The 57,671-nt window shown below is 71.7% G+C and carries 35 protein-coding genes and 3 pseudogenes (1 of these 38 running past the window's edge); 19 read left to right on the plus strand and 19 right to left on the minus strand.

Annotated features, from left to right (window positions below):
• Nucleotides 1–804: pseudogene (locus ACFZBU_RS23315) on the plus strand (hypothetical protein); the annotation flags it as partial.
• Between the two features lie 262 nt (nucleotides 805–1,066).
• A complete protein-coding gene (locus ACFZBU_RS23320; protein WP_391585541.1) occupies nucleotides 1,067–2,350 on the plus strand; it encodes a DUF3533 domain-containing protein in 1,284 nt (427 codons plus the stop codon).
• A gap of 98 nt (nucleotides 2,351–2,448) precedes the next feature.
• Here ACFZBU_RS23320 and ACFZBU_RS23325 read toward each other — a convergent pair whose 3' ends face one another.
• The 6 genes from ACFZBU_RS23325 to ACFZBU_RS23350 form a co-directional block, all read right to left on the minus strand.
• Nucleotides 2,449–3,294 carry an oxaloacetate decarboxylase gene (locus ACFZBU_RS23325; protein WP_391585542.1) on the minus strand — a complete coding sequence of 282 codons (846 nt, stop codon included), beginning with the start codon at nucleotides 3,292–3,294 and terminating at the stop codon, nucleotides 2,449–2,451.
• A gap of 72 nt (nucleotides 3,295–3,366) precedes the next feature.
• Entirely contained in the window at nucleotides 3,367–3,705 is a 339-nt protein-coding gene (locus ACFZBU_RS23330; RefSeq protein WP_391585543.1) for a hypothetical protein, read from the minus strand.
• A 435-nt stretch (nucleotides 3,706–4,140) separates the two neighbouring features.
• Nucleotides 4,141–5,241, minus strand: coding sequence for an o-succinylbenzoate synthase (menC, locus tag ACFZBU_RS23335; RefSeq protein ID WP_391585544.1), 1,101 nt, complete (start codon nucleotides 5,239–5,241; stop codon nucleotides 4,141–4,143).
• Between the two features lie 35 nt (nucleotides 5,242–5,276).
• Nucleotides 5,277–6,062, minus strand: a complete 786-nt coding sequence (locus ACFZBU_RS23340; protein WP_391585545.1) for a GNAT family N-acetyltransferase — start codon at nucleotides 6,060–6,062, stop codon at nucleotides 5,277–5,279.
• On the minus strand, nucleotides 6,059–7,147 hold the full coding sequence (locus ACFZBU_RS23345) for a M20 family metallopeptidase (protein ID WP_391585872.1): 1,089 nt from the start codon (nucleotides 7,145–7,147) through the stop codon (nucleotides 6,059–6,061). Before ACFZBU_RS23345 ends, ACFZBU_RS23340 begins: the two co-directional genes overlap by 4 nt.
• 68 nt (nucleotides 7,148–7,215) lie before the next feature.
• Nucleotides 7,216–8,253: a dipeptidase gene (locus tag ACFZBU_RS23350; RefSeq protein ID WP_391585546.1), complete on the minus strand. Its 1,038-nt coding sequence runs from the start codon at nucleotides 8,251–8,253 to the stop codon at nucleotides 7,216–7,218.
• A 396-nt stretch (nucleotides 8,254–8,649) separates the two neighbouring features.
• Here ACFZBU_RS23350 and ACFZBU_RS23355 point away from each other — a divergent pair, with 396 nt between their 5' ends.
• The 3 genes from ACFZBU_RS23355 to ACFZBU_RS23365 all read left to right on the plus strand — a co-directional run bounded on the left by ACFZBU_RS23355 (nucleotide 8,650) and on the right by ACFZBU_RS23365 (nucleotide 13,471).
• Entirely contained in the window at nucleotides 8,650–9,876 is a 1,227-nt protein-coding gene (locus ACFZBU_RS23355) for an acyl-CoA dehydrogenase family protein (RefSeq protein WP_391585547.1), read from the plus strand.
• Between the two features lie 331 nt (nucleotides 9,877–10,207).
• The gene (locus tag ACFZBU_RS23360; RefSeq protein ID WP_391585548.1) at nucleotides 10,208–12,184 is read left to right on the plus strand and encodes a LodA/GoxA family CTQ-dependent oxidase; all 1,977 of its coding nucleotides are present in this window, start codon (nucleotides 10,208–10,210) and stop codon (nucleotides 12,182–12,184) included.
• Nucleotides 12,185–12,280: 96 nt separating this feature from the next.
• Nucleotides 12,281–13,471 carry an NAD(P)/FAD-dependent oxidoreductase gene (locus ACFZBU_RS23365; RefSeq protein WP_391585549.1) on the plus strand — a complete coding sequence of 397 codons (1,191 nt, stop codon included), beginning with the start codon at nucleotides 12,281–12,283 and terminating at the stop codon, nucleotides 13,469–13,471.
• A gap of 154 nt (nucleotides 13,472–13,625) precedes the next feature.
• Here the strand turns inward: ACFZBU_RS23365 and ACFZBU_RS23370 are convergent, their stop codons facing one another.
• The 5 genes from ACFZBU_RS23370 to ACFZBU_RS23390 are packed head-to-tail and all read right to left on the minus strand — an operon-like array spanning nucleotide 13,626 to nucleotide 29,275.
• Nucleotides 13,626–13,832, minus strand: coding sequence for an MbtH family protein (locus tag ACFZBU_RS23370; RefSeq protein ID WP_391585550.1), 207 nt, complete (start codon nucleotides 13,830–13,832; stop codon nucleotides 13,626–13,628).
• Nucleotides 13,829–19,498, minus strand: coding sequence for an amino acid adenylation domain-containing protein (locus ACFZBU_RS23375; protein WP_391585551.1), 5,670 nt, complete (start codon nucleotides 19,496–19,498; stop codon nucleotides 13,829–13,831). Before ACFZBU_RS23375 ends, ACFZBU_RS23370 begins: the two co-directional genes overlap by 4 nt.
• Nucleotides 19,495–22,887: an amino acid adenylation domain-containing protein gene (locus ACFZBU_RS23380; RefSeq protein ID WP_391585552.1), complete on the minus strand. Its 3,393-nt coding sequence runs from the start codon at nucleotides 22,885–22,887 to the stop codon at nucleotides 19,495–19,497. Before ACFZBU_RS23380 ends, ACFZBU_RS23375 begins: the two co-directional genes overlap by 4 nt.
• Nucleotides 22,884–26,048 (minus strand): amino acid adenylation domain-containing protein, encoded by a 3,165-nt coding sequence (locus tag ACFZBU_RS23385; protein ID WP_391585553.1) that lies wholly within the window; start codon nucleotides 26,046–26,048, stop codon nucleotides 22,884–22,886. Before ACFZBU_RS23385 ends, ACFZBU_RS23380 begins: the two co-directional genes overlap by 4 nt.
• A 2-nt stretch (nucleotides 26,049–26,050) precedes the next feature.
• Nucleotides 26,051–29,275 carry an AMP-binding protein gene (locus tag ACFZBU_RS23390; RefSeq protein ID WP_391585554.1) on the minus strand — a complete coding sequence of 1,075 codons (3,225 nt, stop codon included), beginning with the start codon at nucleotides 29,273–29,275 and terminating at the stop codon, nucleotides 26,051–26,053.
• Nucleotides 29,276–29,817: 542 nt separating this feature from the next.
• Between ACFZBU_RS23390 and ACFZBU_RS23395 the strand changes: the two genes are divergently transcribed.
• Nucleotides 29,818–30,021, plus strand: a complete 204-nt coding sequence (locus ACFZBU_RS23395) for a DUF6229 family protein (RefSeq protein WP_020557656.1) — start codon at nucleotides 29,818–29,820, stop codon at nucleotides 30,019–30,021.
• An 89-nt stretch (nucleotides 30,022–30,110) separates the two neighbouring features.
• A complete protein-coding gene (locus tag ACFZBU_RS23400; protein ID WP_391585556.1) occupies nucleotides 30,111–33,017 on the plus strand; it encodes a type 2 lanthipeptide synthetase LanM family protein in 2,907 nt (968 codons plus the stop codon).
• A 421-nt stretch (nucleotides 33,018–33,438) separates the two neighbouring features.
• Here ACFZBU_RS23400 and ACFZBU_RS23405 read toward each other — a convergent pair whose 3' ends face one another.
• Nucleotides 33,439–35,364, minus strand: coding sequence for an ABC transporter ATP-binding protein (locus ACFZBU_RS23405; protein WP_391585557.1), 1,926 nt, complete (start codon nucleotides 35,362–35,364; stop codon nucleotides 33,439–33,441).
• Between the two features lie 158 nt (nucleotides 35,365–35,522).
• A protein-coding gene (locus ACFZBU_RS23410; RefSeq protein ID WP_391585558.1) for an IS5 family transposase occupies nucleotides 35,523–36,430 on the minus strand; the annotation gives its coding sequence in 2 pieces (ribosomal slippage) (nucleotides 35,523–36,082 and nucleotides 36,082–36,430; 909 coding nt in all).
• 83 nt (nucleotides 36,431–36,513) lie between these two features.
• On the opposite strand from ACFZBU_RS23410, the gene ACFZBU_RS23415 reads away from it, so the two are divergent.
• The 4 genes from ACFZBU_RS23415 to ACFZBU_RS23430 all read left to right on the plus strand — a co-directional run bounded on the left by ACFZBU_RS23415 (nucleotide 36,514) and on the right by ACFZBU_RS23430 (nucleotide 41,532).
• Nucleotides 36,514–37,299 (plus strand): ABC transporter ATP-binding protein, encoded by a 786-nt coding sequence (locus ACFZBU_RS23415; RefSeq protein ID WP_391585559.1) that lies wholly within the window; start codon nucleotides 36,514–36,516, stop codon nucleotides 37,297–37,299.
• Nucleotides 37,293–39,719, plus strand: coding sequence for an ABC transporter permease (locus ACFZBU_RS23420; RefSeq protein WP_391585560.1), 2,427 nt, complete (start codon nucleotides 37,293–37,295; stop codon nucleotides 39,717–39,719). The genes ACFZBU_RS23415 and ACFZBU_RS23420 overlap by 7 nt, the downstream gene beginning before the upstream one ends.
• A 283-nt stretch (nucleotides 39,720–40,002) precedes the next feature.
• Nucleotides 40,003–40,836, plus strand: coding sequence for a trypsin-like serine peptidase (locus ACFZBU_RS23425; protein WP_391585561.1), 834 nt, complete (start codon nucleotides 40,003–40,005; stop codon nucleotides 40,834–40,836).
• Between the two features lie 357 nt (nucleotides 40,837–41,193).
• Nucleotides 41,194–41,532: a restriction endonuclease gene (locus ACFZBU_RS23430; RefSeq protein ID WP_391585562.1), complete on the plus strand. Its 339-nt coding sequence runs from the start codon at nucleotides 41,194–41,196 to the stop codon at nucleotides 41,530–41,532.
• A gap of 249 nt (nucleotides 41,533–41,781) precedes the next feature.
• Here ACFZBU_RS23430 and ACFZBU_RS23435 read toward each other — a convergent pair whose 3' ends face one another.
• Nucleotides 41,782–42,339 carry a hypothetical protein gene (locus ACFZBU_RS23435; RefSeq protein WP_391585563.1) on the minus strand — a complete coding sequence of 186 codons (558 nt, stop codon included), beginning with the start codon at nucleotides 42,337–42,339 and terminating at the stop codon, nucleotides 41,782–41,784.
• A 468-nt stretch (nucleotides 42,340–42,807) separates the two neighbouring features.
• On the opposite strand from ACFZBU_RS23435, the gene ACFZBU_RS23440 reads away from it, so the two are divergent.
• Both ACFZBU_RS23440 and ACFZBU_RS23445 read left to right on the plus strand, forming a co-directional pair.
• Entirely contained in the window at nucleotides 42,808–44,292 is a 1,485-nt protein-coding gene (locus ACFZBU_RS23440) for a glycosyl hydrolase family 18 protein (RefSeq protein ID WP_391585564.1), read from the plus strand.
• A gap of 207 nt (nucleotides 44,293–44,499) precedes the next feature.
• On the plus strand, nucleotides 44,500–45,084 hold the full coding sequence (locus ACFZBU_RS23445) for a snapalysin family zinc-dependent metalloprotease (protein ID WP_391585565.1): 585 nt from the start codon (nucleotides 44,500–44,502) through the stop codon (nucleotides 45,082–45,084).
• A 143-nt stretch (nucleotides 45,085–45,227) separates the two neighbouring features.
• On the opposite strand, the gene ACFZBU_RS23450 is transcribed toward ACFZBU_RS23445, so the two are convergent.
• Together ACFZBU_RS23450 and ACFZBU_RS23455 are read right to left on the minus strand one after the other, a co-directional pair.
• Nucleotides 45,228–46,103, minus strand: a complete 876-nt coding sequence (locus tag ACFZBU_RS23450; protein ID WP_391585566.1) for a hypothetical protein — start codon at nucleotides 46,101–46,103, stop codon at nucleotides 45,228–45,230.
• 10 nt (nucleotides 46,104–46,113) lie between these two features.
• Nucleotides 46,114–46,677, minus strand: coding sequence for a papain-like cysteine protease family protein (locus ACFZBU_RS23455; RefSeq protein ID WP_391585567.1), 564 nt, complete (start codon nucleotides 46,675–46,677; stop codon nucleotides 46,114–46,116).
• 163 nt (nucleotides 46,678–46,840) lie between these two features.
• On the opposite strand from ACFZBU_RS23455, the gene ACFZBU_RS23460 reads away from it, so the two are divergent.
• The 5 genes and pseudogenes from ACFZBU_RS23460 (at nucleotide 46,841) to ACFZBU_RS23480 (ending at nucleotide 51,389) form a co-directional block, all read left to right on the plus strand.
• Nucleotides 46,841–47,773: a carbohydrate kinase family protein gene (locus tag ACFZBU_RS23460; protein WP_391585568.1), complete on the plus strand. Its 933-nt coding sequence runs from the start codon at nucleotides 46,841–46,843 to the stop codon at nucleotides 47,771–47,773.
• Between the two features lie 131 nt (nucleotides 47,774–47,904).
• Nucleotides 47,905–48,213, plus strand: a pseudogene (locus ACFZBU_RS23465) (HAD family hydrolase); the annotation flags it as partial.
• A 4-nt stretch (nucleotides 48,214–48,217) separates the two neighbouring features.
• A complete protein-coding gene (locus ACFZBU_RS23470) occupies nucleotides 48,218–50,047 on the plus strand; it encodes a trehalose-6-phosphate synthase (protein ID WP_391585569.1) in 1,830 nt (609 codons plus the stop codon).
• A 135-nt stretch (nucleotides 50,048–50,182) separates the two neighbouring features.
• Nucleotides 50,183–50,461, plus strand: a complete 279-nt coding sequence (locus tag ACFZBU_RS23475) for a hypothetical protein (protein WP_391585570.1) — start codon at nucleotides 50,183–50,185, stop codon at nucleotides 50,459–50,461.
• Nucleotides 50,462–50,482: 21 nt separating this feature from the next.
• Nucleotides 50,483–51,389, plus strand: a pseudogene (locus ACFZBU_RS23480) (IS5 family transposase).
• A gap of 19 nt (nucleotides 51,390–51,408) precedes the next feature.
• On the opposite strand, the gene ACFZBU_RS23485 reads toward ACFZBU_RS23480, so the two are convergent.
• Together ACFZBU_RS23485 and ACFZBU_RS23490 are read right to left on the minus strand one after the other, a co-directional pair.
• A complete protein-coding gene (locus ACFZBU_RS23485) occupies nucleotides 51,409–54,393 on the minus strand; it encodes an AAA family ATPase (RefSeq protein WP_391585571.1) in 2,985 nt (994 codons plus the stop codon).
• Between the two features lie 308 nt (nucleotides 54,394–54,701).
• Nucleotides 54,702–55,517 (minus strand): chitosanase, encoded by an 816-nt coding sequence (locus ACFZBU_RS23490; RefSeq protein ID WP_391585873.1) that lies wholly within the window; start codon nucleotides 55,515–55,517, stop codon nucleotides 54,702–54,704.
• Nucleotides 55,518–56,135: 618 nt separating this feature from the next.
• On the opposite strand from ACFZBU_RS23490, the gene ACFZBU_RS23495 reads away from it, so the two are divergent.
• On the plus strand, nucleotides 56,136–56,294 hold the full coding sequence (locus tag ACFZBU_RS23495; protein WP_391585572.1) for a hypothetical protein: 159 nt from the start codon (nucleotides 56,136–56,138) through the stop codon (nucleotides 56,292–56,294).
• A 195-nt stretch (nucleotides 56,295–56,489) separates the two neighbouring features.
• Here the strand turns inward: ACFZBU_RS23495 and ACFZBU_RS23500 are convergent, their stop codons facing one another.
• Nucleotides 56,490–57,671: the 3' portion of a cytochrome P450 gene (locus ACFZBU_RS23500; protein ID WP_391585573.1), read on the minus strand. Its footprint extends 108 nt past the window's final position; only the last 1,182 of its 1,290 coding nucleotides appear in the window; its start codon lies off the right edge, out of view; it ends in the stop codon at nucleotides 56,490–56,492.

A 57,671-nucleotide genomic window follows, 5' to 3' on the forward strand; every position in this document is an offset into this window, starting at 1 on the left:
TGGGACGCCGTCAGCGTACCCGCGCAGTCCGGCGACCCCACCTGCACCGGGAACCCGGGCCCCGACTTCTCGATCAGCGTCAACCCGACCTCGGGTTCCGTGCTCGCGGGTGCCTCGGTCTCGGCCACGGTCGGTACGACCGTCACCTCGGGCTCGGCGCAGACCGTCGCACTGACCGCCACCGGTCAGCCCGCCGACGTCTCGGTGACCCTGACCCCGAGTTCGGTCCAGTCCGGTGCCTCCGCGACACTGACCGCCACCGCCGCAGCGAACGCCGCGAACGGCACCTACGTGATCACCGTGACCGGCACCGGCCCCTCCGCCACCCACAGCGCCCAGTACACGTTGACCGTCGGCAACGCGCCGCCGGGCAACGCGATCCGCAACGGTGACTTCGAACAGGGCACCGCCAACTGGACGCAAAGCGCCAACGACATCACCAACAGCAACCCGGGTTCCGCGCACGGCGGCTCGTGGTACGCATGGATGATGGGTTACGGCTCCACCGCCACCGAGACCGTGAGCCAGTCCAACATCACGATCCCGGCCGGTTCGCCGAGCCTGCGCGTGTGGATCAAGACCACCACCCAGGAGACCGGCAGCACGGTCTACGACACGCTCAAGATCAAGATCGGCTCGACCACGCTTGCCACGTACTCCAACGTCGGCGCCACCGGCGCCTACGTACAGCGCACGGTGAACCTGAGCGCCTATGCGGGCCAGACGGTCACCCTCACCTTCGCGGGTGCCGAGGACTCCTCACTGACCACCACGTTCCTCGTGGACGACGTGAGCATCTCCTGATCACGCGCGACCGATGACGGCCTCGCTCCCGGCGCCCCACGCCGGGAGCGAGGCTCCTCGCCGTCGCGGACCGGGTCGCCCGCCGCCGGTCCGCGTCCCGGGTGGATCCGTCGGGTCCCCAGGCGGGCGTCGGGCCTTCGCTCGTCCCGCGCAACCGGGGTTTGGTCCGGCGTCGAGGGGGCGACCATCTCGCCCACGGCGGTCCGCTCGCCGCCGTGCCTGCGCGGGTGGCCGATCCGCCCCTCGGCCCGTCTGGAGAGTGATGGCCTCGAACCGGTCCGCCCCCTGGGTAGGTGCGTGGCCGGTGCTGCGCAACCCGCGGGTCTGGATGATGCCCTCGATCATCGTCGGGCTGCTGGCCTTCCTGTTGTCCATGCTCTACATGGGCGGCATCCTCAACCCGCGCGCCGACCTGCACCGCCTGCCGATCGGCCTGGTCGACGCCGACCGGGGCGCACCGGCGGGCACACCGCAGAACCTGGGCGCGCGGATCACCGAGGGCATCGCCGCCGCGCCCGATCCGGACGACGCGGTGTCCTGGCGAATCCTGGACGAGGCCACGGCCCACCGGCAACTGGCCTCGGGCAAGCTGTACGGGGCCATCGTGGTACCGGCGGGCTTCACCGCGTCGGTGGCCGCGCTGAGCGCCCCCGCGCCGGCCGCGCCGACCCGTCCCACGATCACCGTGCTGAGCAACCCCGGGGTGGGCAGCCTGGCCTCGTCGCTGGCCACCGGCATCGCCCAACAGGCCGTGCATGCGGCCTCGTTGCAGTTGGGCACGGCGCTCACCGCCGCACCGCCGACCGGGCCGGGGCAGCCCGTCGCGGCGACCCGACTGCTGCTCGCCGACCCGATCGCGGTCGCCGTCGAGGTCGGCCACCCGATCGGCCCACACAGCGGACTGGGACTGACCGCCTTCTACTACACGCTGCTTCTGGTGCTGGCCGGCTTCCTCGGCGGCAACATCATCGGCAACGGGGTGGACGTCGCGCTCGGTTACGTGGCCGGCGAGATCGGCCCGCTGCGTACCGAACGGCCGCTCGTGCACATCACCCGCACCCATCAACTCGTGGTCAAGTGCACGATGTCCGCCGTGTTGTCGATGCTGACCGCAACCCTGATCATGGTCGCCACGATCGGCATCCTGGACATGGATGCGACCCATCTCCCGCTCTTGTGGGTCTTCTCGGTCTGCGCGATCACCGCGGTGGGGTTCGGTGTCCAGGCGATCAACGCGGCCTTCGGCGGGATCGGTCAGTTGGTCAGCATGTTCGTCTTCATCGTGCTGGCCCTGCCGTCCTCGGGCGCGACCATTCCGCTCGAGGCGCTGCCGCACTTCTACCGGGTGTTGTCCGTGTTCGAGCCGATGCGCCAACTCAGCGGCGGTGTGCGGGCCATCCTGTACTTCGACGCGCGCGCCGACGCCGGATTGACCCGGGCCTGGATCGGCATCGCCTTCGGCATCGTGGCCGGTCTCGCCTTCGGCTTCGCGATGACCACCTACTACGACCGCAGACAACTGCACCGCGTCGCACCGAAGACCTGACGGGCATCGGACCGGCTCGCTTCACCGCGCCGCACGGTGATCCTCGCGGCGGGCGCCCGTAGGTTCGCCCACCGGCGGTCGGAGACGGTCGGTTGTGGTCAGGAGCCGTGTCGGCGGCTGATGTTCCTCTCCAGCAATGCGGTCGCGGTCCGGACGCCGACCGCGTCCGGGCCGTCCGTCGCCGGCAATCGGCCGTCGGCGCGGATCAGTTCGGTCAGTGCGGCGTCGATGGCGGTGTGCGCGGCGAACAGGCACGGTGTGCTGTAGATCGCCGCGTCCACGCCGAGCTCCGCCAATTCGGTCAGGCTCAGCCGCGGCGACTTGCCGCCCGCGATCTGATTGAACAGCAGCGGCTTGTCGCCGACCGCGGTCCGGATCCTGCGGATCCACTCGACGCTGCGCACACCGTCCACCAGGACCAAGTCCGCGTCGGTCTTGGCAAGTGCCTTCGCCCGGCGCAGGATGTCGTCCGGTTCGGTGGCGTCGGTGCGGGCGACCACGACCATATCGCCGCGGCTGTCCAGCACCTGCGCCAGCTTGTCCAGGTATTCGCTCAGCGGAAGCACCAGCTTGCCGTCGGCGTGGCCGCAGCGCCGGGGCCGCATCTGGTCCTCCAGGATCACCCCGGACGCCCCGGCCCGGGCCAGCCGTTGCACCACGTGGCAGGCCACCTCCGGGTCGCCGTATCCGTCGTCGATGTCGACCAGGAGGTGGTGCCGGGGGAAGGCGAGCCGCAGGCGCTCCACGAACGCCACCATGTCGGGCCAGGCGATGAAGCCGATGTCGGGCAGCCCGTAGTGGGAGGCGGCGAAGCCGAAGCCGGAGACGAAGAAGCCGTCGAAGTGCCGTGCCGCGAGGGACGCGGAATACATGTCGTGGATGCCGACGAGGGGTGTGGTCCCGGCGCGGACGAGGTCGTCCCGCAAGGCGCTTCCGTAGAGCACGAGTTCTCCACGAGTTCTCCGTGTGTAGTCGAGTGACTACGGAAGGAGTATGGAGATCACGGTCGATTCATGTCAATCTCTGCCAACCACCCGGGTGACCTCCAGCGTCTCCACCATCCGGCGCAGCCGCGCCTCGACCCGGGCCGCGTCCCGGGCGCACACGGTCACCTCGACGGTGGCCGCCCCGAACTCGGTGGAGACGTAGCTGAGTCGGCGCACGCCGTGGTTGTTCAACGTGCTGGCGACCCGGGCGAGCACGCCGCGGCCGTGCCGCATCCGGGCCACCAGGCGGGCGCTCTCGGCGGCGATCCCCTCGCCGCCGGGCCCGGCGGTGGGGGCCGGATCGCCCGGCGTCGGGGCGACATGCGCGGACCGGGGGGCTTCGAGGACCTGGGTGCCGTCGTCAACCATGGATCGGGCTCCTGTCGAAGTGGGTGGAGTGGGATCGGGTGGCTCGTGCGGTTCGGATGTCGGAAAGAGGTCCGAAAAACGGAAAGACCCCTCGCGAAGCGCGAGAGGTCTGCGTGCGGACGGTGGGCCGCAGGGAATGGTCGTCCTGGTCAGCCCGGTGTCGGCACGCTGCCGGTAATAATCATCCGACGTCGCATGATGTCGAAACTCGCACACCCGCCACGCCTCGTCCAACGCGTCTCATGATGCGGATGCCCGCGTCCGTTCCATGGGCCGATGGCGCCCGGTCGATCGGCTGATCGACCGGGCGCCGCCGGTTGCTCGGAACGTGATTCGGGGCGAAACGCGTGATTCAGCGCGCCGTCCGGAGCGGAATCCCGCGCGCGACCGGGAACGGAATCCGACCGCGCGAGGTCCCGAGCGGGATCGGGATGCTCAGAACTTGATCCACTCGCTGGACGTGGTCACCGAGTCCAGGATGTCCACGATCGGGTCGATGCCCAGACCGGGCCCGGTGGGCACGTCGAGGTGGCCGTCGGCGAGTTCGAACGGCGTGGTGATGTCGGTGGCGTAGTAGCGGCGCGACGCGGACGTGTCGCCCGGGAGGATGAAGCCGGGCAGCGCGGCCAGGGCCACATTGGCGGCCCGACCGAGGCCGGTCTCCAACATGCCGCCGCACCACACCGGCACGCCGTGCGCCACGCACAGGTCGTGGATCGCCTTGGCCTCCAGGTAGCCGCCGACCCGACCGGGCTTGATGTTGATGATCGACGCGGAGCCCAGGGTGATCGCCGCAGCGGCGTCCTCGACCGACTCGATGGACTCGTCCAGGCAGATCGGGGTCTTCATCTGCTTGGCCAGCTGGGCGTGCTGGACCAGGTCGTCGTCCGCCAGCGGCTGCTCGATCAGCAGCAGGTCGAACGCGTCCAGCTTCGCCAGCTGCCGCGCGTCGGCCAGCGTGTACGCGGCGTTCGCGTCCACCTGCAGCAGCAGGTCGTCGCCGAACCGCTCGCGCACCGCGCGCACCGGCGCCACGTCCCAGTTCGGCTCGATCTTCAGCTTGATCCGCACATAGCCCTCGTCGACGAACTCGCCGACCAGGTCCAGCAGTTCCGGGATCGAGTCCATGATGCCAACGGACACCCCGCACGGGACCCGGTCCCGGGAGGCGCCCAGGAACGACCCGAACGACTGTCCGGCGGTCCGCAGTTGGGCGTCCAGCACGCCCGTCTCCAACGCCGCCTTCGCCATCTTGTGGCCCTTGAACGGCTTCAGCGCACGCTTGACGGTCAGCGCGTCCACCTGTTCGGGCAGCGCCGGGATCAGGAAACGCTTGAGCACGTCGACCGCGCCGTCCACGTACTCCGAGTTGTACAGCGGGTCGGACATCGCGACGCACTCGCCCCAGCCTTCCGCCTCCGGCGTGACCACGCGGAGCAGCAGGATGTCGCGTGCGGTCTCGACGCCGAAGGAGGTGCGGAACGGCGCGCGCAACGGCATCGCGATCCGGCGCAGTTCGATTCCGGTGATCTTCATGGTGTCTCGGCTCCTGATCGATGGTCGGTCGGTGTTCACCCGGTGCTCGCGCGGGTGAGGACGTAGCGGGTCTTGTCCTGGAAGCCGGTCACCCGGGCGCCGTCGGCGAGCAGCCCGCCGAACACCTCGCGCAGGGCGACCCGCCACTCCTTGGCGACCCCGGGGTCGGTGCGCCGCAGGGTCTCGATGTCCGCGGGCAGTTCGACGAGCAGGTGTTCGGCGTCGGTGCAGCCCAGCAGCGGCCGGTCGTCGCGGACGGCCAGCGCGGTCACCGCGCCCGCCGGGACGGCGACCGGGATCGGCGTGGAGTTCACCGCCGCGATCACCTTGGGATCGGCCAGATCCCAGACCACCAGGGTCCGGTCGGTGTCGGTGCCGCCGTTGATCGCGTCGTCGACCGAGCCGTAGAAGTTGGGCAGGTAGCCGTCCGGGCGACCGGCCAGCTTGGTCACGTTGAAGTGGGCGTTGCGCCGGATCAGCGGATCGTAGGTCCAGGTGATCCGGGCGACGCCACGGGCCAGCGCCCAATTGCGCTGGTGCACCTTGAGCGCGAAGCCGGCCGCGTGGCCGGGGCGGGCGCCGGTGACGTGCGAGTGCAGCGTACGAGCGATCGGTGCGCCGAAGAACCCGACGGTGGCACCGATCATGCGCCCGTCCACGTAGGCCCCGGCGACGTAGTTCCCGGCGTGCGAGAGTGCGCGCATCTGTTCGACGGACATCGGCGCGCTGCCCGGGCCCGCTCCCCAGATCTCGCAGAACAGGTGGAACGCGTCCTCGATCTCGTCGAGTTCGTGCAGTTCTCGGATGACCACGGCGCTCATCGGACCGCCTCGATCAGGCCGGCGAGCAGGAGCGTACGCGGCGCCATCTCGGCCACGATCACGTGTTCGTGGTCGGCGTGTGCACCGCCGCCGACCGCGCCGAGCCCGTCCAGGGTCGGGCAGCCGATGCCGGCGGTGAAGTTCCCGTCGGAGGCGCCGCCGACCGCCGCGGCGCGCAGCGGCGGCAGGCCGCTGCCGCTCGCGACCCGGTCGGCGAGGGCGAACAGCGCACTGGAGGAGGACTCCTCCAGCGGCGGGCGGTTGGCGCCGCCGAGCACCTCGACCCGGGCGCCGGGCACGGTCGCGGTCAGGCCGCGGATCAACTCGTCCACCCGCTCCTGGGCCTTGATCGTGGGCACCCGTACGTCCACGGTCACCCGCGCCCGGTCGGGGACGGTGTTGGACACCGCGCCGGCCTCGACCACCGTGGGGGTCACGGTGGTGCGCCAACCGTCCAGCGCTCCCTCGTCCGCCAGATCGGGCAGCGCGCCGAGCGCGAGCACCAGGTGGGCGGCCTCGATCGCGGCGTTGATCCCCTTCTCCGGCTCCAGGCCCGCGTGCGCGGCCTTGCCGTGCACGACCAACTCGTATTGCGAGCCGCCCTTGCGGCCGGTCTTCAGGGCCCCACCGTCGGCGGACGCCTCCAGCACGAAGGTCGCCGCGCAGCCGCGCGCGGAGTCCTCGATCAGGGCGCGCGAGGTGGTCGAGCCGACCTCCTCGTCCCCGGTGATCAGCACACCGATTCCGTCCAGCGAGTCCAACGAGGCGAGCGCGTGGAACATCTGGACCAGGCCGGCCTTCATGTCGAAGACACCCGGGCCGCGAGCGATCCCGTCCACCACGGACCACGGGTGGGTGGCCAACGAGCCCATCGGCCAAACCGTGTCGTGGTGCCCGACCAGCAGGACGCGCGGGGTGCCGAACGTCCACTGGAGGTGGGTCACGCCGTCCAGCACGATCCGGCGCGGTTCGACGCCGAGATGGCGCGTACCCTGGGCCGCGACCACCTCCGCGCTGCGCGCCACCGCTGCCAGGTCCGCGGAGAACGACTCGCACCGCACCAGTTCGGCCAGGTCGGCCAGCATCGCGTCGGTGTCGAACACGTTCGAGCCGGCCGCATTCGAGCCGGTCGCGGAACCGGCCGTCGCGCCGGTCATCGGGCCAGGCCCAACTCGGCACGGAACAGCCTCTGTACATTGCCGCCGAGGATCGCCATGATCTCCTTCTCACCCAATCCGCGGCGCACCAGTACCTCGGTGAGCGCGGGCAGTTCGGCCGGGCCGTTCAGCCCGGGCAGTTCGGCGGAGGCGTCCACGCCGGTGTAGTCGACACCTTCACAGCACGGCGGAGTGATGTCCGCGAGCACCTCTTGCAGGAAGTCGGGGCCGATCCCGACGTGGTCGATGCCCACCAGGGAGATGATGTGCTCGATGTGGTCGACGAGCCCGTCGATGGTCTGCTTCGACCGGTCGGCGGACAGGAAATCGGGCACGAAGTTGACGCACACGACGCCACCGGTGGCAGCCACGCCCCGGATCTGCTCGTCCGTCAGGTTCCGGTGGTGATCGCACAGCGCCCGGGCGCCCGAGTGGGTGGCGATCAGCGGGCGCGTGGCCTGCTCCAGCACGTGCGCGACACCGACGGCCCCCAGGTGGGAGATGTCGAACAGGATGCCGAGCCGTTCCATCTCGCGCAGTGCCTCGACGCCGGCGTGGGTGAGCCGGCTGCCGGTGGCGTCCTCGCCGCTGCCGTCGCCCAGGGCGGACCGGCCCCAGTGCGCGATCGAGGCGACCCGTACGCCCAGCCGATACAGCGTGCGGAACAGTTCGAGATCGGCGTCCACCCCGGGTGCGCTCTCCAACGCGAGCACGAGCGCGATCAGGCCCTCGGCGAGCGCCGCGTCGATGTCGTCACCGGTCAGGCACAGCCGGACCGCGTCCGGGTTGCCCTCGGCGATCGCGTGCGCACACTCCACCATCCGCAGCGTCCGGCGCAGCGCTCCCTCCGGACGGAACTGCTCGTCCACGAAGACCGGCAACACCTGGATGTCCACCCCGCCCTCGCGCAGTTGGGGCAGCCACTGCTCTCGGAAGAAACTCGCCCACCTTCCTGGTGGTCGTTCCACCACGGCCATCAGGAGATCGTTGTGCGTGTCCGCCACGACGGCACGGGTGTGCAGCTCGGCGCTCATATCGCGTCCTTCCGGTCGGTGTGTGATCGACGCTAGGCCGCGGCGCACACCGGCTTCTTCGTCCGAATGACCAATGCTGTCGACACTTTCCGTCAGCGAGCACCAAAGCCACGACCGGCTCGCGGGACCGCCCCGTCGACGTCTCGGCACCGGATCCGTACCCGGCAGGAGCCCGCGCGAGGCCATAGGTGGGCCGCGACGAATAACGCGGCCCGGCTTTGTCGCGCCGGACGATCCCGGGCCACCGGCCGGGCACCTACCGTGCGCAGGTGTCCTGGTATCCCCCGGGCCCGGTCCACCGGGTCCGCGCCGCCGGTTCGGGGGTCGTCCCCGGCCCCGGCACCAGGTGACCCGGGCCTCCTTCCCGGCCCGCCCGTCCACCCCAGGGATGCGCCCGTGCCCGTCGATCGTCTGCTCCCCACCGACGAAGCCCACGACCTGATCGCCCGGACCCGGGCGTTCGCGGACCGGGAACTCGCGTCCCGGGTCACCGGGTGCGAGGCCGACGCGAGCTATCCCACCGGTTTGTTCGCCGCGCTGGGTCGGGCGGGCCTGTCCGGGCTGCCCTACCCGGTGCAGTACGGGGGCGCCGGCCAGCCGTACGAGGTCTACCTCCAGGTACTGGAGGAGCTCGCCGCGCGCTGGGCGGCGGTGGCATGCGCCGCGGACATGCACACGCTGGCCTGCCTGCCGACCGCGGTGCACGGCACCGACGCGCAGCGCGAGCAGTGGCTGCCCGGCATGCTCGACGGTGCGCTGACCGGGGGCGGCAGCCGATCCGAACCGCATGTCGGAGCCGACCCCTCGGCGGTCACCTGCCGAGCCGAACGCACTCGCGGCGGCCACCTGCTCCAGGGCACCCAGGTCGCCGTCGCGCACGGAGGTCGGGCGCACTTCCACACCGTGTTCGCCCGCACCGGTCCGGCCCGGCCGGACGTCTCCTGCTTCCTGGCCCCCGGCGCCGACGAGTACCTCTACTTCGGCGCACCCGAGGAGGCGACCGCGCTGCGCGCCATCCCGACCACCGCCGCCTATTGGGACGGGGTGTACCTGGAGCCCGAGCGGCTGGTCGGGGCACCGGGTCGGGGTCTGCGGATCGCGTTCGACCTGTTGGACGCGGGCCGTGTGGGCGGCGCGGCGTGCGCGACCGGACTGGCCCAGGCCGCGCTGGACGTCGCGGGCGCGTTCGTGACCGGGGCCGATCGGCACCTTCTGGTCGAGCCGGCGGGGGCGGTCGACTCGGCGCGGGCGATCTACCTGGACGCGGCCCGGCGCCGCGACGCGGGCATCTCGTACACGCGGCAGGCGTCGGTGGCCGAGTCGGCCGCGGTGGAGGCCGCGGTCCGGGCGACCGCCGCCGCGGTACGGATCCTGGGTGAGGTGGCCGACACCGACGAGTTCCCGGTCCGGCGGTATGCGCGCGAGGCCGCGGTACTGCGCCTGCGGATCGCGCCTACGGCGGGTGTGGGGGGCTCGGGTGCGGGCGGCTCGGGTGGGGGTACCTCGGGTGGGGGTGCCTCGACTGCGGGCGGCGGCGCGGGGGCGGTGGTCGGCGTGCCGGCGGTTCGGCGCTTGGAGTCGGGGCGCGGTGGGGCCTTGAGCGTGCGCGGGTCCGTGGCTTAGCGCTGCTTCGGCGTCGACGTTGGCGTTGCCGTCGGTGCCCGTGTCGGTGTCGGTGTCGCCGGCTTCGGGGAGCCGTCGGGCTCGGCGGGCTCGAAGAGGATCGGTGTCTCGGGGAGCCTTGCGGCGTCGCGCACTTCGGTCCGCCGGCCGGCCATCGGTCGCACCGAATCCCGGGGTTGTCACCCGACTGGGTCTTGCGCCGACGATCACGGGTTGGACAGCGTGGAGTTGCGCACACACGACGTGTGACCACACGTCGGAACGAGCACACCCCGTACGGGCGCGCGCATCGGGCCCGGCGGCGTGGGCGGACGAGACCAGCGGGAGTGCTGTGAGCGACCGGAACGGCGACAGGCGAACGGACGACCGCATCGTCCGAGTACGGATCCACCCGGCCATCGGCATCGCGCGCGTGGGCAACAGCACGCGCCCGGACGGCTGGTACTTCGGACCCGAGACCCCCGATCCGGAGCCCTTCCCGCCGGGCTTCGCCAAGGACGCGGACGGCGCGATCAAACGCCAGGCGGCCCGCTTCCGGCTGTACGGCCTCGCCGCCGACGGGCGCGTGGTGCGCGAAGTCACCGTCGCCGACCCGGGTACCCGGATCACGTGGGGCGTGCACGTGGCCAATCGCAAGGCCGCGTGGTACCAGTTCCAGTTGCCGCTGGACATTCCCGACTCCCGTGACCCGGCGGCCAGGCCGTCCGCGCGCCGCAATCCGGGCGTCGCCGATCGCCGGACGCTGGTGATCGACCCCGGCCGCAAGACGCTCGATGCCGCGCCCGGCGGCCGAGTGCCGTTCACCGGCGGCCGGTTCCTGGGTCGGGTCGACGTCCCGCTGGGCGAGATGCGCACCGACGAGCACGGTCGACTGGTGGTGCTCGGCGGACTGGGCGCCTCCGGCTCGCCGGATCAGACGCCGCTGGCCTCGGTGACCAACAACGACGGTTGGTACGACGACATTTCGGATGGCCCGGTCACCGCCTCGGTCACCATCGACGGTGTCGGCGTACCGGTGGACCCGGCCTGGGTGGTGGTCGCACCGCCGAACTTCGCGCCGGACGTGCGCACCGTGCGCACCCTCTACGACCTGCTCTTCGACGTGTTCGTCGAGACCGGTCGGCTGCCCTTCCCGGCCCGGGTCTCCTTCGGCGAGCACATCGAACCGATCCTGCGCCGGTTCTGCGAACTCCAGTGGGTCAACGCCGGGTTCGCGGCCAAGTTCGGATGGGCGGGGCCCGAGTACTTCCTCGCGCCCGAGGCACTGCGCCGGTTGTCCAGTCCCGCGCCCGAGCATCGCGAGACGCGCCGGCAGGTGTACACCGCGCTGCGCGACTACAAGCGCGACGACAAGTCACCGATGCCGTGGCCGTGGATCTACGGCGACGGCATGGCCAGTGTGCCCAGGACGGTGCGCCAGCACATGACGCTGTCGCCGACCCAGGACAAGCTGCTGCTCGCATGGTCGCGCGGGGACTTCGACGCGACGCCGTTCGCCGGATACCCGCATCGCCTGGAGGACGCGCCACCGGCCGCGCAGCCGGGTCTGCTGGATCGGGCGGCACTGGACTTCTGCGTGGCGGACGCGTTCCATCCCGGCATCGAGGTGACCTGGCCGATCCGGCACGCGTCCATGTTCAGCGAGCCGTTCCGGATCCGGGTGCGGGCGGAGGGCGATCCCGATCCGGACTACGGCGACACGCTCACCCCGGATGCGGCGCTGGCCGCGAACGGCCCCTTGCACGCGCAGGGTCCGGGCGACCTCAGTCGATGGATGGCGGTGCCCTGGCAGACCGACACCGCGGGCTGCCGGGCGGGCTACGAGTCGCAGGCCGGGCTCGGGCCGCGCTACGACCCCTACGTGCCGACGTTCTGGCCCGCGCGGGTGCCCAACCACGTGCTCAAGCAGAGCGACTACGAGACGGTCAATCGGCCGGACGGCACCGGATCGGCCGACCGCGAGGCCGCGTTCGCGCACCGCGCGGTCTGGTTGCGCGGACTGACCGGGACCACGCCCGAGGCGCAGCGTCGGCAGATGGTCGACGGTTGGTACAAGCTCGGTATCGTCGAGGTGCGGCCCTACACGGTCGGCGACGGCCGGTTCCCGGCGCGCATGCAGGTCGAGTCGCCGCCGGAACCGCCGTTCGATCAGGCCTCGGACGCGAACAACCTGGTCAACGTCCACGTGCCGGAGCCGGCTGCGGCCGATGAGGTCATCCGTGGCGTCGCCGACGCCACCGGGCAACATGCGGCGGACGTGACCGTGGGCTACGTCGACAACATCGACCCGTATCTGGACTCGCCGTGACCGGCGTCGGTTCGGGCGCTGCCTCGTGCACTGCGCCGAGTGCCGCGTCCGGCGTGGGGTGCGGGTGACCCGCGTCGGCTCGGGACCGGGCTTCGCGTGACCGGGGTCGAGGTGCCGGGCGGGCTTCGGCGGCGCTATGACGTCGTGGTTGCCGGTGGCGGGCCGTCCGGTGCCTCGGCCGCGATCACGCTCGCCCGCGCCGGTCGTTCGGTGCTGCTCGCCGACGCGGGTGGCGGACCGCCCGCGGTCGGCGAGGCGCTGCCGGGTGCGGCCCGGGTGCTGCTGGCCGACCTGGGGGTCGGCGAGCACGTCCCCGGGCCCGGCCATCTCACCTGCTACGCCACGCTGTCCGCGTGGGGGTCGGCGCAGCCGACCACGGTCTCCGCGATCCACGACCCGAACGGGCCCGGCCGGCACCTGGATCGCCCGTTGTTCGACCGCCGGTTGCGCGATGGTGCCCGTGCGGCCGGTGCCGAGGTGGTCGAGCACACCCCGGTCGGCGCGCCGGTGCGGCGGCCGGACGGCACCTGGTCGGTGCCGCTGGGTCGGCCCGGCCGGCGCGAAGTGGTGGGCTGTGACTGGGTCGTCGACGCGACCGGACGCCGTGCGACGGTCGCGACCGGAAGCGGCGGCGCCCGGCGCCACACACACGACGCGCTGGTCGCACTGCACCTGACCCTGGCCGACCCCACCGAACCCGACACCGACGCGAGCACCCTGGTCGAAGCCGGCGCGGACGGCTGGTGGTACACCGCGCTGCTGCCCGGCGACCGGCGCCTGGTGGTCTACTTCACCGACGCCGACCTGCCCGCCGCGCGAGCGGGTGACCCGGCCCGCTTCCGGGCTCTCCTCACCGAGACGAGCCAGGTCGGGCGCCGGCTGGCCGGATGGCCGCTGCCGGCGCACGCGGCGCCGCGCCGGGCACCCGCCCACGGTGCGCATCTGGACCGCGTCTGCGGTGCCGGCTGGATCGCGGTGGGCGACGCCGCAGCCGCGTTCGATCCGCTGTCCGCGCAGGGCATCCTCAGCGCGCTGTACACCGGCCTGACCGCCGGCCACACCGTCGACGCGTGTCTGGCGGGTCGCCGAGACGCGCCCGAGGTGTACCGGGCCCGGCTCGCGGACCTGCTTCGGGCCTACCGCCGCAACCACCGCGACGCCTACGCGGCCGAACGCCGTTGGTCCGACCACCCGTTCTGGCAGCGGCGCCATCTCGCCCCGCCCCAAAGCAAGTTCGAGCCCACTTCCGAGACCGAGCCCACCGAGACCCACTCCGAGGCCGGCTGACCGAGAACGACGACCGGTGGACGCGCCCCTTCGGGAAATCGTCCGTCTTCCCTCGCCCGTCGACCTCACGTTGGAGACCGACGAGCTCTTGGACCTGGTTCGGTAACGCGCCGATCTTGGCGGTGAGCCCCCATGGGCTCACCGCCGCAGGTGGTCAGAGGCGAATCGACCCGCGCGTACTGCGTGGGCGCATGTCGGTCCAGACCTCGTCGATGTGGGCGAGGCAGGCCGGGCGGGTGCCGGTGAAGCCTTCCGCTCGCCAGCCGGCCGGGATGTCGCGGTCGGTGGCCCAGACCGAGTATTGCTCCTCGTCGTTGATCACCACTCGGTAGTGGCGTTCGGACTCGTCGTTGGTGGTCATACCTTCTCCAGTTCGGGTTCGGGTTCGGGTTGTTTCCGGACGGGTGGCGGCGGCGTCGACGCGTCCGCGCGCTTCCTTCGGCGTTCCTCGATGCCGATCAGGTCGTCCGGCATCGCGTCCGGGACCTCGTCGTCGAATCCGGCGATCACCCGGTGCCGGAACGAGGCGAGCGCGAGCAGGATCATCGCCGACGCGCACAGCAGGTACAGGAACCCGGTGCCGCGGCCCTCGCCGACCCCGATCACCCGGCCGACGCTGGACGCCAGCGCGCCGTCCGGGGTGAACAGCGGTTCGAGCAGGTGCACCGCGAGCGGCGCGATCACCCCGAAGCCCAGCGGGAGCGTGGACCACGCAACCATCGTGTTCAGCGCGATCACTCGGCCGTGGAATCGCTGTGGCACCTTGACCTGGATGATCGTCGCGTAGATGCCGTTGAGCAGGGACAGTCCGAAGAACACCCCGAAGAATCCGACGCCGACCAGCACCGGCGAGGGCCGCAGGCCGGCCACGAAGGCGAAGACCGCGATCAGCACGGTGGCCAGCAGGATGCCGTGCATCCGGCGATGCCGCGGGCCTCCCCACACCCCCATCGCCAAGCCGCCGAGCAGCGCACCCGCGCCCGCCGCGACGCCGACCGCGCCTGCGGTGTGCACCGACCCGAAGGACAACACCAGCGGTGTCATCAGCACCAGCATCGGCGCCAGGAACACGTTCAGCAGCGCGAAGTAGAGCAGCATGGTGCGGAATCCGGCGTGCCCCATCGAGTAGCGCACCCCGTTGGCGATCTCCTTGACCATGCTCTCGCGCCGGGTCTGCGCCATCGTGTCGGGGAACGGCACGAACGCGACCACCGTCACCGCGATCACGAACGTGGTGATGTCGATCGCCAGAATCCCGCCGAGTCCGATGCTCGCCAGCAGCGCCACCGCGATCAGCGGTACCACCAACTGCGCCAGCCCGGTGCTCATTTGCACGATGCCGTTGGCGTGACCCAGATAGCGTTTGGGCACCAGCTGAGGCACCGCCGAGTTGTAGGCGAGGCGTTGGAAGGTGGCGGTCACCGACAACACCACCAGCAGTCCGTACACCGCGCCCACGCCCAGATGGCCGCTCCACAGCAGCAGCGCCATCACCACTTGTACCGCTCCCGCCGCGCAGTCCGCGGCAAGCATCACCGCCCGGCGACTGTTGCGGTCCACCACCGCGCCCGCCAACGGCGCCACCACGATGCCCGGAACCAGCGCCAGCACCGAGAACAGCGCGAATTGGGTGAGCGAATCGGTGCGCAGATAGATCCAGATCGGGATGGCGAACTCGGTCAACGCCGACCCGGTGATCGAGGCGAGCTGCCCGAGGGCCACCGCCATGAACCGACCCATGCTCGGCCGCACGGCCGGTGGCCGCGCCGACCGGGCTTCGGCAGCCGCGGATCCGCTCCCGGCGCCCGCGCCCTTGCCGGTGCCTGTGCCCACGCTCGCGTCCGCGCCGGGACTGCCCGCGCCCGTGCCGCCCGACACCCCCTGCAACCACCACCCCGCGTCCGCACCGCGCGCGTCCCGGGTCAGCGGCTCGGTCCGGTCCCGGGCCACCGCCTCGTGTGTCGCGGTGACGATCTCGGCCAACTCGTCCGCCCGATAGCGCAGGAAGTAGTGGCCCGCCTCGTCGATCACCACCAGCGCCGTGGCGTCGGCCATGAAGTGCCACTCGCGGTAGCGCTCCTGGTAGAACTCGGTGCTGGGGTCGCGCTCGCCGATCACCGAGATCACCGGCGCCGCCAACGGCCGCATGCCCTCGGCCATCCGCCGGGTGAAGTACTCCTCCGAGGTCCGCCCGTCCTTGCGCATGTTGCGGACGATGAAGGTGACCTGTTCCTCGTCCAGGTCGCCGAGGTCCGCGCCCATCGAGGTCAGCCAGTTCAGGTGCACCCGGTCCCCGCGCAGCCGCTCCAGTCCGGCGAATCGCGACAGCGCGCCGAGCACGCCGCCCTCGGGTCGGGCGAACGGGAAGATCGCGCCCAGGTACACCGCCTCCAACCGGCGCCCCGACTCCTCCAGGAGGTGTGCGATCTGCGCGGTCAGCGCGCTGCCCACCCCGCAGTGACCGTACAGCGCCAGCGGTCCCTCGACCCGGGCCAGGATCTCGTCCACGCACTCCTGCGCGACCTCCTCGATCGGCCTGGGCGCCTCCGGCATGGACAGGTCGTGACCGGGAATCGCCACCGAGTACAGCGAGTGCCCGGCGGGCAGCGCATCGGCCAGCGGCTGATACACCACCGCGCTGCCACCACCGTAGGGCACGCACACCAGCGAAAGCACCCGCTGCGCCGCCGGCACCGGCCGGGTCAACTCGTGCAGCAGCGAGCGTGGTTCGTCCTCGCCGACCGGGCGATCGATCAGTGCCGCCAGCTCGCGCACCGTCCGGTGCTTGAACAGCTCCAACAGGCTGACCTGCCGGCTGCCGGGCGGCAACGCCTTGCGCAGTCGGGCCAACACCTGCATCGCCAGCAGCGAATGGCCGCCCAGTTCGAAGAAGTCTTCGGTGACGCCGACCGAGGCGAGGTCGAGCACCGACGTCCAGATCCCGACCAGGGCCTCCTCGGTCGCGCCGACCGGGGCCACCCGCTCGCCGCCGTCCGCCCCGGCCCCGGCGTCCGGTTCCGGCAGCAGCGCCCGATCCACCTTGCCGTGCGCCTTCAGCGGCAGTCGGTCGAGCCAGACGAAGCGGGACGGCACCATGTACTCGGGCAGTCGAACGAGCAGTTCCCGGCGCAGGTCGGCGGTGGCCGGCGGCTCGCCGGAACGGTCCTCGGTCGGCACCAGGTAGGCGATCAGCCGCTGCGCCCCTGCGGGGCCCCGGGCCTCGACCACGGCCTGCCCGACGGCGGGTTGCGCGCGCAAGGCCTCCTCGATCTCGGCCGGCTCCACCCGATAGCCGCGAATCTTGACCTGCTGGTCGCTGCGCCCGAGGAACTCCACGTCGCCACCGGGCAGATATCGCCCCAGGTCGCCGGTCCGGTACAGCCGGCCGCCCGGCGGTCCGAACGGGTCGGGTACGAACCGGTCCGCGGTGGCCCCCGGTTGGCCCAGGTAGCCCCGCGCCAGCCGCTCGCCGCCGATGTGGATCTCCCCGGTGACCCCGATCGGCACCGGTTGCAGGTGTGCGTCCAGCAGGTACACCCGCGTGTTCGGCAGCGGTCGACCGATCGGCGTCACCGTCGAGACCGGCTCGTCCTGCGGCTCGACCCGATAGGTGGTCACGCCGACCGTGGTCTCGGTCGGCCCGTAGTGGTTGACCACCGCGCACCTGCCGATCGCGGCGAGATCCCGCGCCCACTCCCAGGACGAGCCCTCACCGCCGAGAATCAACAACCGGCGGGGCAGCAGATGTTCGGCGCCGACCTCGGCGGCCAGTCCGGCCAGGTGCGAGGGCGTCATCTTCAGGTAGTCGACCGGATGCCGACTCAGCCGGTCGGCGAACTCCGCACCGGACAATCGCTTGGGGATCAGGTGCAGTTCGCCGCCGGTGGTCCAGGCCAGGTACAGCGCGGTGATCGCGAAGTCGAAGGACAACGACTGGGCCAGGCCGAAGACGGATCCGGGCACCACCTCGAACCGCTCGCGTACGCCGTCCAGATAGGCCAGCACTTCGCGGTGCTGCACCGCGACGCCCTTGGGCCGGCCGGTGGAGCCGGACGTATAGATCACATAGGCCAGGTTCCCCGGCCCGGCCGCCACCGGCGCAGGGCCCGAGTCCGGTTCCCACGCGTCGATCGCGGCCTGTTCCCGGTCCAGCAGGATCACCGTGCCGGTGTGCCCCGCTGTGCGCTCGCGCAGCGCGGTGTCCGTCACCAACACCCGCACATCTGCGTCGGCGAGCATGAACGCCAGTCGTTCCACCGGCTGTTCGGGGTCGAGCGGGAGATATGCCCCACCCGCCTTGAGCACGGCCAGGACGGCCACCGCGAGGTCGAGCGACTGTTCCAGGCACAGTGCGACCGGTGTCTCCGGGCCGACCCCGCGCCCGCGCAGGTAGCGGGCGAGCCGCTCGGCGCGGGCGTCGAGTTCGCCGTAGTCGAGGGTGCGCCCCTCGTGGGTCACCGCCGGCGCGCGCGGATCGAGGGCCACCCTGGCCTCGATCGCGGCGGCGAGCGTGGGGTGTTCGGGCAGCGCCCGAGCGGTGTCGTTCCAGCCCGTCACCAGTTGGACCCGCTCCTGCGGTTCGAGCAGGTCGATTCGGGACAGCGGCGTATGCGGGTCCGCGACCACCGCCCGCAGCAGTGTGGTCAGATGCCCGACGAGCCGGGCCACCGTGCTCGCGTCGAACAGGTCGGTGTTGTAGGTGAGCAGGCCGTGCATCCCGGCGGCGGCCTCGAACACGAACAGGCTCAGGTCGAACCGGGTCACCCGGGAATCGCCGCTGAACCACTCGTGGCCGAGCCCGGCGAAGCCTCGTTCCCCGCGCCCGTAGTTCTGCAGCGCGAAGGTGACCTGGAACAGCGGCGTGCGACTGACGTCGCGGGTCACGTTCTGGTCCCGGACCACCTGGTCGAACGGCAGATCCTGGTGTGCGTAGGCATCCAGGCTGCTCTCCCGGACCCGGCCCAGGAGTTCGGCGAAGGTGGGATCCCCCGCCAGCGGCGCTCGCATGGCCAGCATGTTGACGAACATGCCGATCATCGGTTCCAGGTCCGGGTGCGGACGTCCGGCGATCGGCGAGCCGACCGCGAAGTCGCTCTGGCCGCCGTGCCGGGACAACACCGCCTGCCAGGCCGCCAGCAGCGTCATGTACGTCGTGGCGCCGTGTGCACGGCCCAACTCGACGATGGCGGAGGCCAGTTTCGCGTCCAGCGTGAAGGCGTGCGCGTCGCCGGTGAAGGTCTGCCGCGCCGGTCGGGGACGGTCGGTGGGCAGCGCCAGCGTACCCAGCCCGGCCAGTCGATCCCGCCAATAGCGGGCGGCCCGCTCGCCTTCGGGACCGGCCAGGCGCTGCTGCTGCCAGGCCGCGTAGTCGCCGTATCGCACCGCCGGTTCGGTCAGGGGCGATTCCAGACCGGTCGTGAACGCGTTGTAGTCGTCCATCAGTTCGTTGACGAGCAGGTGGACCGACCAGCCGTCGCCGACCAGGTGGTGCAGGACCACCACCAGTATGGTGTCCTCCCGGTCCAGCCGCACCAGTGCGGCCCGCACCAGCGGAGGCACCTCCAGGTGGAACGGGCGGGCGAACTCCGCGCCCACGAGGGCCGACGCCCAGCGCTCCCGGCCCTCGGCGTCGAGATGCTCGTCGGGCGTATGCCGGGCCACGGTGAGCGGCAGCGGCGGATGCACGGTGGCCACCGGTCGACCGTCCGCACTGGTGGCAAACGTGGTGCGCAGGCTGTCGTGCCGGGTCAGCAGCGCGTTCAAGGCCCGGTCCAGTGCCTGCTCGTCGAGCCGCCCACGCAGCCGCAGTGCGAACGGGATGGTGTACGCGGCGGTTCCCGGCGTCAGGTTCTCCATGAACCACAGCGGGATCTGTGCCGAGGACAGCGGTACTTCGGCCCCGTCCGGCAGTCGGGGGATCGACGCGGGGGCGGCCGTGGCGGATCTGCGCAGCCGCTGTTCGAGCAGGGTGCGCTTGGCGACCGAGAGTTCGCCGGGACGAGTCGCCGGCGCCGGGGTACGCGTCATCGCGGGTCTCCTGTCTCGGCCTGGTCCAGCACCAGTCGCTCGGCGTCCGCTTCGGAGAGGGTGTCGAGTTCGGCCAGCAGCAGTTCCTCGACCGACGCGGCCAGTCCGGCCACCGTGGGATCGGCGAACAGGGCGCGGATCGGCACGGTCAGTTCGATCGCCGCGCCGAGCCGGGCCACCGCGCGGGTGGCCAGCAGCGAGTGGCCGCCGAGGGCGAAGAAGTCGTCGAGCGCGCCGACCCGCTCCAGGCCGAGCACGTCGGCGAAGGTCTCCGCGACCAGCTCCTCGGCGCTGCCCCGGGGCGCCACGAACGAGACTGCCGACGGGGCGCGTTGTTCGGGTGCGGGCAATGCGGCCCGGTCGAGCTTGCCGTTCGCGGTCAGCGGCAGCCGCTCCAGCACCACGAACGCGGCGGGCAGCAGGTACGCGGGCAACGTCCGGGCCAGCGCTGCCCGTACCGCCGCCGGGTCCGGCGGGTCGGCCGCCGGGGTGCCGGGCACCAGATAGGCGACCAGTCGTGGATCGCCCGGCTCGTCCCACAGCAGTACCGCCGCCTGGCCGATGTCCGGTTGCGCGACCAGGGCCGCCTCGATCTCGCCGAGTTCGATCCGGTAGCCGCGCAGCTTGACCTGTTGGTCGGTGCGGCCGAGGAACTCCAGTTGCCCGTCCGGGCGTTGCCGCACACGGTCGCCGGTGCGATAGAGCCGGGAGCCGGGTGGGCCGTACGGGTCGGGCACGAAGTGCAGCCCGGTCTGGCCCGGGCGGCCCAGGTATCCCCGGGCGGGTCCGATGCCGCCGATGCACAACTCGCCCGGTACGCCCGGCGGCACGGGTTCGAGATGCCGGTCCAGCACGTGCACGCGGGTGCCGGCCAATGGGCGCCCGATCGGTGGTCGGGTGCCGTCCCAGGGTTCGGCGCGCGGGCCGGCCAGGGTGGCCGACGTGGCGATCACCGCGGTCTCGGTGGGACCGTACGTGTTGACCAGGTCGACCCGGTCGCCGAACACCTCGCGCCAGCGCCGCGTCGAGGCCACGTCGGCCTGATCGCCGCCGATGATCAGCAGTCGCAGTGCCTTCGGCCAGGGCAGGCCCGGGGTCTGTGCGACCAGTTCGTGCCAGTAGGACGTGGGCAGGTCGAGCACGGTCAGCGAGCGACCGGCATCGGTGCCGAAGAAGTCCGGCAGCAGACCGTCGGCGGGGGCGAGCACCAGGGTCGCACCGCTCAGCAGCGTCGGATACACCTCCTCCACATGCGTGTCGAAGCCGAACGAGGCGAACTGCAGGACCCGGTCGGTGGGGCCGGTCCGGTAGCGCTCGCGCATCCAGGCCACCCGGGCGGCCAGCGCCTCCCGGGTGATCAGGGTGCCCTTGGGTCGGCCGGTGGAGCCGGAGGTGTAGACGAGGTAGGCGAGATGGTCGGGACCGGCGAGCGGGGTGCGCGGTGGGTCCTGCGCCTCGTCGCCGTCGACGTCTGCGGACCGGTCCCCACCCGCGTCCCGGCCTCCGTCGCGGTCTCCCTCGCGATCTGCGTCCCGCTCTCCGTCGCGACCACCGACGACGTCTGCCTCCAAGAGCAGCATCGCAGGCGCCACGTCGGCGAAGCGGTCCGCGAACTCCGGTCGGCACAAAACACGTTGGGCAGCGCTGTCGGCCAGCATGTAGGCGATGCGCTCGGTCGGCAGCGCGGGATCCACCGGGAGGTAGGCACCGCCCGCCTTGAGCACGGCGAGCAGCGCGACGATCGTCTCGATCGAGCGCTCGGCGCACACCGCGACCACCGAGTCCGGGCCGGTACCGCCGCGCCGCAGTTCCCGGGCCAGCCGGTTCGCCCGGGCGTCCAGGTCGGCGTAGCCGATCCGGGTGTCTCCGCACTCGACCGCATCGGCCTGCGGGGTGCGCAGCGCCTGTGCCTCGAAGGCCGCGATCGGGTCCGGGCATTCGCCCGGCGGCGGTCCGGATGAGGCGGCCGAGACCCGGGCCCGCTCGGCGGGCGGCAGCAGCGGCAGTCGGGACAGCGGCGTGTCCGGGTCCGCCACCGCACCCCGGAGCAGCGTCTCGAAGCAGCGCGCGAGCCGGGCCACGGTCTCGGGCACGAAGCGTTCGGTGTCGTAGACGAATTCGACGACCAGTTCGTCGTCTTGCGGCCACACCTCCAGGGTCAGGTCGAACTTGGCCTGCCGGAACCCGGATTCGAAGACCTCCGTGGTCACCTCGCCGAGCCGCAACCCGGGGCCCGCGGGCGGGCGAAGCACCAGCATGGTCTGGAACACCGGTGGACTGTCCGGGTCGCGCTCCACGTCCAAGGCGGCGAGGAGCCGTTCGAAGGGCACGTCCTGGTACTGGAACGCCTGGAGTGCCACCGTCCGGGTGCGGGCCAGGAAGGCCCGGAAGGTGGGATCACCGGCGGTGCTGCCGCGCAGGACCAGGGTATTGAGGAAGTAGCCGACCAGCGGTTCGTACTCCTCCTCGTCCCGGCCCGCCAGCGGCGAGCCCACACACACGTCCTCCTGATCGCAGTAGCGCGCGAGCAGGGTCTGATAGGCGGCGAGCAGGGTCATGTACAGGGTGACCCTTTCCCGGCGGCCGAGTTGCTCGATGCCGGTGCGCAGCTCGGCGGGCAGGTGGTGGGTGACGGTGCCGCCGCGCCCGGCGTGGCCGCCGCCGACGCGGGGGCGGTCGGTGGGCAGGTCCAGGGTCGGCGCTCCGGCGAGTTCGCGGGTCCAGTAGGCCAGCCGTTCGTCGAATCCGGGCGCGTCGACGAGTTCGCGTTGGCGCCGCACGTAGTCGACGTAGCTCAGCGGCAGCGGTTCCAACGGCGACGGTCGACCGGCCGTGAAGGCCGCGTAGACGGCGGCGAGTTCGGCTTCCAGGACGTTCATCGACCAGCCGTCGGCGACGATGTGGTGCAGGACCAGGCAGAACACGTGGTCGTACCCGTCCTCGTCCAGGCGCAGCAGGCTCGCCCGCAGCAGTGGGCCCCGGGCCACGTCGAAGGCACGATTGGTGCGTTCGGCGACCAGCTCGCGGGCGTGCCGCTCGCGTTCGGTCGGCATGCCGTCGACGGCCACCCGTTCCAGCACGAAGTCGCCGGGCGGGGCGATCACCTGGGCGGGCACGCCGTCCTCGTCCGGGAACGTGGCCCGCAGGCTGTCGTGCCGCGCGAGCAGTTCGGCCAGCGCGCGCTCGAAGGCGTCGACGTCCAGCGGTCCGCGCAGTCGGTGGATCTGGAACATGTTGAAGGCGGCGTCACCGGGATTGAGCCGGTCCAGCAGCCAGAGCCGTTCCTGCCCCGCCGACAGCGGTGCGCGAGTGGAGCGGTCGGGTCGGTGCACGGTCTGCCGCGCGGGCCGGTGCGGGTGCGGGTCGTGGCTTCGGGATGGGGTGTTCATGGCCGCCGTTCGCTTTGCATCGCGGAGACCGCGCTGGTGAGTCCGGTGATGGTCGGGGATTCGAAGAAGACGTGCAGCGGTACGTCCACGCCCAGGCGCTTGCGGATCCGTGCGCCGATTCGGGTGACGGTGAGCGAGTGACCGCCGAGGTCGAACAGGTCCTCGTCGGGGCGGATGTCGTCCAGCCCGAGCACTTCGCGCCAGATGGCGGTGATCTCGGCGGCCGGGCCGGGGTCGATGCTCGGTGGGGCCGCCGGATCCGGGTCGGGCTCCGGGTCCGCCGCCCGCACTCGCGCCGGCGCCGGGAGCGCGGCCCGGTCCAGCTTGCCGTTGGGGGTCAGCGGCAGACGCTCCAACGCGACGAAGGCGCTCGGCACCAGTGCGCGGGGCAGCGTCGCGGCCAGGTGTACCCGTAGTTCGGCCGGACTCGGGGCGATGCCCGCGCGCGGTACCAGGTAGGCCACCAGATGCGGCTCGTCGGCCCCGTCCCGCCGGGCCAGCGCGGCGGCCGTCGCGATGTCCGGGTGCGCGAGCAACGCCGCTTCGATTTCGCCGAGTTCGATCCGGTGTCCGAGGATCTTGACCTGGTGGTCGACCCGGCCCAGGAACTCGATCCGGCCGTCCGCGCGGTGGCGGGCCCGGTCGCCGGTGCGATACATCCGGCTGCCGGGCGGGCCGAACGGGTCCGGGCCGAACCGGTCGGCGGTGGCGCCGGGCAGGTGTCGGTAGCCGCGGGCGAGTCCGCTGCCGCCGATGTACAGGTCGCCCTCGACACCGATCGGGACCGGTGCCGCCTCGGCATCCAGGATGTACATCCGGGTGTTGGCGATCGGGCGGCCGATGGTCACCTCGTCGGCGTCCGGGCCGATCTCCGCGGTACTGGACCACACCGTGGTCTCGGTCGGTCCGTACGCGTTCACCAACCGCGCGACTCGGGACCGCAGTTCGCGGGCGAGCGGGAGCGGGAGTGCCTCGCCTCCGGCGACCGCGATCACGGCGGGCTCCGCGAAGCCGGCGTCGAGCAACATCCGCCATCCGGACGGTGTGGCCTGCACATGGGAGACGTGTTCGTCCCGGATCAGTCGGAGCAGCGCCCGACCGTCGCGTACTTCGCCGTCTCGGGCGAGGACCAGCAGGCCGCCGGTGATCAGCGGTACGTACAGTTCCACGGCGGAGATGTCGAACGAGGCCGAGGTCAGCCCGAGCCACACCGGGTCGTGTTCGCCGGCCAGCGTGTCCCGCATCGAGGCGAGCAGGTTGGTCAGCGCGCCGTGCTCGATCTCCACGCCCTTGGGCCGGCCGGTGGAGCCGGAGGTGGCCAGCACGTAGGCCAGGTCGCCGGGTGCCGGCGGCACGTGGGATCGGGCCGTCCCGGCCGTCGCGGTGTCGATCTCGTCGATCTCGTCGATCAGCAGCGCGTCGGCGGCGTGTTCGGGGAATCGAACGAGCAGGTCGCGTTCGGTCAGCAGCACGCTCGCGGCGCAGTCCCCGAGCACGCTCGCCAGCCGCGCGGACGGATATTCGGGGTCCAGGGGCAGATAGCCGGCGCCGGCTCGCAGGACGCCCAGCAGGGCCGTCGGCAGCGCGGCGGTGCGCCGTACGCAGACCGCCACCAGATCGCCCGCTCCGATGCCGGCGGTGCGCAGCCGCCGGGCGACCGCCTCCACGGCCGCGTCCAGCTGGGCGTAGGTCAGTCGTTCGGCACCGCAGTGCACCGCCGGTGCGTTCGGGGTGCGGGCGGCCTGCGCGGCGAAGAGTTCGGGCAGGGTCGCGCGGTCGGCGGCCCGGGCGGTGTCGTTCCAGTCGACCAGGACCGTGGTGCGCTCTCGATCGGTCGGCACCGCGAGTCGGGACAGCGGGGTGTCCGGGTCCGCGACGATCGCGCGCAGCAGGGTGAGGTAGTGGCCCGCGATCCGTTCGGCCGCGCCCCGGTCGAGGGCGTCGGTGGCGAAGTGCAGGTGCAGCGCGAGCCGGTCGGGGTCGTCCAGGCATTGCAGATGCAGATCGCCGCGCACGGCGTGGTTGAACATGGTCCAGTCGATCGACGCGGGCACACCCGCGAAGTCGGGCACCTCGGTGCGCCGGCGGTAGCTCATCGACACCGGCGCCAGAGCCGGGCGCGGCGTGAGCCCGGCCACCGCCCGACCCAGTGGCACGTCGCGCACCCGGTACAGCTCGCGCAGGTCCGCGCGCAGCGCCCGACCGAAGTCGGCGAACGCGGTGTTCGGCGACGGGTGGCTGTGTACCGGGAGTTCGTTGACGTACGGGCCGATCCGGTCGCGGGTGTCGGGTGTGCGGGTACCCAGACCGATGGCGACCGTGGGGTGTTCGTTGCCGTAGCGCCACAGCAGCACGTGCAGCGCGCCGAGGAGCAGGGCGAACGAGCTGATGCCCAGCAGTTCGGCGGTGCCGGCGAGGTCGCGCCGCAGTGTGTCGTCGACGGGGATCGGCACCGACTCGCCGGGTCCGCCGTCGGTCCCGGTGCGGGCCGCGCCGGGCAGCCGCACCGGTGGCGGGTCCTGGGCCTCGGCGGCGAAGCGCTCCTTGGCGAGCGCGACGCGACGGGTGAACTCCGCCGCCTCGCGGGCGATGCGCTCGGCGTCGGCGCATTCCGCGCGCTCCGCCGGGTCCGGCTTGATGCCGGTGGCGAACGCGGCGTAGAGCAGACCGAGTTCGCGGACCAGGATGTCCTTGGAGCCGCCGTCGAAGGCCAGATGGTGGACCACGACCAGCAGCAACCGGCGGTCCGGGCCCGCGTCCAGCAGGGTGAAGCGCGCCGGCGGGGCGGAGCCGAGTTCGAACGGGCGTGTCGTCTCGCGCCGGATCAGCTCCGCGACGGCTTCCGCGCGCCGCTCGGGGGCCGACGCGGGCAGGGTACGGGTCACCAGTCGGGGCATGGTGTCGGCGGGGACCAGCCACAGTTCGCCGTCGTCTTCGCGCAGCACGCTGCCCAGGACCGGGTGGCGGGCGACCAGGGCGTCGCAGGCGTCGGCCAGGGCCGCCGGGTCGAGGTCGCCGGTGAACCGGATGGCGAGCGGCATGTGGTGGGCGGTGCCGGTGTGCCCGGCGAGTTCGGTGAACCGGATCCCGTGTTGCGCCGGGGTCGCCGCGGCGCGGTCGAGAGGTTCCGGCGGCAGGGGTACCGGCTGGGACTTGCGCATCGTCAGCCCTTCTCGGTGGCGGTGGATGGGTGCACAAGCGCGTCGGAGTCCCCGAACACCGGCGCTTGGGGGTGGTCGAGCGCCGGTGCCCAGGCGTCGACGAAGGCCTGCGCCAGGTCTTCGACGACGGAGGGGGCGAATGCGCGCTCGTTGTACAGCAGCCAGCCGGCGATGGTGCCGTCCGGTTGTTCGGTGAGGGCCAGTTCCGGCACGCCCAGGTCGGGACGGCCGCCGGGAGTGGACCATTCGGCGTCCAACTCGCGAGGCAGCTCGAAGGGTTCGGAGACCAGCCCGAGGAAGTGCGCCCGGTTGGACCAGCTCTCGTAGCGAATCCAGGCGGCGTCCGGAAAGCGCGGGTAGAACTCGGCGAACGGGTAGGACTGGTGCTCGTTGGCGGCCAGCGCGGCGCTGCGGACCCGGGTCAGCAGTTCGTCGAACGAGGGGTCGCCGTGCAGGTCGACCCGGATCAGCAGGGATTGCACCAGGCAGCCGATCAGGTTCTCGCTGCCGGGTCGCGAACGCCCCGGTACCGGTGACATCACCACGATGTCGCGGGTGCCGGCGGCCCTGGCCAGCACGCTCGTCCAGCACGCGGTGGCCAGCATGAACGGGGTCGCGCCCCGTGCGCGCGCGCTCGTGCGCAGCCGGGTGACCAGGTCCGCATCCAGGGTGAACCGTACCGATGCGCTGTGCAGCCGGTCGGTGACGTTCCGGCCGGGAAAGGGGTCGATCGCGGCGGGTGCGCCCGCCAGGGACGCCTCCCAGAACGGCCGGGTGCGCGGCCATTGGGCCCGGGCCCAACCCAGGTGTTCCGAGCAGGTCGGCGTGGGTGGCGGCAGCGGACTGGGGCGTCCGGTGCGAAACGCCGAGTAGATCATCGCGAGTTCGCGCAGCAGCACGCCCATCGACCAGCCGTCGAAGACCATGTGGTGTACGGCGAGGATCAACACGTGGTCCGCGGCGTCGAGTTCGATCAGCAGGACGCGCACGAGTGGGCCGCGCGCCAGATCCCAGCCCTGTTCGCGTTCGATCCGGGCGTGCTCGTGGGCGAAGCGCTCGCGTTCGGCCGGTGTTCCCCCCTCGGCGCGCACCCGTCGCACCTCGGGCGCCAGTTCGCTCCGCACGACCGCCTCCGGGACGCCGTCGACGTAGCGGAACACGGTGCGCAGCGCCTCGTGTCGGCGGACGGTTTCGGCCAGGGCGGCGGTCAGCGTGTCCGGGTCGAAGGTGTCGGTGATCCGGATGCCCACACTGACCGGGCCGACGTCGCGGGTCTCCTCGGTGGCGTGCATCCAGACGAAGAAGTTCTCCTGCTGCGAGCTGAGCGGCATCGGGGCGAGTTCGGCCGATGTCTGCGGGTCGCCTGCCCGGGCGGGCACGGGTTCGGCCCGCGCGGCGTCGATCCAGGCGGCCTGCGCGGCCAGTTCGGGTCGGTCGAAGGCGAGCGAGGAGGGCACGTCCAGGGCGAACAGCCGCTCGGCGGCGGCGGCGAGCCGGGTGGCCTTGAACGAGTCGCCGCCGAGCGCGAAGAAGTTGTCGTCGGGGCCCGCGCCGGAAGAGCCGAGCACCTCGTCCCACAGTCCGCTCACCGCCACCTCGGTCGCGGTCCGGGGCACGCGCGCCGTCGGCGGGTCGCTCGCGCTCAACCGGGCGCGCAGTTGGTGTTTGAGCACCTTGCCCGCCGGGTTCCGGGGCAGCGAGTCCATCCGCAGGAGGCGGGTCGGGATCTCGTGCCGGGTCAACCGCTCGCGCAGGAACGCGCGCAGGTCCTCGGCCGACACCTCGGCCCGCAGCACCAGCGCGGCGGCGACCATGGTGCCCATCACCGGGTGCGGCACGCCGAACACGGATGCGTCGGCGACGGCAGGGTGTTCGTACAGCGCGGCCTCCACCGCGAGGGTGGAGATCCGCATCGCGCCGGACTTGATCAGGTCGCTCTCCCGGTCGATCAGGTACAGGTAGCCGTCGGCGTCCAGGCGGCCGATGTCGCCCATCCGTACCCAGCCGTCGGTGAACACCTCGGCGTCGGCCCGGGCGTCGCGGTAGTAGCTGCGCGACGCGGTGGGCGAGCGCAGCCAGATCTCGCCGGCCTCGCCGGTGGGTACGGGCTCGCCGTCGTCGCCGACGATGCGCAGGTCGTCCCGTCCGGTGCCGCGGCCCACCGAGGTGGGTCGGTCGGGGTCGAAGACCATGGTGGTCTGCGCGGGCGCCGCCTCGGTGGAGGTGTAGGAGTTGACGATGGTGGCATCCGGGAACGCCTCGGTCAGCGCGAGCGCGGTGGTCGGCGGCAGGGCGGCGGCGGTCGAGCCGAACAGTTGTACCGCGCTCACGTCGTGCCGGGTCCAGGCTCGCGAGTTCACCAGCTCGGCGGCCATCGCCGGGACGGTGAACACGGTCCCGACCCGGTAGGCGGCGATCAGCGCGCAGAAGTCCTCGGCGTCGAACGCGGGTGCGCACAGTGCGGTCGGCTCGGCGGTCAACGCGTTCAGCAACATCGTCTGGCCCGCGTTGGTGCCGATCGGGAACGCGTGCAGGAAGTGCCGCGAGTGGGCCAACTGGCGCCGTCGGGGCGCCGGTTCGAAGCCGAAGGTGAGGTTGGCGTGGGTGGCGGCGACGCCCTTGGGGGTGCCGGTGGTGCCGGAGGTGTACAGGATCTGGGCGAGATCGTCGGGGTGCGGGACGGGCAGATCGGGCGGGACCGGCGCGGGCGCCCGGTGCGGGGCGGGTCCGTGCGGATCGGGTCGGAGCGAATCGGGTCGGTGCCGCTCCGGTGGACCCGGTTCGGGCGTACGGCCCTCGGCCCCGGCGGCGGCGGCTTCGAGTTCGGCTGCGGGCGAGCTCCACGCATCGGTGGGGGCCGGCCGGACTTCGGCGCCGTGCAACACGGCGGTGGCGGCGCAGTGGGTGAGCATCGTGCCCAGGGCGGCGGGCGGCAGTCGCTCCGGGAGCGGTACCGCGACCGCGCCGGCCCGATGCACCGCGCAGTAGGCGACGGCGTAGTCGGCCCATTCGCGACCGGCGAAGATCAACCCGATCCGGTCTCCCCCGCGCACACCGCGCGCGCGCAACTCGCGTGCCAGGGAGGTGGATCGGCGATCCCAAGCGGCGAACGTGAGCCGGATTTCCGGTGTTCCGGGCTGGAGGACGGCGACCCGATCGGGGTCGACGAGCGCGCGGGCGGCCAGCAGGCCCGGCACGGTCGATCCCGGCGCGGTCGCTCTCGTCACGGGGCGCGCCGGGTCGGTCGACCTCCGGCGGGCCTCGGCGGCGGTCACCTCGCGGTCCGAATCGGTGGGACCTGACGCGGGCATGGGTGAGTTGTGGCTCGGCGCATGGATGTATCTCCGGGGTAGGAGTGCAACGTGCAAAACGCGATGGGCAACATCGGCCCACGCTGGGCAGCGCAAATGCCATACGGGAACCGCCGATCAGGTCATGGAGCGATGACCGTCGGCGACAACTCCAAGACTGTCAATGGACTAGACCAATGACAAGAGCCGGACGACATCCCGGTCCGGATCCGGGCGAGAAATCGCCCGCCGAGCTGCTTCGAACGCCCGGCACACCCACACCGGTTGGTCGGGCGGCGTCGGACGAATCGCTCGATTCCCGGGTCGGCAGAGCGAATTCACCCGAGTCGATCAGGGTCTGTCGCGGCCGGGTTTCCGGCGCTACCGTGAGCCTGCCGCACTTCCCTAACCCAGGGTCGATGGCCGGTGAACCCGGCGTACCCGCCGGGAACGTCGGACATCGGCGGAAAGGTATCGTCATGCGCACCGCATCGAATGCCGCTCGGAACACCGTCGTCAACGCCTGGCGCTCCGGCGCCGAATCGGCCGACGGCGTGGAGAACCCCGCCGGTTCGCTCTACATCGGCGGAACCGCGACCGAACAGGGCCTCACCGAGATCGACGTCGCCGCGATCAGCTGCGGCACCGCGTGCTCCTGGTCGCGCACTCGCGCCTGTTGTTGATCCGTACCTCAACGACCCGCCGCCCGGGGCCCGTCGCACCTCGTCGAACCCGGCCGGCGGGTCCGTCATCGATGGGTGGCGATCCGCGCATGGCAATCCCGGTCCGGCCCCGCCCGGTGGTGACGTACGACGACGCCGGTGAATTCGACGCCGCGTTGGAGCCCTTGATCGTGCCCGCCCTGAACCGCTTCCGCCGCCGCCTGGACGCGGTGCCGGGTCCCCTGTCGGCAGCCGAGCGGAACATCCTGCGGCGCGCCGCCCATCGCACCCTGCTGGGCGCGGTCCGCCCCAAGGCCAACCGACTGCTCCTGCTCGAACTGCACGCCGCACGGATGTCCGGCCGACTCACCCGGGACACCAGTGAGCAACGCTGGGACGAATTCCTCGAACTCGCCGCCGAGACCCGCTTCTGGAGCGAACTGGACGCGGACTACCCGGCGTTCGCACCCCGTTTGGACCGGGTGATCCGCAATCGCTGCGCGGCGCTGCTCGCCCTGGCCCGCCGTCTGGCCGCCGACCGCCACCGCCTGGCCGCCCTGCTCGGCACGCCGCCCGGCGAACTGGTCGAACTCGGCCCGGACGCCGGTGACTCGCATCGTGGCGGCCACACCGTCGCCCTGCTGCGCTTCGAAGCCGGCCGCGCGGTGTACAAGCCCCGCCCGCTGGCCGTGGACGTCGCGCTGGCCGCGACCCTGGACGCCCTCCTGGCCGGCACCCCGCATGCGGACCGGATCCGGGTCCCGCGCGTCGTGCTCGGCGACGACTACGGCTGGGCCGAGCACGTCGAGCACCGCCACTGCGCCGACGCGCGCGAGCAGGCCCGCTTCTACCAGGGGCTGGGCGAGTGGATGTGCGTGATGCAACTGCTCGGCGCCACCGACCTGCACTCGGACAACGTCATCGCCCAGGGCCCCGTCCCGTGGGTGGTCGACTGCGAAACGTTGTTCAGCCCCGAGCCGAACGTGGGCGCGAGCGGACTCGGTGACGCCTTCGACACCGCCGCCGCCTCGGTGCGCCGAACGGTGCTGCGCACCGGGCTGTTACCCATGCGGCTGGCCCAACTCGTGCTCCAGGGCGTGGACATGTCCGCCGTGGGCGCGCTGCCCGAGCAACAACCCCGCATCCCGGTACCGGTGATCTCCGGCGCCGGCACCGACCTGGCCCGCCTGGCGATGGAGCCCGCCGAGGTGGCCGGTTCGGCCAACCTGCCCGCCCCCGACGCCGATCCGATGGCCCATCAGGACGATATCGTGCGCGGCTACCGAGACCTGCGCGACCGACTCGACGGCCTGGACCGGGCCGGCCGACTGCGCCCGATCCTGGACGCCTTCCTCGGCTGTGACCTGCGCGTGGTGTTGCGACCCACCCAGGTCTACGTCGAGATCGCCCGGATGTTGTGGCACCCCGCCTCCCTGCACGACGAGCCGGCGGCCGTCGAACGCGCCCGGGACGTGCTGACCCGCCAGGCGAAGGCCCTGCACGGCGCGCCGACCAGCCCCGAGGTGGTGCGCGCCGAGGTGGCCGATCTCCTCGACGGCGACGTGCCGTTCTTCGGTGTCCGCCCCGAGGACGGCCGGATGGACGGGCCGCGTGGCACCACCTGGGGAGACCCGGTCCACCTGATCGACGCGAGCGTCGAGCGCTGGCGCGCGGGCGACCCGGAGTTCGAGGAGGTGATGATCCGCTCCTCGCTGCTGGGCGTCTATCGCGACCGCAGCGCGATGCCCGAGGCGAATCGACGCCGGGACCTGCCGGTCCGGACCGGCCGATTGCACGACCGCCGCCGCGATCTGGCCGCCCGGATGGCCCGGGACCTGTGCGCACGCGCGGTGGTGGGCGCGGACGGCACGGCCACCTGGATCGGCCCGGTGTACACCGAAGGCGGTTTCAGCGTAAGGCCGTTCGCCGCCGACTTCTACAGCGGACAGGCCGGCATGGCACTGGCACTGGACGCCTATCTGGCCCAGTCGCGCAGCGGACACGTACCGGCGGTGCCCGAGTTGGAAGCCGTCGCCGACGGCGCGATCCGGGCACTCGCGGCGATGGAGGACGCGGTACCCATCACCCGGGTCGGCGCATTCGACGGGATCGGCGCGGCGGTACGCACCTGGCTGGCGCTGGGCGCGACCTCGGGCCGGCAGGCGTACTTGGATCGGGCGATCGCACACGCGGAGCGCGCGTCGGAGCTGTTGGCCCAGGACTCGATCCTCGACGTCGCGGGCGGCGCCGCCGGGCTCGTGGTCCCGCTGCTGGCACTGACCGAGCGAACCGGCGACCCCCGTTGGCGCGGCGTCGCGGAGTCCGCCGGGAAACTGCTGGTCGAGCGCGCGGTCGTCGAGGACACCGAGCGTGGACGGGCCGCCCGCTGGCCGACCGCGCTCTTCCCGCACGGCATCGGCGGGTTCGCCCACGGCGCGGCGGGCTTCGGCTGGGCACTGACCCGCCTGGGTCTGGTCACCGGCGACCCCGAACACCTCGAACTCGCCGAGCTGGCCTGCACGTTCCAGGAGAACCTGTACCGGCCCGAGGCCGGCGCCTGGCTCGACGGCCGGGAGGCGGACCAGGTCCTGTACCTGGACTCCTGGTGCCACGGCAGCACGGGCATCGGCCTGGCCGCCTGGGACCTGTACGTGCGCACCGACGCCCGCACCCACCTGGACCGCGCCCTCCGCGCCGCCGCGGCCACCTGGCGCACCGGCTTCGGCTGGGACTACACCCTGTGCCACGGAGACCTGGGCTCCTGGGAACTCCTGGACACCCTCCTCCACGGCGCCCCCGACCACCTACGCACCCACGTCCCCGACGCTCCCACCCCCCACCACCTGAACGCCCTCCTCCTCACCGCCCTGGAAACCTACGGCCCCCTCACCAAGTCCACCACCGACACCACAACCGGCCTCCTCCCCGGCACCGCCGGCGCCCTCCACCAACTCCTCCGCCTGAACCACCCCCAGCCACACCGCCCTCCATCACTCCTGCTACTCGACGAGCTGTAGCCGGACACCCATCCCGGCCGGCCCATGAGACCAACAGCCTCGCCGCACTTGAAGCCGAACAGCCCGGCCGACGCATGAGGCAAACCAGCCCGGCCGGCGTTTGAGGCGAACCAGCCCGGCCGGCGCTTGAGGCGAACCAGCCCGGCCGGCGCTTGAGGCCAAGTAGCCCGGCCGGCGTTTGAGGCCACTCAGCCCCGCCGGCGCTTGAGGCCAAGTAGCCCGGCCGGCGCTTGAGGCCACCCAGCCCCGCCGGCGCATGAGGCGAACCAGCCCGGCCGGCGCATGAGGCCACCCAGCCCCGCCGGCGCATGAGGCCACCCAGCCCCGCCGGCGCTTGAGGCCACCCAGCCCCGCCGGCGCATGAGGCCACCCAGCCCCGCCGGCGCTTGAGGCCAAGTAGCCCGGCCGGCGTTTGAGGCCCTCAGGCCCCCGAGGCCGAAGGCGAGTGCGCCTCATCGGGCCCCACATATGCCGCCGCTTGCAGCCGATACAGCTCCGCGTACAAACCCCCCGAGCGCATCAACTGCTCGTGCGTACCCTGCTCCACCACCGCCCCACCCCCCAGCACCACGATCCGATCGCATTCCCGCACCGAAGCCAGCCGATGACTGATCAGCACCACCGTCCGCCCCGCCGCCAGCCGCCGGATGTTCGCGTACACCGCATGCTCCGCCCGCGCGTCCAACGCCGCCGTCGGCTCGTCCGCGATCAGCAACCCCGCATCGCGATAGAACCCGCGCGCGATCCCGATCCGCTGCCACTGCCCGCCGGACAGATCCACCCCGGCCCGGAACTTCTTCGACAACAACGTCTCGTACCCGTGTGGCAGTCGCGAGATGAGGCCCTCCGCCCCCGCGTCCCGCGCCGCCCGCGTCATGGCCGCGCCGTCCGGGTCGACCCGGTCGGCGCGCCCCAGCACGATGTTGCCACGCGCCGTCACCGGCCAGCGGGTCGGCTGCTGCATCACCAGCGCCACCTGCTCGCGGATCCCGACCGGATCGACGTCGGCCAGATCCGTGTCGTCCCAGTGCACCGTGCCCTTGTCCGGGTGGTAGAGCGCGGCCAACAGCAGGGCGAGCGTGGTCTTTCCCGACCCGTTCTCGCCGACCAGCGCCACCGTCTCCCCACGCCGGATGACCAGATCCACCCCACGCAGCGCCGACTCCGCACTGCCGGGATAGGCGAAGTACACGTCCCGCAACCGGATCTCGGCGAAGCCCACCGGCACCGCCCGGGTCGCCGCCGGCCGTGAACGCGCGGTCGCCTCGTCCAGGAACGCGTGATAGTCGGTGATGTACAGGGACTTCTCGTAGAGTCGGTCGACGGCCACCATCAACGTCGCGAGCGAACCGCTCGCGGTCCGCACCGCCAACACCGCCGTACCCGCCACCGCGAGCGGCACGATCTCGGCGCGCACGAGCAGGCCGAGCGCGACGTACGTGGCGCCCAGTGCCAGTCCGGACAGGGTCCGTCCGATCACCCCCACCCGGATCTGCGCATAACCGACCCGGACCTCGGCCCGCTCCACCGACCCGGCCAGCCGCCGGAATTCGGCGAGCAACGGTCGCTCGGCGGTACAGGCGCGCACCTCCGCCGCCGCCTCCCGGGCGCTGAGCAGATCCGCGAACAGCCACAACCGCCGATACAGCGTCATCCGCTGCACCATGCCCTCGAAGCCGATCCGGGCCGAACGCAGCGCCGCCCACCCCTGCGGTGCGATCGACAGGGCCAACAGCGGCAGCAGTACCGGATGCAGCCCGGTCACCACGCCGATCCCGACCAGCAGTCCCACCAGCGCCCCCAGCAGTTCGACCGCGTGCCCCAGGGCCAGTTGCGCGTGGTCGATGCCGCGATCCCGGGCCCGGGCCAGCGCGTCGTGCCAGTCCGCGTCGTCGAACGCGCCCAGGTCCGCGCCGACCGCCGCGGCGTGCAGCCGGTTCTCCGCCACCCGGCGGATCCCCGGCGACAACCGCGCCTGGGTCGCCGCCACCACCGTCTCCAACCCCGCCCGCACGGCCGTGGCCAGCACCACCGCGACCACCGCGGGCAACGCCGCGCCGACCCGATCCGGCGCCGGCCCCGAGGCGAACAACGCCCCCAACGCCCGTGCGGTGGCCAGCAACGCCAACGCGGTGGCCACCCCCGCTGCCGACTGCGCGAGCACCAACAGCCACGTCGCTCGCCGACTCGCCGCCCGGGACAGCCGCCACACCTGCGCGAGCGCCACCGGCAGCCGGGTGACCATGCGGCCCAGACCCGCATTCGCCGCGTCCCCGTCGAACGGAGTGTCGTACCCCTGCCCCAACTCGTCGAACTCGCCCATTTCCACAGGCACTTGCCCGGTCATCCGCGAACCCCTCCCGGCCGACGAGTACGGTATGCCCGGGACAGGAGCACGCTACGGGTGCCGACGGGTTCGAAAGCCCCACGCAGCCGACCCGCCGCCACACCGCGAAGCCGAACGCGGGACCGAAGGCCGGTACTAGAGCCTGTCTGACAAAACGATCATGGTTGTGGTTCGCGGAGCCGCAGGATCAGTGAGGCCAGGACGACGCCCGCCGTGTAGCGGGCGGCGAGCTTGTCGAAGCGTGTCGCGATCGCCCGGAACTGCTTCAGGCGAGCGAAACACCGCTCCACCACGTTGCGTTCGCGGTACGCCTCCCGGTCGAACGCCGGCGGACGCCCGCCCGCAGGACCCCGACGGCGACGATTCGCCCGCTGATCGGCCCGTTCGGGGATCACCACCCGCACCCCCGCCGCCCGCAACCGGGCACGGATCGCCCGCGAGGAGTACGCCCGATCCGCGATCAACCGGGTCGGCCGCACCCGCGGCCGACCCGGACCGAGCCGCGGCACCCGAATCCCGGCGAGCACCGCGTCCAACGCCGGCGCGTCCCCCGCCTGCCCCGGGGTGACCACGATCGACAACGGCAACCCCCGCCCGTCCACCGCGAGATGCAGCTTCGTCGTCAACCCGCCCCGCGAACGGCCGAGACCCTCGCGAGCCGCAGGCGTCGGGCCCGACGCCGCACGCTCCACGCCGCCCGGTTCGTCCCCGTCCGCAACCCCCTTTTCCGCGCCCCCGCCGCGTGTTGATGCGCGCGAACGACCGTGGAGTCCACCGAAACGGACCAGTCGACCCGGCCGACCGCGTCGTCCCGCACCCGCACGTGATCCAACAAGGCGGCCCACGTCCCGTCCGCCTCCCACCGCGAGTACCGCTCGTACACCGTCTGCCAGGGCCCGTACCGCGCCGGAACATCCCGCCACGGAGCACCGGTCCGCAACCGCCACAACACCCCGTCGATCACCTGCCGATGATCACGCCACGGCCGACCACGACCATCCACCACCGGCAACAACGGCTCGATCCGAACCCACGCCGCATCCGTCAACCCACCCCGAGACACCACAAGATCATTATCAGACAGGCCTTAGTCCCGCTCTCGCCCTGGCACCAATGTGCCGGGCGTTCGCCGACGGTTTCCTGGAGGGCATGACCACAGCGCCATCCACACCGACACCCACACCGACGGGCCCGGCCGTGCGCCTGCTTCGCGTGACGAAGACGCACCACGCGGGTGCCCAGCGGGTCATCGCGCTCGACGGCGTCACCCTCGACTTCCCGCGCGGCACGCTGACCGCGGTGATGGGCGCCTCCGGCTCGGGCAAGTCCACGCTGTTGCAATGCGCGGCCGGCATCGACCGCGCCGACGGCGGCGAGATCCGGGTCGACGGCGTCGACGTGCGCGCCCTCGACGAGCACGAGTCGACGCTGTTTCGGCGCTCGCGCGTCGGCTTCGTCTTCCAGTCCTTCAATCTCGTCTCCGCGCTCACCGCCGAGCAGAATGTCGCCCTGCCGCTGCGCCTCGCCGGGCGCCGCCCCGACCCGGCGCGCGTCGCGGCGGCCCTGGCCGAGGTGGGGCTCGCGGACCGGGCCCGCCACCGACCGGCCGAGTTGTCCGGCGGGCAGCGACAACGCGTCGCCATCGCCCGCGCGTTGATCACCCGGCCCGCGGTGGTCTTCGCCGACGAGCCGACCGGCGCGCTCGACTCGAAGGCATCGCGCGACGTCCTGCGCCTGCTGCGCGAAGTCGTCGACGCGCACGGCCAGACGGTGGTGATGGTCACGCACGACCCGACCGCCGCCGCCTTCGCGGATCGAGTGGTACTGCTCACCGACGGCCGCGTGGCCGACGAGATCCATCGCGGCGCCGAGGGGGCCGGCATCTCTGCCGAGACCATCGCGGCCCGCATGGCGTGGCTGGAGGAATTGTGCTGACCCTCGCCACCATGCGGGCCCGGTGGGTCTCGTTCCTCGGCTCCTTCGTGGGCCTCGGGCTGGGCGTGACGATCCTCGCGACGACGGGCGTGGTCCTGCTGTCCTCGGGCCCCGAGACCCCGGAGCGGTTCGCGGCTGCGCCGGTGCTCGTACGCGGCGGCGAGGCCCGGCCGCAGGCGCCGCCGTTCGACGACGGCCCCCCGTGGTCGGCGGAACGGGCGCGGCGGCTCGCGGATCGACTCGCGGCCGTGCCCGGAGTCGGGCGCGTCGTGGTGGACCGCTCGTTCTACGCCCAGGTGGTGATCGGCCGGCGCCCCGTCGGCGATCCCCGGTCCGACGATCCGCTGGGGCACGGTTGGTCGAGCGCCGCGCTCGCGGCCCACGCGCCGGTCGCGGGGCGGCCACCCGTCGCCGACCACGAGGTGGTGCTCGACCGCCGGCTCGGGCCGCGCCCCGGCGACACGGTCACCGTGCTCACCGCGTCTGGACCCGCGCCCTACACGGTGTCGGGCCTCGTCGACGGCCCCGGCATCTACCTGACGGACGGTCGGGCGGATCGACTCGCGGGCGGTGTACGCGTGTTGGGCCTGTTCGCCGGCGCCGGTGCGACGCCGGACCCGGCGGCGGTGCGGGCGGTGGTGGGCGCGGAGGGGCGGGTGCTCACCGGCTCCGACCGCGCCGAACTGGAACCGGGCCACGCCGCGTTCACTCGATGGGTGGGCCTCCAGGTGCTCTCCGCCATGGCGGCTCTGGCCGCGTTCACGACCGTGTTCGTCGTGGCGTCCACGTTCGCCCTCTCGGTCGCGGGGCGTCGACGCGAGTTCGGTCTGCTGCGCACCATCGGCGCCACGCCGAAGCAGGTTCGACGCGCGCTGTTCGCGGAGGCGTGCGCCGTCGCCGCGCTCGCGGCCGGGCTCGGGGTCGTGCTCGGCGGAGTCCTGTCTCCCACGTTCGCCGGCGTCCTGGTCGATCTCGGGTTCGAGCCCGAGGGCTTCACGGTCGAGGTCGGCGTGCTGCCCCTGGCCGGCGCGTTCGTGCTGGGCATGGTCGTGGCCATGGCGGGAGTGTGGTCGGCGTCCCGTCGCGCCGCGCGGATCGCGCCCTTGGAGGCCCTGCGTGAGGCCGACGTGGACAACCGGCCGATGTCGCGCGGGCGCGTCGTCGGTGGGCTGTTGTTCGTGGCCCTCGGCGTGGTCTCGGCGGCGGTCACGGCGACGGCCGACCCCCGGGCGCTCGCGGATTTCGGGCTGTATCCGCCGATGGCCCTCATCGTCGGGCTGACCATGCTCGCCCCGGCGGTGGTGCCTCCCGTGGTGCGGGTGCTGACATGGCCGTTGTCGCGAGGCGCCGGGGCGATCGGGTTGCTCGTACGCGAGGGCATGCTGACGGCCGTGCGCCGCACCGCCGCCACCGCGGCGCCGGTGCTCGCGACGGTCGGCCTGGCGGTGCTGATCACGGGCATGGTGGCGACCACGGCGCAGTCCTACGAGGCGCGGCGCGCGGCGTCGGTGCGCGCCGAGCGCGTGATCGTGCCCGATGACACCCCGGGCCTGACGGACGCCGCGGTGGCCGAGGTGGCGGGCACCCCGCTGACACCCACGACCGTTTACGGCGACAAGGACGCGGTCGTCGAGGCGGCGGGTGTGGTCACCGACGAATTCGCCGCCGTCGGCGACCGGGTCGAGGTTCGGCAGGGCTCCTTCGCCGAGTTGCGCGGCCCCACCACGATGGCGGTGTCCGAGAGCGCCGCCGCGCGCCTGGGGTGGCGACACAGCGGCGACGCGCGGGTGACCTTCCGTGACGGCGCCACCGAGACGATGCGCGTGGTCGCCGTGCTGGCCGACCGGTCGACCCCCTACGACGTCCTGTTCCCGCGCGGGACCGTCCGCTTCCACGATCCCTCGGCCCTGACGGCGGCCGTCTTTCGCACCGGAGCCGATCCCGCGCCGGCGCCGCTCGGCGGCAAGGAGGTGAGCGTCGCCGCCTACGCCTCGTCGGCCGACGCCGAGGAGCAACGCCTCGTGTGGATCTTCACCGTGCTGCTCGTGGTGGTCTCCGTCGGTTACACGGCCATCGCGATCGCGAACACCCTGATGATGGCCACCGCCGATCGGCTGCCCGATCTGCGCGTCCTGCGCCTTTCCGGCGCGACCGTCCGCCAGGCGCTGTGCGCCATCGCCGCCGAGTCGGCCATCGTCGTGACCATCGGCACGGCGCTCGGCGCGGTCGTCGCCGTGCCGTCGCTGCTGAGCCTGCGTTCGGCGCTGAGCGATCTCGGCGGCACCTCGGTCCCCTTGGTCGTGCCGTGGACGCTCGTCGGCGGCGTCATCGCCACATGCCTCACGGCCGCCCTGGCCGCCTCCGTAGGCCCCGCGTGGATGGCCCTCCGCCCCAACCGCCACCGAATACCCGCAGGATGAAGCGACATCGGCGACTTCGACTTCACGGGTCGGGGCACCGAGACCCTCGCCGCGATCAACCAGGCCGGCAAGCACCACCGGCGACGGTTCGTCGTGTTCTTCCTTCGCTCACGACAAGACGCAACGGAGGGGCTTCGGGCGGGTGCGGCAATGGTCGGCGTGCGCAAAGAAACAGCCAACTCACTTTGCTTACTTGTCCCTTGGGTGTCGAAGCCTCAACAATGCGCATGCACCACACAATTGCGCTCCTTCATCGTCCCCACCCTCAAAAGGGGAACCTCACATGAAGAAGTCCCTCGTCGGCGCACTCGGCGTCGTCTGTGCCCTGCTGTTCGCGATCGCGGGCACTGCACCCGCCGTCGGTGCCCCGCCGGCCACCGTCAAGGCGGTCAACTTCGCCGGTACGGTGGCGCTGAGCAACTGTTCGGGATCCGTGATCCGGATGCCCAACTCGCAGCCGGGCGACCCCGCGCTCGTCCTCTCCAACGGCCACTGCCTCGAGACCGGATTCCCCGGTGCCGGGGAGGTCATCACCGACCAGCCGTCGTCCCGCACCTTCTCGCTGCTCGGCGCCTCCGGTTCCAGGGTCGCCACCCTGCGGGCCCACAAGGTCTCGTACGCCACGATGACCGACACGGACATCTCGATCTACGAACTCACCCAGACCTACGCGCAGATCCAGAGGTCGTATGGGATCAGCGCGCTGACCCTCAACGACCGGCACCCGGTGGCCGGTTCGGCGATCAAGGTGGTTTCCGGGTATTGGAAGCGGATCTACAGCTGCAACGTCGACGGCTTCGTGTATCGCCTGAAGGAGGGCGACTGGACCTGGCGGGACTCGGTCCGCTACACGTCGTCCTGCAACACCATCGGCGGTACGTCCGGCTCCCCGGTGATCGACACGACGACCGGCAAGGTCGTCGCCGTCAACAACACCGGCAACGAGGATGGCGCCACCTGCACGGAGAACAACCCGTGTGAGGTCGACCAGAACGGCAACGTGACCATCCATCAGGGCATCAACTACGCCCAGGAGACGTACATCATCGTGCCCTGCATAGGTATCGGCAACAAGGTCGACCTGAGCCTGCCGGGCTGCACTCTGCCCAAGCCCTGACGCCCACCCACGGAGACGGCCGCGGTTCGGGTCCGTCGACACCACCGCACCTCGTGAGCCCTGCGTGGCAGGCGGGGTGCGGTGGTCGGGGACCTCGACGGCGATCCTGGTGGCGATCGCGTTCGTCGTCGGGGGTGTGTGGGCGGCGCTCGGGGTGACGGTGGCCGCCGCGTCGGCGGGGGCGGGGTGGTGGCTGTGGTGCGCCCACCGCGCCGCGCGGATCGAGGACGAGCGGTGGCGACACCAGGACGCCGTGGCCGCGGGGCGACGGCGGACCCTGGCGGAAGTGGACGCGCTCACCGGCCCGCAATTCGAGGAACTCGTGGCCGAACTGCGCGTCGCGACGGATGCACGCAGGTGCGTCGGGTCGGCGGTTCCGGGGACAACGGCGCCGACCTACTGCGCCGGCTGCCCGACGGGCGCTCCGCGGTCATCCAGTGCAAACGCTACGTGCCCACCCGCAGAATCGTCCCCAAGGAGGTCCGCGACCTCCTCGGCGCCAAGACCCACTTCGGCGCCGACATCGCCGTGCTCGTCACCACCAGCACGCTCAGCAAGCAGTCCACCGAATTCGCCGTGGACAACGGCATCCTCGCCGTCCACCGTGACTTCTTCGGACTGTGGAACCAGGGAACCCCTCTCGCCCGACTCGCAACCCTCAACGGCACCGGCCAGGGCCCAACCCGACGCCGCTGACCTCGAACCCTCGCCGGTGCCGGATGTTCGCCGGTTCCGCTCGGGATGTGTTTCGTGTCACCATGCGACTTCGGAACGTGACGACTCCACGGGGGTGCGCGGTGGGCGGACACATGGGTGTCCATCGCCGCGCCGCGTTCGCGGCGATGGACGCCGGCAGCGGGCTCGGCTCGTGTACGCCGGTCCCGACGAGGCGACGATCACCGTGATCGCCCACCGCGTCGGCTGACCGGGTGAGGCCGACAGCTCCTACGGGTTCGACATCACGTAGCCCTCGATGCGTTGGAGGACGTAGCCCGCCGAGATCGCGGAGTCGATACTTGCCTGCGTGGCCACGGTCAGGAAGTCCTGGCGACCCGCGTGCCAGTACAGGTACAGCGGCACCCTGCCGGGGCCCGGAGTCGCATAGAGCCAGCCCTGGGTGCGGATGTAGGTGTACCCGGCGGCGGCGACCGCGTCGAGGCTGTTGATGTCGGCCACACTGGCGTTGTCCTCGCGGCCGGCGTGCCAGTAGAGCTGGAGCGGGACCGTGCCGGCCTCCGGGTCCGCGTAGACCCACGGCTCGTATCGGATGAGCAGGTAACCGGGCGCGGCGCTTTGGTCGTCGGCCGGGGTGGCGGCGGTGAAGTTGTCCCCGCGCTGCCACATCCACCACAGCTTCAGCCGGTACACACCGCCGCCCGCGTGCGCTTGCGCGGGCGCCGCGCCGCCGGGGCCGACCAGTGCCACCGCCGCGAGCAGCACGGCGGCGACCGACAGGCGCAGGACGCGCAGCGGACGTAAGCCGGGATATGCCTTCCGGGACATGGAGTCGTCCTCCTCGATCGCCTTCGCCGAGCCCGTACCCGACGGCTACTGAAAAGCGTGCCGGATCCCCGTGGTCGTTCGGTAGCCCCGGCCACGTGTCCGGAGGCCGTACAACGCCCAACCCTGATCGCGCCCACGCGCTGCGGCCGGGGGCATGGTGCTGCACGCTGCGGGTGATCGACGCCACGGGCGCGAACCGGGCGGACGTCGACCACGAACCGCCGAGGTTCGTCGAACACGAGAGACTCTGGTCCAGACCAATCTGGTACAGACCATTGACCGGTGGTTCGGGCCCTTCCTAGGCTCGGGCAGCCGCGACGGGGTGTGTCGTAGCTCTCGACACGCCTACGTGGCGACGCAGTCCCCGTACGTTCGGACCGAGTTCGAGGAGTTCCCTTGAGCACAGGCACCGCACGACCCGTCACGCACCCGCGAGACCCCGATCGGCCGGGCACCAGGCGCGGTCGTATGCTCATCGCTCTGCTCACGGCCCTGCTGTTGCCCCTGGGCGCCCTCGTCGGCCTGACCGGGCCGGCCCATGCCGAGGGCGTCGGCGGCTCGGAGACGTCCGACCAGACGTCCGACCGGGGCCGGGACCGGCCGCCGACCGCGCCGGGCAGGCCCCACGCGAGCCACGTCACCGATACGTCGGTCACACTCTCCTGGCGCGCGGCCAGGGACGACCGGGGCGTGCGGAACTACGACGTGCTGCGCGACGGCGTCAAGGTCGCCACCGTTCGGCACACGTCCTATGTCGACCGCGGCCTCAACACCGGAACCGGCTACACCTACACCGTCGTCGCGCGCGACACGAGGGATCAGGTCGGTCCCGCAAGCGCTCCCGCGAAGGTGCGCACCACCGGCGAAGCGAAGATCAAGCTGGGCTACTTCACCAACTGGGGCCCCTACCTGGCCAAGAACATCGACACGTCCGGCACGGCTCGCAACATCACGCACATCAACTACGCGTTCGGCAACGTCGTGGACGGCAAGTGTGTGGTCGGCGATCCCTGGGCCGACTACCAGAGGCCGTACACCGCCGCCGACAGCGTCGACGGTGTCGCCGACACCGCGGAGCAGCCGTTGAAGGGCCACTTCAACCAGCTGCGCGAGCTGAAGAAGAAGTATCCGAACATCAAGGTCCTCTACTCGTTCGGCGGCTGGACATGGTCCGGCGGCTTCACCCAGGCCGTGCAGAACCCGGCCGCGTTCGCCGAGTCGTGCCACAGCGTGGTCGAAGACCCGCGTTGGGCCGACGTGTTCGACGGCATCGACCTGGACTGGGAATACCCGAACGCGTGCGGGCTGACCTGTGACGCGAGCGGCTTCGGGTCGATCAAGACCCTGCTGGACGCCACCCGTGCCCGCTTCGGCGCAGGCGCCCTGGTCAGCGCCGCGATCACGGCCGACGCCGCCCCGGGCGGCAAGCTCGACGTCGCCGACTACGGCGGCGCCTCGGGGGCCGTGGACTGGTACAACGTCATGACGTACGACTTCTTCGGTCCGTGGATGGCGCAGGGCCCGACCGCCCCGCACTCGCCGCTGACGTCGTACCCGGGTATCCCCGTGCCGAACTTCGACTCGGCCGATGCCATCGCCAAGCTCCGGAGCAAGGGCGTACCCGCGAAGAAGCTGCTGCTCGGCATCCCCTTCTACGGCCACGGCTGGACGGGCGTCACCCAGAGCGAACCGGGCGGCACCGCGACCGCGCCCGCGTCGGGTGACGGCAGCTACCGCGCACTCAAGGTTCGTTGCCCCGCCACCGGGCTGGCCGGCGGCACCTCGTACGGCCACTGCGGCAACGAATGGTGGGGCTACGACACGCCGGCCAGCCTCGCCGTCAAGACGAAGTGGGCCAAGGAACAGAAGCTGGGCGGCGCCTTCTTCTGGGAACTGAGCGGCGACACCGACAACGGCGAACTCGCCGCAGCCCTCAACGGCGGACTGGGATAGACCACCCACCCGACACAGGTCGCGGCCGGCCCGGGCGGGGCCGGCCGCGACCGAGGTTGCCGTTTCCGCGTGGATGTTATGGCCGACTGGTATGCCTGGAAACCGACGAGCACGCACATACTCCCATCGAACGAGTCGACAGGTCGCCGAACAACCAAGGGGCCTGTGCCTCGCCACGCCACGGACAAGTCGAGCGGAAGGATGTTCATGCCCCACTCCAAGTGGTTCGCGGTGGTCGGGACCGCCGCGGTCGTCACCATGGTCATGGCGCCTGCGGAGCAAGCCGCGGCCGCGCCGTCCAACGCCGCCGCCCCGAACGGCGTTTCGGCGGCGACGACCCTCTACTACGACGACTCCCGAGCCGGTGGTTGGGAAGCGGCCATCACAGCCGGAGTCGCTGCCTGGAACGCGAACGTCACCAACGTGAAGCTGGTGAAGGCGCCGCCCGGTACCCGTGCCCAGATTCGGATCACCGCCACCAACGGTTGGCCGCAGGCAAGCCTGGGCCCGGTCCGCCCGGGTGGGCAGGCGTGGGTGGAACTCGGCAGCCAGGCGGTCGACCAGGGCTACGACAAGACCCGCATCGCCGCCCACGAGATCGGCCACAACCTGGGCCTCCCGGACACCAAACCGGGTCCGTGCTCCAAGCTGATGTCGGGCTCCAGCGCGGGAGTCGGCTGCCGGAACCCCGTTGCCGACGCGGCCGAACGGTCCCGGGTCGAGTCCGCCTACGGCGGCCGTACCGCCGCGCAGACTCCGACCACCGGCCGGGTCATGGTCGACGCGCCCTGAGGTCCCGCTTCGACGGCCCACCCGAGTCCATGGGCGTCCGGCCGCACCACGGCCGAGGATGCCGCTTGAGCCACCCCGGCCCCCACCACGACGGCGTCCATCCCGAGGTGCCGGGAGTGGGGGAGGGGTGAGCCGGGTCGGGTTCAGCCGGTGTTGGCCCGTCGGCGCCGATGGAGGACGACGGCCCCGCCCGTGAGGGCGAGGGCCGCGCCGGAGCCGGCGAACAGCGGGGTGGAGGACGACGCTTCGTCCGTCGTGTGCCGGGGGCTGTAGCCGCTGGAGAACCCCTTCGTGTCGTACTCCGAGCCGGGTAGTTTGTCGGCGTAGCGGGCCTTGACCAGCTTCTGGTAGTCGCCGAGCGACACCGACGCCCGGCCGCCCAGCCCCTGCCGGGCCTGCTCGTTGAGCGGTTCGACGGTGTCGAGCCTGAGCTGGTACCAGCCGCGGAGTTGGGGTTCGGTGAAGACGAGGGTGCCCACGGTTGCCTTGCCCGCGTAGCCGGCGTCGCCGTCGCCGTCGCGGATGGCCGCCAGATGCCAGCCGCCGCCCTGGGTGGGGGCGAGCATGACGGTGGCGGTGCGGCCGTTGACGGTGGTGCTCAGCGAGGAGAGCAGGTTCGTCAGTTTGACGGCCTCGGTGGGCAGGGGCGGGGCCGTGCCCGCGACGAATCCGGCAGTGATCTCGTTCAGTGCCACCGGGTCCTTGATGGTGAACGCCGGGAGGCCCTGGCACGGTTCGGCTGTTTCGGGGATGGTCTGCACCGTCCCGGCGGTGCCGGAGGGGATCGGAGTGCTCAGGAAGCGGCAGACCGAGTCGCGGACGGCGGTGGACTTCACCGCGTCGAGGGCCGCCTGGTAGTCGGGGATGTCGGCCGGGAGCGGGTCCTTGGCCGGGGCCGCGTGGGCCGGGCCGGCGACGGACAACAGGACGGACGCGCTCGATGCGAGGACGACGGACAGACGGGAGAAGCGAAAGCCGGTTCGTTTGCCGGACGTTGTGGTGCCGATGGTGTCGCGCATGTCGCCTGCCTTAGCCGGAGATGCCGATGCGGGAGTGCGTCCACTTCGACGAGCTGTTGCTCACGTAGTCGGCGTAGTTCCACCACGTGTACGTGGCGGTGTCCGGCCATGGGTCGGCCACGGCGATCGTGTTGCGCGACGTGTCGAAGCCGTAGACCACGTTCATGTGGCCACCACCGGATGTCCACCCGATGCGGGCACCGACCGGCCGGGCCGCCTTGACCTCGGTGTACACCTGGTTGAACGTGGCGGCGCTGTTCAGGCCCGAGCCGGGGTGGGTCATGCCCAGGCTGTTCCAGCCCCTGGCCATGTCGTCGAGCGTGGCGGGTTGGTTGTTGCAGCCGTAGTAGGGCTGCGCGCGGGTGCAGAAGTCCGTCTGCGTGGAGCCGAAGCCCTGGAACTTGGCGATGGTCAGGCCGGAGGCGACCCAGCACCACTGGGTTTTCTCCTGCTTGTACATGGTGATGTTGTCCTGACCCGCTTCCGCGTGAGCAGGGCCTCCCGCGATCGCACACAATCCCAAGGCGGCCGGCACGATGGCCGTCGCCGCGATTCCGTACCTGAATCTGCCCATGTTGCTGCCTTCCCGTGACGAGACGAGCGGGGCGTTCTGGCACGGATATGACATCGCATCATGTTGAAGTCACATAGGGGTATTACGGCAATTTCATCCCAATAGGCTATTTGCCCGGTAATCGTATATGCACGCGATCTCTCGGGAGCGAGATGATGCGGGCATGGGTATCTCCGACGAACGTCGTGAAGTCCTGGTCGCCGGGGCGTACTTCGCCGACCTGATCTTTCGCGACCTGCCGGGCGAGGCGGCCGTGGGACGCGAGACGTTCGCCGGCGGCTTCGAAATGTTGCCCGGCGGCGCCTTCAATCCGGCATTGGCGCTGCACAGGCTGGGCAACGACGTGGTGTGGGCCACCGACTTCGGCGACGACGAGTTCAGCCGACACGTCCTGGCCGGGGCCCGAGCGGCGGGGTTGGACGAGTCCGGATTCCGCCACCACCCCGGGCCGCTGCGCAGCATCACGGTCGCGCTGTCGTACGCCGCGGACCGGGCCATGGTCAGCTTCCAGGACCCGTCGATGCCCCGCCCGGTGGACGAGTTGGCCCGTGCGTACCGGCCGCGGATCCTGGTCCTGCCCGAACTGCGGTACGGCCCGGGCGTGGCGGCGACACTGGGCGCGGTACGCGCGACGGGCGCGTCGGTCTTCATGGACTGCCAGGACGTTCCGGTCACGCTGGAGACGCCGACCGTGCGCGAAGTCCTGGCACAGGTGGACGTCTTCGCGCCCAACGTGGACGAGGCGCTACGGCTCACGGGGGCCGCCACGGCCGACGACGCGGTCGCGGCTCTCGGCGAACTGGTCCCCACGGTCGTGATGAAGCGCGGTGGACACGGCGCGATCGTCCTGCGGGACGGGCGTCGGTTCGCCGTTCCCGCGGTGCCGGTTCGGGTCGTGGACACCACCGGCTCGGGCGACTGCTTCAACGCCGGATTCATCCACGGCCTGCTCGCCGGCTGGGACATGACCCGGTGCCTGGCGGCGGCGGTGGCCTGCGGATCGGCGGCTGCCACCTCGCCCGGATCGCGCGGGGCCGTCACGGTCGGCGAACTGTCCGCGTGGCTCGCGATGGTCGAACCCGTGACGTCGATCTGAGCACGACAGCGCGCCGCCGTCGCCCGACCGCGCTCCGGAGCCCATGGGCGCATCCGGCTCCCCGGCCGGCAGGGACGCGCGGTTCGCGCACGGGGTATCTCGTGGCGTCCGTATCGAATGGGGGAGCGCCGGTGAGAGTCCTGGTCACCGATCTGGACGGTACGTTGTTGGGCGGGACCGACAGCGAGCGCCTTCGGCTGCGCCGGGTCCTGTCGCGCCACCCCGAGATCACGGTGGTGTTCGCGACCGGCCGCGCACTGCCCTCGGTGCGTCGGGTGCTGGACGATCCGCTCGTGCCCAGGCCGCGGTGGATCGTCGCCGACGTCGGGGCCACCGTGGCCGACGGCACGGACCTGAGCCCGGTGGCGGACCTGCAGTCCCGATTACGCGAGGGCTGGCCCGGTGCGGCCCGCGTCCGTGCGGCGCTCTCGGGGTTCCCCACCCTTGCCTACCAGGACGGAGTGGCCCAACAGGGACGGTGCTCGTTCGAGCTGCCCCCCCGAGGACCTGACCGGGGAACTCACGCGCGCGGTGGGCGCGCTGGGATGCTCGTGGGCGTACTCGGCCGATCGCTACTTCGACGTCCTGCCTCCCGGAGCGGGCAAGGGCGCCGCGGTGCGGGCGCTGGCACGGCGGCACGGATGGGCGTGGGACGACGTCCTGGTCGCCGGCGATTCGCTCAACGACCTGTCGATGTTCGAGATCGGCGCGCACGGTGTGGTGGTCGCCGGCTCCGAGCCCGGTCTGGACCGGGCGCTCGCCGGCGACGAGAAGGTGTACCGCGCCGAGCAACACGGCGCTGCCGGTATCCTCGCCGCACTCGCTCACCTGGGCTGGACGGAGCCCGGGCACGCGGTGGTCGTGGGCTATCACCGCCCGCCCCGGGAATGGACGTCGACCGGGTGGCGGCCCCCGGCCAGCCCGAACGGGATCCTGCCGACGCTGTGCGCGGTCCTGGGCACGGAACACGCGGACGCCCGCGACGTTTCGGCCCTGTGGGTGGCCGGATCGGTGGCCGGGTCGGTGGCCGGACAGACGCCGCCCGATCCGGAGCCGAGGGCCATCGGTCCCGGCCCCGGCCCCGCGCTGTCGCTGGAACCGTTCGACGTCTCGACGTGGTCGGCGTACTTCCACCGTGCCTGCAAGGAGACACTGTGGCCGGCGCTGATGTCGCAACCTGAACGCATCCGCTTCGACCACGCGGCCTGGGACCGGTACCGCACCGTGAACCGCCGCTTTGCCGAACACATCGCCGACCGGGCCGTGGAACGGGGCACCGTCTGGCTGCACGACTACAACCTGTGGCTCGTGCCGGGACTCCTGCGCGCACTGCGACCCGATCTGCGCACGGGCCTGTTCCACGACACACCGTTTCCCCCGGCGTCGGTCTTCGCCGCGCTGCCCGTCGCGGCCGAGGTGCGCGCCTCCGTGACGACGCTGGACTGGGCCGGATTCCAAACCGCACGTTTCGCCGCCAACTTCCGGGCCACACTGGGCAGGACCCGGATCACGCCGAGCGTGGGCGTGCACCCGTTGGGCGTCGACCGAGACGCGATCGACGCCCGGGTCCGGGCCAGAGCACCCCACTCGCCGTCCGCCGCGGTCCACGTGGTCCTCGCGGTCGAGCGCCTGGACTACGCCAAGGCCCCCGAGCGCAAGGTCGACGCCGTCGGCGCACTCCTCGCCTCCGCCCCGGACCTGCGCGGCCGCCTGCGCTTTCGCCTCGTATGCCCCCCACCGGAGCCCGGCATCGTCGTCCACGACGCGACCCGGGCCGCGCTCGAACACCGCATCGCCGACATCAACGACAGGTTCGGCAACACGACCTGGCAACCGATCGAGTACCACCCGCGAAACCTGCCCTTCGACGAGATCGTGGACCACTACCTCGCCGCGGACGTGTTCTGGGTGACATCGCTCCAGGACGGAATGAACCTCACCGCCAAGGAATTCGCCGCGGCGCAGTCCGCCGCGCACGGATCCGGGGTTCTGGTGCTCTCCCGCCACGCCGGCGCGGCCGAGGAACTGGCCTGCTGCGCCCTCCTGACGGACCCTCACTCGCCTACGGACCTCGTTCGGGTCCTGCGCCGGGCCCTGCGCATGCCCCGACGGGAGCGCCGCGCCCGCATGATGCGACTGGACGCGGCACTCGGCCACGACCACCCCCGCCACTGGGCGGCCGGGATCATCGCCGCCATCCGAGGCCACGCCCAACCGGCCCCCACCACCATCACCCTCCCGACCGGGCCGAGCCCGGGGCCGCGATCCGCGTGAACGACCTGCCCCCCGCGATCGTTCTCGCACCCCGCCTCACGACCTGCGGACGTGGAAGGTTAGTCTCGCCCCATCAGTTTTGAACGTGTTCAAAACTGATGGGGGCGGACTCCGCGACGAGGGGTGGTAGCGCGCATGGTGCACGACGTTTCGAGGACTTCCTTCCACCCGGACACTCCGCTCTGGCTCGGGCTCTTCTCCGTGGCCGGGTTGATCTGCTGCCTGACATGGATGCCGGCACCCTTCGCCGGCGTCGCCGGCGTCCTGATCGGCATCGTGAACGTCCGGGAGTCCCGACGGGAGCAAGTCGCCCGGACCCGCTCGCTGTTGGGCCTGGTCTGCTCGATCGTCGCCTGCCTGTTCTGGATCTGGGTGATCTGGTTCAGCGGCTCGATGGACTCCGGCCACAACTAAGGCCTGTCTGATAATGATCTTGTGGTGTCTCGGGGTGGGTTGACGGATGCGGCGTGGGTTCGGATCGAGCCGTTGTTGCCGGTGGTGGACGGTCGTGGTCGGCCGTGGCGTGATCATCGGCAGGTGATCGACGGGGTGTTGTGGCGGTTGCGGACCGGTGCCCCGTGGCGGGATGTTCCGGCGCGGTACGGGCCCTGGCAGACGGTGTACGAGCGTACTCGCGGTGGGAGGCGGACGGGACGTGGGCCGCCTTGTTGGATCACGTGCGGGTGCGGGACGACGCGGTCGGCCGGGTGGACTGGTCGGTGTCGGTGGACTCGACGGTCGTGCGTGCGCATCAACACGCGGCGGGGGCGCGGAAAAAGGGGTTGCGGACGGGGACGAACCGGGCGGCGTGGAGCGTGCGGCGGCGGGCCCGACGCCTGCGGCTCGCGAGGGTCTCGGCCGTTCGCGGGGCGGGTTGACGACGAAGCTGCATCTCGCGGTGGACGGGCGGGGGTTGCCGTTGTCGATCGTGGTCACCCCGGGGCAGGCCGGGGACGCGCCGGCGTTGGACGCGGTGCTCGCCGGGATTCGCGTGCCGCGGCTCGGTCCGGGTCGGCCGCGGGTGCGGCCGACCCGGCTGATTGCCGATCGGGCGTACTCCTCGCGGGCCATCCGTGCCCGGTTGCGGGCGGCGGGGGTGCGGGTGGTGATCCCCGAGCGGGCCGATCAGCGGGCGAATCGTCGTCGTCGGGGTCGAGCCGGCGGGCGTCCGCCGGCGTTCGACCGGGAGGCGTACCGCGAACGCAACGTCGTGGAGCGGTGTTTCGTCCGCCTGAAGCAGTTCCGGGCGATCGCCACGCGCTTCGACAAGCTCGCCGCCCGCTACACGGCGGGCGTCGTCCTGGCCTCACTGATCCTGCGGCTCCGCGAACCACAACCATGATCGTTTTGTCAGACAGGCTCTAGTCCGGGATCAACCCGCTGCGTCGAGCCAGCGCAACCGCCTCGGTGCGGCGGGACGCGCCGACCTTGGCCATGATGTTGGAGACGTGCACACTCGCGGTCTTGGCACTGATGAACAGTTCCTCGCCGATCTGCCGGTTGGTCCGGCCCTCGGCGAGCAACTGCAACACCTCCTGCTCGCGAGCGGTCAACATCGCCTCGCCTGTCGGCGCGGAGTCCGGATCGCCCAACCGCGCGCGCCGAACCGTCGCGTCCACCGCATCCCGCAGCGGCACCGAGCCCAGTCGATCCGCCGTCTCCCGCACCCGCCGCGCCAGGTCGGCCGCCTCGTCCCGGTGCCCCACCGCCACCAGTGCCTGGACCAGCCGCAGTTCGCTGCGCGCGCCCTCGAAGACGTTGCCGTAGCCGAATGCCTCGACCGTCTTCTCCCACAGCGCGACGTCCGCGTCACCGGAAACCCGCGACCACTCGGCTTCGGCGCGCAGCAACCAGGCGCGGCCCTCCGATCCGCTGCGTGGAAAGCGCCGACCGGGCCAACCGGGCGTGGTACGGGCCAGCTCGATGAACTCCTCTGCCGCCGCCACCTCTTGCCGCACGCCCTCGGCGTCGCCCGCCGCCCGCAGGTCGGCCACCGTGTCGCCGATCGCGGACAGCACCAGGGCGGACAGCCGGATACCAACGTCCGGGTAGGGGTTGCGCTCCTCGGCAAGTTCGCCCAGCAGGCGACGTGCCCAGTCGGCCGCGGCGCGGGAATCGCCGCGCCAGGCCGCCTCGTCGGTCAGCACCAGGCCGCCCACGAGCTTACCCATCCAGTTGAACGGCTTCGTCTCGAACAGGGTCCGCGCCTGCTCCACGACACCGGGTTCGCCGCGACCCAGCGAGACGTACAGTGCCGCGGCGGCGACGTGTCCGAAGGCCGACGGCACCGTCGAGGGCACCGCCGCCAGCGCGTCGTCCCAGCGGCCCAGCGTGTACAGGACTTGGGTGCGCAGGTAACGCATGTCGAGTGAATGAGGCGACGAGGACCTGGTGGTGCGACGGGCCAGTTCCAGGCCGTCGTCCAACCAGCGCAGGCTCTCCTCGAGTCGGCCGGACTCGAAGCTGCCCATGGCCAGGTTGAACAGCGCCCGGAGCTCGATCGTCGTGTTGCCCGCCCGGCGAGCCAACTCGCGTGCCTGGCTCAGCCGTTCCCGTCCCCCGGCGGATTGCCGAGTGTCCCACTCCAGGCCGGTCAGCGAGATGATCGCGTCGGCGAGGGCGTCGTCGGTACCCAGTTCCTCGGCGGCGGCCAACACCTGGCGACCGACCCGCCGGGCGGTTTCGTCGTCCCTGGAGTAGTACGCGGCCTGCACGAACGTGGTCGCCGCCCACAACCAGGTGCGCGATACCGGCTCGGCCGGGATCATCGCCAGTGCCTGGCGGCTGTACTCGAACGCGGCCTGCAGGTCGTCCACGCTCAGCAGACTGGAGGCGAGCGTGTAGCGGACGGTCACCGCGAGGTCGATGTCCGCGTTCGCGCCGAGTCGGTCCAGAGCGGTACGCGCGAACGCGACGGCACGGTGCGCCTCGCCGGCCCGGACCGCGGCCGCGGACGCGCGCAGCATCAGCGACACGTCGTCGGTGTCGGCCAACTCCCGCGCGTCGGGCACCGCGTCCCACACCTCCAGGGCCGCCTCCAACCGGCGCATCTCCTCGGCCGGCGCACCGACGCGCGCGGCGTGGTCGGCCGCCTCGATCGACGCGGAGAGCGCACCGGGCAGGTCGTGAGCGGCCCGGTGATGGTGGGCGCGCTCGGCGGCACTGCCCGCCCGCCGCTCCGGGTCGCCGAGCAGCCGCGCGAACACCCCGTGGATCCGCGCTCGCTCGCCCGGCAACAGGTCCGCGTACGCCGCCTCGCGGATCAGCGCGTGCCGGAACGCATAGGTGTCCCCTTCGGCGGCCACCAGCAGGTGCCGTCCGACCGCCTCGCGCAGCGCGGTGTCCAACTCGTCGTCGGGCAGGTCGACGGCGTCCCGGAGCAGCCCGTGTTCGACGCGGCGACCGGCCACGGCGGCGGTGCGGATCACCCGCTGGGCGGTGCCCGACATCTGCTCGATCCGGGTGAGCAGCACCTCGGCCAGGCCGCTGGGCACGCCGCCGGCCGTGGCATCGGTCGCGGCGCGCAACTCCTGCGCGTAGAACGCGTTGCCCTCGGCCCGCTCGACGATGGCCCGCACGGTGTCCTCGGGCAGCGGATCGGTGGCCAGGCCGCGGACCAGCCTGGCCACGTCCTCGTCGTCCATCGGCCGCAGATCCAACCGCCCGACGGAGGGCAGCCGAACCAACTCGGCCAACAGCGGACGCAGCGGGTGCCGCCGATGCAGATCGTCGGAGCGGTAGGAGACGAGCACGGTGAGTCGCTGGTACGCGGCGCCGCCCGGACGCTGGGGCAGCAGCCGGCTGAGCAGGAAGCGCAGCAGGTCGCGGGTCGACTGGTCGGCCCAGTGCAGGTCCTCGACCACGAGCAGTACGGGAGCCCGCTCGGCGAGGTCCCCGAGCAGCGCGGCGACGTCCTCCAACAACCGCAGCCGCACCCCGGCATCGGGCAGCGCGCCGGCATACTCCGCCGCTCCCCCGCCGGCCCGCAGCAGCCGCTCGACGGCCGGATGCGCGGCCACCACGTCGGCATACCGGGTATCGGCGTCCAGCCGGCGCAACACCTCGACGAACGGCAGATAGGGCAGCCCGACATCGCCGAGGTCGACACAGTGGCCGGTCAACACGGTCGTCCCCGCTGCGGCCGCCCGAGCAGCGGCCTCCGCCAGCAACCGGGTCTTGCCCACCCCGGCGTCTCCCGCCAGCAAAACGGCGTACGGATCCCCCGCCCGCCCCCGCGCCAACGCCTCGTCGAGCCGGGCGACCTCCTCGCCCCGCCCCACCAGCGCCACATCCCAGCCCACGTCAGTCACCGCGCAATCCTCACACGCACCGCCGACACAGGACATCCCACCTCAGCCACATGTTCCCGCACAAACCCCCGAAGCCGCCCTCACCATTCCCGCCCGCCCTGCCCCTCCGCCACCCCGAGTCGGGAACGCCACGGTGCCGGCGGGATCGAGTGTTCCCCGATGCGGATGGCCGCCTCCCGGTCACAGCGGGTGCGACCCCGGACGCGCGGAAGGCCACCGCGGGGGCGGTGGCCTTCCATCGTGCGGGACGAGCAGGGAGTTGTGATCGGCTCGGCTTCGAGTCGATCCGCGTGGAGGGGGAACGGCCGGTCCGGCTCGGACCGGTCGGGGCGGCGCCGCTTCGATCAGCTGTTGATCGTGTAGCTGTCGCCGTAGACCTTCCACTTCAGCGGGGGGTTGAGGTCGAGGTTGCCGGCCTTGAGGAAGACGCGCTGCTCGGTGTCGACACGGCTGGTGTCGCTGTGCGCGTCCTCGTGCTTCATCGCGACCTTGCGGGCGTCGAGGAAGGCGTTGAGGTAGGTGGTCTCGTTGCCGCCCTGGGCCGGCGGCTTGGCCTTCTTGAGTGCGTTGGCCCGGATCGAGCTGAAGCTGTCCCGGTCGCCACCGTCGCCGTGCATGACGATCGCGTCGTAGTAGATGAACTGGCCCAGTGCGCCCAGGCCGTCGGACTTGCCGCGGTTGACCGCCGGGTTGAAGTACACCCGGTCCCGCTCGTCGTCCTGGGCCTTGCGGAAGTCCGCGTCGCCGGCGGCGGTCGCCCAGGCCTTCTCGAACGAACTGCCCAGACCCGAATGCGAGTCCGTGCCGTTGACCTTGCGCAGTGCGGGCAGGTACTTGGCCAGCACGTTGCCCGGCTTGCGGGCGGTGTACAGCTCGACCAGGTCGAGCATGTCGCCGGTGCCGGAACAGAAGCCGATGATGCCGGCCGTGTATCCGCGCCCGTCGTCGATGTCCTCGATGTACTTGTACTGCGCCTTCCAGTCCAGGGAGGAGTTCTCCGCACTGGACACCAGTTGCATGGCGATGTCCTTCTTGTGCGGGTCGTCCAACCCGATCCGCGCGGCGGCCTGCTGGGTCACGCTGGTCGAATCCGACTGCGTGGCGCTCGTCGCAGCGTGGGCCAGCGGCCCGGGTGCGGCGATCAACAGTCCGGTTGCCACAAGCAGGGTCAACCGCTTGCGGTTTCGTCCGAGGTGAGATTGCACGTGCGTCTCCGTTCCGGCTCTACGGCCACGTTCGGGGGGCTCCGTGTCCATCCATTGTTAGGAAAGTTTCCTAACTAGGACGAGACACATTGAAGCACTGCCGGGTTCCGTCGCCAAGGGGGCCGAGAACATCTCCTGCAAACTGATGTGCCGTCATCCGGGTTGGTCACAAAGTGACCTGAGGACCGGTCAGGTTCGGAAGACGGCGCGCACCATCGAACCTTCCGACACCACGATCCGGCCCGCGCGGTCCCGGACGGAGACCCGGCCGGGCGTGCGACGCGCAGTGCGACGCGCAACCGTTCGCATTTCGGCCCACCGTCGCGCCAACCGGCCGACCGGCGACGTGAGTCCGACCACATCCACGCATTCCGGCGGCGACGAGAGCCGAGCCGCCGGTACGGTCGGCCGCGGCGGCGTACGGACAACCCGTTGGAGTCGGTGTCGGCCGGTATGCGGTGCGGTGTCCATGCCGAGCCGGAGGGGATCCGAATCGGCCGGGTAACCGGTTGATTACGGACTGATTCGGAAACGTTGGCAGCCAACCGAGCCGTCGCGTGGCAGCATCGTGGCATGGACGAGCATCCGCAGCCCGAAGTCGAGCCCGAGTGGCTCGACCACGACGACTTCGAACGGCTCATGGCCGAGGTTCTTCCGATCCCGGACGCACAGTTGCCGCCGCTCCCCGACAAGCGGGTCTACGAGCGCACCACCGGCGGAGACACCGGCTGATGATCAACCCGGTCGAGGTGTTGTCTGTCGGTGGCCGATGTCGGATGCGCGGGCGTTGGCTGCCGGCCCCGACCGCCGCCGCGAATCAGCGCCGGAACCCGGCCGAGTCGCCCATCGCGCCGGAGAGTTCGGCCTGATCCCGCGGCGGCGCGGCCGGCGGCGGACCGTGGGGCGAGCCGCCGACGGCACCCGCGGTCACAGCGGTGACGGATCACCCGGGCTGCCCGGAGCACCCTGATCACCCGGACGGTCCGGAGCACCCGGATCACCCACCACGACCGGGAGTTCACCGTAGCCGCGGAACAACAAGCGGTCGTGCCGGATCGCGCCGGGCGCGAGGGTGGCCGCCGGGAAACGGTCGAGCAGGCGGGGAAAGGCCACCGCCGCCTCCAGTCGGGCGAGCATGGCGCCCACGCAGAAGTGGATCCCGGCCCCGAAGCTCAACGAGCCGCTCTCGGCGCGCCACGGATCGAAGCGCTGCGGGTCGCGATAGCGCGCGGGATCCCGATTGGCGGCGGCGATCATCACCAGCACCTCGCCGAAGCGCGGTACCGGCACTCCGTCGATCGACAGACCGTCCCGAAGCGCGATCCGCGAGGTCAGCTGGATCGGCGGGTCGTACCGCAGCACCTCCTCGACGAAGTCGGCCGCCGGCAGGCTCCGGTCGGCCAGCGCGCCGCGCACGTCGGGATACTCGCCCAGCAGGGCGAGGCCGTTGCCGAGCAGATTCGTGGTGGTCTCGAACCCGGCCACCAGCAGAAGCACCAGATTGGCGACCAGTTCGGCGTCGCCGATCGCCTGCTCCGGGTCCTCGTCGCGCAGCCGTACCAGCGCGCCGATCAGATCCTCGCGCGGCCGAGCCCGACGCTCGGCGACCAAATCGGCGAAGTAGCCGCCGAGTTCGTGCGCGGCCCGATCCGCCGCGTGCGTATCGGTGTCGGCCGACATGAACTCCAGGACCCTGGTCAGCTCGTGGGCGGGGTGCCGGAACCGATAGCGGTCCTCCTCCGGGACCCCGAGCAGTTCGCAGATCACCCCGACCGGGAGCGGAAAGGCGAACCGATCCATGAAGTCGACGGGTGCGCCCTCCCGGCCCGACTCGGCCATCCCGACCAGGAGGCGGTCCACGGCGCGCGTGATGGCCGGTTCCAGCGCGGCGACCCGGCGCGGGGTGAACACGGCCGCGATCGGCCCGCGCAGCCGGGTGTGTACCGGTGGGTTGCTGTGCAGGATCGACCGGCCGAACAGCTCCCACGACGGGGCTTCCGGCCCGTCGCCGAACACCGCCGTGCTCGCCTCGTGGTCCATCATGCCGAACCCGCGATCACGCAGCACCCGATCGGCCGCCGCGTAGCCGTTGACCAGCACGAGCGTGTC

Source organism: Embleya sp. NPDC008237 (assembly GCF_042956465.1).
GTDB lineage: Bacteria > Actinomycetota > Actinomycetes > Streptomycetales > Streptomycetaceae > Embleya.

What these genes read in the sequence shown, in the direction of transcription:
- ACFZBU_RS23405 (WP_391585557.1), bottom strand. Translation starts at nt 35,364, where the DNA reads ATGACCGGGCAAGTGCCTGTGGAAATGGGCGAGTTCGACGAGTTGGGG.
- ACFZBU_RS23370 (WP_391585550.1), bottom strand. Translation starts at nt 13,832, where the DNA reads ATGACCACCAACGACGAGTCCGAACGCCACTACCGAGTGGTGATCAAC.
- ACFZBU_RS23425 (WP_391585561.1), top strand. Translation starts at nt 40,003, where the DNA reads ATGAAGAAGTCCCTCGTCGGCGCACTCGGCGTCGTCTGTGCCCTGCTG.
- ACFZBU_RS23385 (WP_391585553.1), bottom strand. Translation starts at nt 26,048, where the DNA reads ATGCGCAAGTCCCAGCCGGTACCCCTGCCGCCGGAACCTCTCGACCGC.
- ACFZBU_RS23345 (WP_391585872.1), bottom strand. Translation starts at nt 7,147, where the DNA reads ATGCTGGCCGACCTGGCCGAACTGGTGCGGTGCGAGTCGTTCTCCGCG.
- ACFZBU_RS23455 (WP_391585567.1), bottom strand. Translation starts at nt 46,677, where the DNA reads ATGGGCAGATTCAGGTACGGAATCGCGGCGACGGCCATCGTGCCGGCC.
- ACFZBU_RS23485 (WP_391585571.1), bottom strand. Translation starts at nt 54,393, where the DNA reads ATGTCCTGTGTCGGCGGTGCGTGTGAGGATTGCGCGGTGACTGACGTG.
- ACFZBU_RS23440 (WP_391585564.1), top strand. Translation starts at nt 42,808, where the DNA reads ATGCTCATCGCTCTGCTCACGGCCCTGCTGTTGCCCCTGGGCGCCCTC.
- ACFZBU_RS23380 (WP_391585552.1), bottom strand. Translation starts at nt 22,887, where the DNA reads ATGAACACCCCATCCCGAAGCCACGACCCGCACCCGCACCGGCCCGCG.
- ACFZBU_RS23395 (WP_020557656.1), top strand. Translation starts at nt 29,818, where the DNA reads ATGCGCACCGCATCGAATGCCGCTCGGAACACCGTCGTCAACGCCTGG.
- ACFZBU_RS23450 (WP_391585566.1), bottom strand. Translation starts at nt 46,103, where the DNA reads ATGCGCGACACCATCGGCACCACAACGTCCGGCAAACGAACCGGCTTT.
- menC (WP_391585544.1), bottom strand. Translation starts at nt 5,241, where the DNA reads ATGAAGATCACCGGAATCGAACTGCGCCGGATCGCGATGCCGTTGCGC.
- ACFZBU_RS23340 (WP_391585545.1), bottom strand. Translation starts at nt 6,062, where the DNA reads ATGAGCGCCGTGGTCATCCGAGAACTGCACGAACTCGACGAGATCGAG.
- ACFZBU_RS23330 (WP_391585543.1), bottom strand. Translation starts at nt 3,705, where the DNA reads ATGGTTGACGACGGCACCCAGGTCCTCGAAGCCCCCCGGTCCGCGCAT.
- ACFZBU_RS23400 (WP_391585556.1), top strand. Translation starts at nt 30,111, where the DNA reads ATGGCAATCCCGGTCCGGCCCCGCCCGGTGGTGACGTACGACGACGCC.
- ACFZBU_RS23495 (WP_391585572.1), top strand. Translation starts at nt 56,136, where the DNA reads ATGGACGAGCATCCGCAGCCCGAAGTCGAGCCCGAGTGGCTCGACCAC.
- ACFZBU_RS23375 (WP_391585551.1), bottom strand. Translation starts at nt 19,498, where the DNA reads ATGACGCGTACCCCGGCGCCGGCGACTCGTCCCGGCGAACTCTCGGTC.
- ACFZBU_RS23460 (WP_391585568.1), top strand. Translation starts at nt 46,841, where the DNA reads ATGGGTATCTCCGACGAACGTCGTGAAGTCCTGGTCGCCGGGGCGTAC.
- ACFZBU_RS23435 (WP_391585563.1), bottom strand. Translation starts at nt 42,339, where the DNA reads ATGTCCCGGAAGGCATATCCCGGCTTACGTCCGCTGCGCGTCCTGCGC.
- ACFZBU_RS23415 (WP_391585559.1), top strand. Translation starts at nt 36,514, where the DNA reads ATGACCACAGCGCCATCCACACCGACACCCACACCGACGGGCCCGGCC.
- ACFZBU_RS23350 (WP_391585546.1), bottom strand. Translation starts at nt 8,253, where the DNA reads ATGAGCGCCGAGCTGCACACCCGTGCCGTCGTGGCGGACACGCACAAC.
- ACFZBU_RS23445 (WP_391585565.1), top strand. Translation starts at nt 44,500, where the DNA reads ATGCCCCACTCCAAGTGGTTCGCGGTGGTCGGGACCGCCGCGGTCGTC.
- ACFZBU_RS23475 (WP_391585570.1), top strand. Translation starts at nt 50,183, where the DNA reads ATGGTGCACGACGTTTCGAGGACTTCCTTCCACCCGGACACTCCGCTC.
- ACFZBU_RS23320 (WP_391585541.1), top strand. Translation starts at nt 1,067, where the DNA reads ATGGCCTCGAACCGGTCCGCCCCCTGGGTAGGTGCGTGGCCGGTGCTG.